Consider the following 57671-nt stretch of genomic DNA (forward strand, 5'->3'; position numbering starts at 1 on the left):
TCGCCGCCGGGCATGAATAAAACACATACAAAAACTCAACAAAATGACAGAACATAAGACACAAACAAAAGCCCCCGATGCTACAAAGCACGGGGGCTTTTGTCGTTTAAGCATCATCCCCTCAAACAAAAGCGGAAAGACGAACGAAACAGGCACCCGGGCTTTTAAGAAGGCGGTGGCAAGGCTTGGTTTGTCAAGAGAGCTGACGCACGCGCGCGTGTTTGAGCTGCTTTGAGGCCGCTTGCGTTTTTTACGTGCAAGTTGAGCCCGCTTGCGTTGCTATGTTGAGATGCTGGGCCGCGCCGCAGTGCTTCACAGGATTGGCGGAAGGGGATACCTCTTTCCTGCGGAAATCGCAAAAAGAGTTGTGCCCGCCTTCACACAAAGCACCACCCGAAGCTCCAGTCAGACTTATGCCCCATTACGCGGCTCCTGACAGCGCGAGGTCAGAGAAATGGTGCGTCTGGTGGGATCGGGGAGGCCACATTCTGCAAAATTGCAGTAAGCTGTTTGCTTCCGGCGCTTTCCAGGCAGAACGCAGGATCGAAATTTCATTTAGCAGATGACCTACCTTTACAGCAGCCAGGGGTCTGGAAACATTGGTCACCACCACTTTGTTGAGTTTTGCGGCAACGTTAGTAATCTTGAGTTCTCTTGGTTGCTGGTTCTTGTTGTCGGTGCTGCTGTGTCAAATTGATGCCGATAAGCAGGAGGTAGGTGGGTTCTAAGTCGCAGGAACTGAATGCCCGTGTATTTGCCTCCGAGTTTATCGAGTAGATACTTCGATTCAATGCAACTTAACTAGTAGTTTTCGAAAATAAGTTCCTGAAACTTAAATGTTAACAATATTTACTATCAATATTGAATGGATACTTATACGTTACCAAAATTGGCGATTTTAAACAACTACATCAGAACATATTCTATTTAAGATAAAGTAGAAATACACCGACTTTCAGCAGGGTTTGTCTCATAAGATTTGTTTTTCCTATGAATTCAAATAGCTCGGCATTTTAACGTTATGATCCCTAGAAGGATAAGCACGTGCAGGAAACTATGACGATAGAAAATGCAATCGTGCGCGAAAAACGCGCCTGTCCTCTCTGTGGATCATGGGATAAACGAGATCTTCCACGCTACCACAATCCCGAGTGGAACTGCGTTTCTTGTCGTAGTTGCAGCATGGTTTATCTGGATGAGGCTCCCGTTTATGAAGAACTTTCCGTTAATTTGGGTTGGACAAAACAGGTAGTAAAGGAAAAAAAGCGAAGAGAGAAAAAAATGCCGATGCTTCTCTGGCTCGATAAAAAAACGCGCTGGCGACTGCATATCGCAATTGACGATTCGTGGGATTACATTGGTGAGCGCGTTCGCTCAGGTCGTGTACTGGATGTAGGGTGCGGTCATGGTAGATTAGGACCTGAACAATTTACTCCGTATGGTATCGAAATTGAAAAACACGCCGCTGCAATTGCCCATGAGGCAATGGCCAAAAGGGGGGGACGCGTCGTGCACGCCCCTGCGCTAGAGGGCCTTAAAGAATTCAGCGATGAATATTTTGATGGCATCATTATGCGTTCTTTTTTGGAGCATGAAGCTAAGCCGAGAGAGGTCTTAGAGCAGTGCTATAAGAAACTCAAAAAAGGCGGCGTAGTTTATGTCAAGGTCCCGAATTTCGGCACGTTCAATCGTTTAGTTATGGGAGTTAATTGGTGCGGCTTTCGCTTTCCAGATCATCTGAATTATTTTGATGTGGGCCGTATGCGTAAACTGGCTGAGGCTTGTAACTATAAATTCCAGCTAAAAAATATATATTCGCGCATGATAAACGATAATATGCATTGTTTTTTGACCCGTTCTTGAATGAAAATACCATTATGATGGCACTAAATGGGGGATCACCAGGGGGTTAGGTTTTGCCAAAAGTAGGGACTGGTATTTAGCCGTTGAGGTTCGGCTATGTAGCCCAATCAGTCTTGGAGCGATCCTGATAGCCATCGGGACGAACTTGCCAGAAGTAGAGCGATGAATAGGCCAAATAGCTTTTGCTTGAGCCGCACGTGCCTTGTCAACGCAAATGGTGACGGCACCGCAGTACATGTCTCGCTTCCGCAATTCGCTCATTAAATTCTATTGGCTGCTTACATTTTTTGCTGCTACCCGGTCCCGAATTGCCTGCGTCTTTTTCATTTTCTCGATAGCGGCCTCCCCTCCAGCGGTATCTTTGTAAAGACGTAGGCCTTCCTCTTCTTCTTCGCTGCCTTTTTCGAGTGCTGTGTCAGAATAATTCATACGATCAGGGGAATTCTTAAGCTTATAGTAGAGCCAATAGAAACGCGTTACGTCCTTCAGATAGCCCCAATGTTTGCCGATGATCTCTGCAAAATATCTGGAATAAAAAACAAAAGGATTTTCTAGTGGTAAAGTGCTACGTCTGTCTTTGCGGTACTTGAGACGGAAAAAGCCGCCTTCTAATGGATGGACACCTTCCAATTTCACCATGAGATGAAAAAATAGCATTAAAAAGAGCTTGTTACTCGGTCGGCCACGTTTGTGAACCGCAGCTCTTCGTAATACGGTTTCAATGTGTTCTCGTGAGTAATAACTCTTCCACGCTTCTTTATATGCACTTTCCCATTCCTCATCGCTCATTTTGCCGTGATGCGAGACCCGATGGTTGGTGTCATATTTATTTAAGTCTTCATCCATCCATGCATTTTTTCTGTACAGATTCAGATGGTCTTCAGAACCGGGAAGCGGCGTCAGGTAGAAAAATTCCAGCAGATCTAATGGCAGCTCTTTCTTGATAATCTCGATATCTCGTAGGATGCTTTCACGAGTATCGGAAGGAAATCCTATTATATAACCTGCGTATGTTGTTGCTCCGTGATCGCGCCATTCCTGCAACATCTGGCGATATTCAGTAATTTTGTTTTGACGCTTTTTGGCAGCAAGCAGGTTGTCTGGGTTGATATTCTCCAAACCAATAAAAACCCGTGTTACGCCGGCTGCACACGCTTTTTCAATGAACCGGTCGATACGGTGGCATAGGGTATCAACTTGAATAAGGAACTTGATATTAAATCCCTGACGGTGACGAAGATCAATGATGCGATCAAATAACGCTTCCCAATCTTTGTTACGCGCAAAGTTATCATCAGTAATAAAAAATCGATCAATACCCTGGGCGTAATTGCGACGAATAATGCGCTCAACGTCATCCGCTGACCGACTGCGGCTCTTACGGCCCTGTACGTTTATTATTGTACAAAATGAACATTGATAGGGACACCCACGCCCCAGATCGAATGAAGAATGGGAACCGAGCGTCCTGATGATATGCTTTCGCGGTAAAATCGGATCGGGTTGATTATCCAAATTTGGCAGATCATTCATATAGTTATAGAGTGGTTTTAGAGTTCCATGAAAAGAATCTTCTAAAACTTCATCCAGCCGCTGGTTTTCAGCTTCGCCAGCAAAAAACGAAATTCCTTCGTTTTGTGCTTCGACAATCTCTTGCGGAACCTCTGGCAGCATTGAGATGCAACCTGATACATGGAAGCCGCCAATGCACACCTCCATATTTAGTGCTTTGAACTGGCGCGCCAAATCCAACGCCCTAGGGAATTGGTTGGATTGCACCCCTACCAAGGCGATCAAAGCGCCGCCGCCGTCTTGCTGCACCATCTTGGCGAGACGCTTAGGCTCCACCCGTATATTCGTTTCATCATAACTGTGAAGTTTGAGCTCAATGGATTCGCCCAGTACCTTCCTCTTCTGACAATCCTCTGCCAATCCATAGAGGCAAGCAAGTGTATTAGAAGGAATTGCAGAGCGCAGCCACTGAATAGGATACCCCTCATCATCATAGTGAGTAGGTTTAATTATTATTAAATGAAATTTACGATAGTTTTTCTGCCCTACCTCCTCTGGTTTTCTGTCAACATCATAATCAACGCTCATGATTTATTGCCCCTGTACCCCTAAAAGAGAAAGACGCTAAGTTATTTGATAGCGCCACGCAGGATTTTTACTCTACGTAATCTATGGCATTTTTTTGTCTATGGGGACATTCAAATCTTGGGTATTTCAAAATAAAGAAAATGCAATAAAAGAAAGCAATATATATTATCAATAGACAATATTAATTTACTTGAATACTTACTACTCATAACTTGAGGATGATTGCGCTTTTTGCCCCCTCAATGAGGCTGGGCTGAGCGAGTATGGCTTTATCGTCTCCTGAGAGGACGCTTCCGTGAGGCAAGACTGCTCCCGGACCCCCATCGGAAACCTGAATTGATCAGAGCTTCAGGTTCTTCAGGCGGAGTGAGTTCATGACCACGCAGAAGGATGAGAGGCTCATGGCGAGGGCTGCGATCATCGGGGAAAGGAGTGCTCCGGTGAAGGGGTAGAGGATGCCGGCGGCGATGGGGACGCCAGCGGAGTTGTAGACGAAGGCCAGGAAGAGGTTCTGGCGGATGTTGCGTATTGACCCCTTGGCTAGTTTGCGGGCGCGGACGATGCCGGTGAGGTCGCCATTCAGCAAGGTGATGCCTGCACTCTCAACAGCGACGTCTGCGCCGGTTCCCATTGCCAGACCTACTTCTGCAGCGGCGAGGGCCGGGGCGTCGTTGACGCCATCGCCCGCCATGGCAACGGTGGCGCCGGATATGTGAAGCTGATCAATCAGTGTTTTCTTGTCTTCTGGCAGTGCGCCTGCCTTGAACTCGTCAATGCCTACGGATGTGGCTACGGCCTTGGCAGTGATTGCATTGTCTCCCGTGGCCATGATGACCTTGATACCTGCGTCATGCAGTTGGCTGATGGCAGCGATTGCGTTGTCTTTGATGGGATCGGAGATGGCAATCAGGCCGATGACTTTCTCTGTATTGGAGATGTAGATGCTGGTGTTGCCGTTTGCGCTGAGGGATTGGTAGGCCTGCTTCATCTCCTCAGTGAGTGTGTCTTTAAGTCCAAAGATCTCCGGATTGCCAATGGCATACACGGTATCATCAATCTTTGCGCTGACGCCTTTGCCGGTGTGGGCTTTAAAGTCCTCGGAGTGAGACAGCGAGAGATGTCTGGCCTTTGCGGCGTTGACGATGGCTTCTGCCAATGGGTGTTCTGAGCCTTTTTCTATGGAGGCGGCGATGTGGAGCAGTTGCTCTTGTGTATGGTTGACCGAGAATGACAGGATCGACGTGACTGTTGGTTTGCCTTTGGTGATGGTTCCGGTCTTGTCGACGATGAGCGTGTCGACCTTGGACATGAGTTCCAGCGCGGTCGCGTCTTTGATGAGTACTCCGGCCTGTGCACCGCGGCCACTGGCGGTCATGATGGACATGGGGGTGGCGAGGCCCAGAGCGCAAGGGCAGGCGATGATGAGCACCGACACGGCCACGATGATGGCGTAGGAAAGAGACGGTGTCGGGCCGACAAACAGCCAGATGAAGAATGACAGAATGGATATGCCGACAACGGCCGGTACGAAGTAGGCGGAGACCTTATCTGCCAAGCCCTGAATGGGTGCGCGGGACCGCTGTGCGGAGGAAACCATGGCAACAATTCTGGAGAGCATGGTGTCTGCACCAACATTGGTTGCCTCAATGATGAGGGTTCCGTTTTTGTTGAGCGTGCCCCCCGTCACCGTATCTCCTGTTTTTTTCTCAAGCGCGACCGGTTCTCCGGTGATCATGCTTTCATCAACGTAGGACTGCCCGTCAATGACGCGGGAGTCCACGGGGATGGCTTCGCCGGGGCGGACGCGCAGTTTGTCGCCGGTTACGATATTCTCCAGCGGTGCGTCGTATTCTGTGCCGTCGTCGAGGACGCGGCGGGCGGTCTTTGGAGCAAGGTCAAGCAGGGCGCGGATGGCGTCTCCTGTGCGCTCGCGGGCTCTCATTTCCAGCACCTGCCCCATGAAGATCAGCGCGAGGATGACGGCGGCGGCTTCATAGTAGACGGGTGGGTGGCCTGTCGCCGTTCTGATGGCTGGAGGGAACAGGAAGGGTAGGAAGGTTGCCACCACGGAATAGAGATAGGCGGCGCCTACACCCAGCGTGATCAGGGTCCACATGTTGAGTTTTAATGTGATGATCGACTTGATGCCGCGTTTGAACAAGGGGATGCCTGCCCATAGAACAACCGGTGTTGCGAGAATGAACTCAACGTAGATGGCTGCCGTCTCCCCGATCCAGTTGCGGAAGGGCAGACCAAAGAACGGGCCCATGGTGAGCGCGAGCAAGGGGACCGAGAGGATTGCACTGAGCCAGAAGCGGCGGGTGAAATCGACAAGCTCATGGGAGGGTTCATCACTTGTGGTGACCGCCATTGGCTCCAGTGTCATGCCGCAAATGGGGCATTGGCCGGGGCCTTTTTGAACGATTTCCGGGTGCATGGGGCAGGTGTAGTCTACATCCTGAGCCTGTGCGGCCTGCTGCTTTTTGCTGTTGCCTGATGCGTAGAAGTAGGGATCGCCCTGAAAGGTGTGAGCGCATTTTTCAGAGCAGAAGTGGTAGGACTTTCCGGTAAATTCGGCAGAGAGTGTCTGGCTTGTGACCTCCACCTGCATTCCGCAGACCGGGTCCTGCTCCTTGACAGGAGTGTCATTGGATATTTCTGCGTTCGATGCCTTTTCCATCGCTCATAAGGCTCCATGATCCAGCGGGCTCGCGTATGACGAGCATGGATCATAAGCCATTGTTTTGCCCCAAAACATTAATGCCCAGTAGTACCTTGCGGTATCACTAGGCTGAGCTTATTGGAAACTAGGGTATTTGGATTAAGTTGCCGATAGCGCCGTTATCAAGCGGCGACCGGGAATCTCTTTGTGAGCGCCTCTGGGTAGGCCAGTTCGTGGCGGGCGCGCCATTCCGGGACTACGTAGTTTACGATCAGGCTCTTGCGGGCGCCATTGATATCGCGCCTCTCAAAGCCGTGCCAGGAATCGTCTGAGGGGACGAAGAACATAGCTCTGTTTGGGACCCATGGGGTGTTGGAGTGGAACGTCTCTTTATCAGAATAAAGAGAGGTGCCCCATTCTTCACCGTGGGACTCTGAAAGATAGAGCAGGAGCGTGAACTTCTTGGCGCCGATATCTGTATGCGGTTCCAGCCAAAAGCCTTCCTGATCGCATGTGTATTCAATGCGCAGATAGGTGTTGGAGAGATCGATCCCACATTTGTCGTAGAGCAGATTCATCATGTGTGGGGACTGGAAGGCGGCAGCGAACTCCTGCTCCTCGCGGTGCTTCATGTAGCTGTCACCGTGTAAGTATTGACGCAGCTTGTTGTTTGTTGACCGCTGGCCTTCGCTGTAGTCCATATCACTCATGCTGGTGGGCAGGTGCTGGAAATCTGTCAGGGTTTGCTGTGGCAGCAGGTTGTCTGCGGTCCAATGCTTGAACGGCGCCTTTTGCTGCTTTGCCTGGCGAATGGCCTGGAAAATGGAAGCGTTGATGAGGCGTGCGGAGTTGGGGCGGTTCATAAAGTCCTCCGTCCTGCTTAGCGCGTGCCTTTTCGGCAGGCTGCTCAAAAACAGGTGGTTCACTGGCTTGATGCCAGGCGGGAGATACTTAATGCCAGCTTGGGGGCCTAACAATGTCAGTCTGAAATTGTCGAAAACACAGGATTAACGTGTTTTGCGCGATTTGATATGCATTTGACTGCAGTTGGTCTGATCGGCTTTCAGGGGCCGCTTTCTACTTCTATCGGCTTGAGGTAAGGCTCTATAATCATTGCGAATTTGCGGATGATTTTTTCAACGTAGGCGGGGTCGCCGTGGAACTCCTGCTGTAAGATCATGCCGCGTACAAAAGAGCGCCAAATGAGTAGAATGAGGACCATGTCCTGTGAGGCTTCCTCATCCAGACCGGGGGGCAGGAAAAACTGGTTGAGCTGGTCATTCCAGTCTTCCAGCTTGGGTGAGATGCGCTCAGACAGCGCTGTGTCGGTGCGTGTGGCCATGATGATTTCGGAGAAAGCGCGGCCTTCCGGCGTGTCGACAACCGTCTTCCAGTAGGACACCATTGCGTCACCAAGGTCGCCATCGCGGGACTGCGTGACTTGCGGAAAGGGGAAGGAACTTGCACTTTCCTGCTGAAAATGGCGCAGAATTCTTGAGAGAAGGAAATCGACAGTGCCGATCACCAGATCCTCCTTGGTGGGGAAGTGGTGCATGAGCGCGCCGCGGCTGACGTCTACGCCTTCCAGCACGCGGTTGATGGAGGTTTCCGCGTAGCCAAGCCGATCAAGGCAATCGATGGTCGACTTGATGAGGGCTTTGCGTGTGTTTTCTCCGCGCTGCTTCTTCTTGTCTAACTTGCTTATCATGATCAAACTTAGCCTTAAGACGGAGTTTCTCTGAATTAGTTGACGTATTGGGAACTGTTATATACCGTACGACTGGTATGTAAAAGAGGTTTCCGTTTAGATGAGCATGAAAAGCGCGGAAAATCAAAGCTCTACTGACCAGAAGTCGGCTATTCGCATTGGGGGTGCCTGCGGCTTTTGGGGCGATTCCAGCGCGTCAACCGGACAGTTGTTGCGAGCTGGAGACCTGGATTACATCGTTTACGACTACCTTGCCGAGATTACGCTTTCCATTATGGCAAGGGCGCGTCAGAAGTCTCCTGATCTTGGATATGCAACAGATTTTGTCGAGCAGGTGCTTGGGCTCAACCTGAAGGGGATTGCTGCCTCCGGGACAAAGATCCTGAGCAATGCGGGTGGGGTTAATCCTGAAAGCTGCGTGGCGAAGATCCGTGAGATGATTGCGGCGCAGAAGCTGGATCTGAAGGTCGCGGTTGTGACCGGGGATGACCTGCTGGAGAATGCCGCTTCCTATCATGACGCTGGTGTTGCCGAAATGTTTTCGGGAGAGGCTTTCCCGAAGGCGGAGAAGGTTGCGTCCATCAATGCTTACCTGGGTGCTCAGCCGGTTGTGGCGGCTTTGGCGGCAGGTGCGGATATTGTGATTACGGGCCGGTGTGCAGACAGTGCGTTGACGCTGGCTGCGTGTGTGCATGCGTTTGGTTGGGGCTGGGCTGACTATGACCGCCTTGCGGCAGGCAGCCTTGTGGGACATCTGTTGGAGTGCGGAACGCAGGTTACTGGTGGCAACTTTACCGACTGGCGGGATGTGCCGGAGGTGAAGAAGATCGGTTATCCGATTGCTACGGTTTATGAAGATGGCAGTTGTGATCTAAGTAAGCCGGACGGCAGTGGTGGGCTGGTGAGTGTTGGCACAGTTGCCGAGCAGCTGGTTTACGAGATCGGCGATCCGCAGGCATATCTTCTCCCCGATGTGACCTGCGATTTTTCTGCTGTGACCGTTGAGGCTAAAGATGCGCAGCGCGTGCATGTTAGCGGGGCGAGGGGCGCGCCTGCGCCGGATCATCTGAAGGTATCAGCCACTTGGGCAGATGGGTTCCGTGTTGGGTTGATGGTGCCGTATCTGGGCTTTGAGGCTGGAGAGAAGGCGCAGGCCCTTGCCGAGCTTGCGGTGGGGCGTGCGGAAAGCGTTCTGAAGAGACTTGGTGCGCCGGGCTATCAGGAGGTCTCTATTGAGGTTGTGGGGGCAGGGTCGCAGAGTGGGGAGGCTCCTGTCGGTGATGGCGGCTATGAAGAGGTCGTATTGAAGATTGCCGCGCGGCATGTGGATCAGCGGGCTGCTGGCTTGTTGCTGCGTGAGTTGGTTGGGCTGGGCTTGTCTGTCGCTCCGGGGATGGCGACTTTCAACGGCGGGCGGCCGAAGCCTTCTCCTGTGGTGCGGTTGTTCTCCTTTCTCGTTTTGCAGTCAGCGGTGGTGCCCAAGGTTTATCTGGAAGGTGAGTCGGTTTCCTTTGATCAGGTGGTTGCCACGGGTGCGCAGGGGGCTGTGGAGGCCAATGAGCTTCCGGCGGTGCCTGCTTGTGATGAAGCCATGAGTGAGGTTCCGCTGATCAAGCTGGCGTATGCCCGGAGTGGGGACAAGGGTGACAAGGCGAACATTGGTGTGATTGCGCGTCAGGCGGAGTGGCTGCCGTGGATTGCGGCGGCATTGACGGAAGAGGCCGTTGCGAAGACCTTTACGCATTTCGATCCTGGTAATGTTTCCCGGTTTTATCTGCCGGGCTGTCATGCGCTCAACTTTTTGATTGATGATGTGCTTGGCGGCGGCGGTGTTGCCAGCTTGAGGTTGGATCCTCAGGCCAAGGCTTACAGTCAGATCCTGCTCAGGCGCGCTATTCCGGTTCCACACTCCATTGCGCAGGAGGTGTTGTGATGAGTGATGCGTCAATCTCCCCGGCTGTTCTTGTTGCCCGTCAGGATGGCTGGATGACGATTACGTTGAACCAGCCAGAGAAACGGAACCCGCTGACTGGTGAAGTGATTGCGGAAATCTCTGCGGTTCTGAATGAGGTGCGGGATGATCGTAGTGTGCGTGGCATTACGTTCACCGGAGCTGGTGGGGTGTTTTGTGCTGGTGGCGATCTGAAGGCCTTTCAGCAGATTATGGCTGGGGGGGCTGAGGCCGAATCCATTGCGCAGAAAACCAGTCTGGAAGCGGCCACGTTTTTTGGATTGATCGCCCATCAGCCGCAGGTAACGGTGGCTTTGGTGGATGGTGCGGCGATGGCTGGTGGTCTTGGGTTGGCGTGTGCCTGCGATTTTGTGGTGGCCACGCAGGAGGCGAAATTTGCGTTTACCGAAACGCGGATTGGATTGCCGCCAGCGCAGATTGCACAATACGTAACCAAGCGTCTAGGTTATCAAAAGGCCAAGAAAATGCTTGTCTTGGGAAGCAGGCTGACTGGTGGCGAGGCCTATCTTATTGGTCTGGTGGATAAGGCCGTTGCTGGTCATGCTGACCTTGAGGTGGCAGAAGGTGAAATAAAACAGCAGGTTATGGCTTGTGCGCCCGGTGCTGTTGCTGCTACCAAACGGGTTGTTGAAGAAGCACTTATTCTTGAGCAAAATGAGCTGCGCCAGAGTGCGGCGGCCCATTTTGCAAAGGCAATCGTTGGGGAAGAGGGACAAGAAGGTGTGAAGTCGTTCTTGCAAAAACGCAAACCATCTTGGGCCCCTTAAATTTCGGGGTATTCTTTTCCCCCAGAACAGATGTTCGAATGCGGTGAAGGAAGAAGAAATACGAGGTATGCTCATTTTGATATGAGCTGACTATAATGCCGAAGCTTATCGCGCAAAAACGATAGTGTTGGAAACCAGTGGGGAGACTGAACCAACACATAGAGGAGGAAATATGGGCACACAGTACGCACTGCCAATCGAGATGCTACAAAAATGGGCCAAAGAGAAGCCGAATGCGGTTTACCTGAGCCAGCCTGTAAACCGGGAGTACGTCAAGTTCACATGGGCGGAAAGTTATGACGCTGTCCGCCGCATAGCGACCGCGCTCCAGTCTATGGGGTTCCAACCGGGTGACAGAATCGGCATTCTTGCCAAGAACTGCGCTGAATGGTTTCTTGCTGACTTTGCCATTCAGGCTGCTGGCTTTGTCTCCGCTCCTATCTACTACACGGCCTCTGCAGACACGATCAGCTACATCGTTGATCATGCGGATGTAAAAGCGGTGTTCATGGGCAAGCTGGATGACCTTGCGCCAAGTGAAGCCGGTATCCGTGATGGCGTGATCAAGATTGCGTTCCCTTACAAGACCATCGATTGCGACTACAGCTGGAAAGAGCTGCTCAAGGCGCATGAACCGATCGCAGAAGACAAGATTGCCAAGCCGGAACTGGAAGACCTGTTTTCCGTTGTCTACACCTCCGGTTCTACGGGCAACCCAAAGGGCGTTGAAGTCAGCTATCGCAACATTGCATTTGGTGCGTGGTCTCCAAGCCAAACTATGGAGCTGCATGGCGACGAGCGCATGATCTCCTACCTGCCGCTGGCACACATTACGGAACGCGCGCTTGTTGAGCACGTGAGTGTTTATTCGGGTGTGGTGGTGAGCTTTGTGGAGTCTCTGGATACATTCCCGGATGACTTGCGCGCTGCTGATGTGACCATGTTCATTTCCGTGCCGCGTCTCTGGATGAAGTTCCAGGCGGGCATTCTTGCCAAGCTTCCTCAGGAGAAGCTGGACCGGTTTTTGAAAATCCCGGGTCTGAGCTGGTATGTGAAACGCAAGATCCGCAAGCAGCTTGGTCTGAGCAATGCGAAGATTATCGGCAGTGGTTCTGCGCCGATCTCTCAGGCTGTGCTGGAATGGTACCAGAAGCTGGGCATCAACATTACCGAAGGCTGGGGCATGACCGAGACGGCTGGTCTTGCGTGTTCTCACCATCCGTTCCGTGCGGACAAGATTGGTACAATCGGAACGCCGCTTGAAGGGCTGGAAATCAAGATCACCGATGAGGGTGAACTTCTCATTCGCGGAGACTCAGTCACCAAGGGTTACTACAAGGACCCTGATCTGACGAAGGAAACCATTGAAGAAGGTGGCTGGTTCCACACAGGTGACAAGGTGGAAGCAGATGCCGACGGCTATCTGCGTATTACGGGCCGTGTGAAGGAAATCTTCAAGTCCTCCAAAGGCAAGTACATTGCACCTGTGCCGATTGAGGCAATGCTGTTCGATAACACCTATGTGGAGCAGGCTTGTGTAATGGGATCTGATCTGGCGCAGCCTGCGGCGGTGGTGTTCCTGTCCACCGAAACGACCAGAGGTCTTTCCAGAGAAGATGTGCGTAAGAGCCTTGAAGTGACTTACAACAACATCAACAGCTCCGTGGAAAGCCATTTGAAGCTGAGCTCGATTGTGGTCGCGGACGACATGTGGACCATCGAGAATGGCTATCTCACTCCGACCATGAAGATTAAGCGAGGCCGCCTTGAGGATCGCTATGCGGATGTGGTGAAGGCAATGCCTGGCCGTCCCGTGGTCTGGGAAGATGAGTGTGTGGCCAAGTCCACAGCGCCAGCCTGAAGGAATGAAGATGGTTCGGGGTGATTAGCTCACCCCGACCGGGACATTCGGGGCGGAGGCCTCGTTTTGAATAAGCCCGCGTAAGTGGCAGGGAGTGATTTGGAATGAGCAGTGAACCGTCCCGTTACGCAAGTGTATTGCGTGATGGATTGTTTGATGGGCAAACCGTTATTGTGACCGGGGGAGGCAGCGGGATTGGTCGCTGTATCGCTCATGAACTGGCAACACTTGGTGCCCACACCGTTCTCCTCGGCCGCAAGCAGGCAAAGCTTGACGCTGTGGCCGATGAAATTCGTGCGGATGGCGGTGAGGTCTCCACCTATTCACTGGACATTCGCAAGGAAGAGGCTGTTGCCGAGACTGTTGCCCAGATCGTTGCTGATCGCGGTGTGATCCATGGCTTGGTGAACAATGCAGGTGGGCAGTATCCAAGCCCTGCGGCGCATATCAAGAAAAAAGGCTTTGACGCGGTTGTTGAGACCAACGTGACAGGTGGCTTCCTGATGGCACGTGAGGTTTACAACCAGAGTATGCGTAAAGCCAAAGGCGGTGCCATCGTCAATATCGTTGCGGATATGTGGCGCGGTATGCCGGGTATGGCGCATTCTGGCGTGGCTCGGGCAGGTATGCAGAACCTGACCATGACGCTGGCCGTGGAATGGGCCGAAGCGGGTGTGCGGGTGAATGCGGTGGCTCCGGGTTGGATCGCGTCATCCGGCTTTGACACTTACGACGAAAACTTCATCAAGAGCATGTTTGCGCGGATGGCAGACAACAACCTTGCGCGCCGTATGGGGACCGAGGCTGAGGTGGCGTCGCTGGTGAACTTCCTGCTTTCTCCGGGTGCTGCGTTTATGACCGGCCAGTGTATTGGCGTTGATGGTGGTGCACCGCTCTGGACCAATCTGATGCCGGTTGGCGACAATGCCAACATGAAGGAATACCAAGGGTTCCATCGCTATGAGAAGCCGAGGGCGCTTCAAGCCTGGGAGAAAGAAAAATGCCCAAGCTAACGTCTACGGTTGATCGCGGTAGCGCTGCGTTTGCTCAGAACAAGGCTTTCATGGAAGCTCTGATTGAGGAGTTTCGAGGGTATGAGGCGAAGGTTCGCGAGAACTCGGAGAGCAAGCGCGGGAAGTTCGAAAAGCGCGGGCAATTGCTGCCGCGTGATCGGGTGAGCCTGCTGCTGGACCGCGGCGCGCCGTTTATGGAGATCTCCACGCTTGCCGGCCTGAAGATGCATGACGACGATGGTAAGAAGAACGCTGCAGGTGGCGGTTCTATTGCGGGCATCGGTTATGTGGCTGGAAAGCGTTGTCTGGTGGTAGCGACGGATTCTGCCATCAAGGGCGGCTCCATCTCTCCGATGGGATTGAAGAAGACGCTGCGCCTTCAGGAGATAGCCAAAAAGCAGAAGCTGCCGATGGTGGCGTTGACCGAGAGCGCTGGCGCAAACCTCATGTATCAGTCCGACCTGTTTGTTGAAGGCGGGAGGGCGTTTGCCAATCAGGCTCGGATGTCTGCCGCAGGCATTCCGCAGGTGACGGTGGTGCATGGCTCCTCGACCGCTGGCGGCGCGTACATGCCGGGTCTCTCTGACTACACGGTCGTGGTCCGCGGTAAGTCGAAGATCTTTCTGGCAGGACCTCCGCTGCTGAAGGCAGCAACGGGTGAGATCGCGACGGACGAAGAGCTGGGTGGTGCTGAGCTGCATTACAATACGGCTGGCACTGCGGAATATATGGCCGAGGATGATGCCCACGGGGTTGAGACCGCCCGTGAGATTGTTGACCATCTGCCATGGGAAGCGCCGCTAGAGGCGGATGGTGGTCAGGAACCGTTTTACGACGCTGAGGAGCTGCTGGGCATTGTGCCTGAGGATGCCAAGAAGCCGTATGATGTGCGCGAGATTATCGCGCGTTTGACTGATGGCTCTGACTTCCTTGATTTCAAGCGGGAGTTTGGTGGGTCTACGGTCTGTGGTCATGCCCGCATTGACGGGCAGGCGGTTGGCATTTTGGGCAATAATGGCCCGATTGATCCGCAAGGGGCTGTGAAGGCTGCGCAGTTTATTCAGCTGTGCTGCCAGAGTAATACGCCGCTGCTGTTTTTGATGAATACCACCGGCTATCTGGTGGGGCGTGATGCGGAGACAGGCGGGATCGTCAAGCACGGCTCTAAGATGATTCAGGCGGTTGCCAATGCGACTGTTCCAAAGGTGACGATTGTGGTTGGCGGCGCGTGGGGCGCTGGTAACTACGGCATGTGTGGTCGTGGGTTTGATCCTGATTTCATCTTCTCTTGGCCCTCCGCCAAGGTTGGGGTGATGGGGCCGGAGCAGGCGGCGACGGTGATGAAGATTATCACCGAAGAGAAATTTGCGAAGATGGGACAGCAGATCCCTGATGGCATGACCGATCAGATGGCGCAGAAGATCATCGACCAGATGTCGCCAGAGACCACTGCGCTTTTTGCAACGGCGCGGCTTTGGGATGACGGGATCATTGATCCGCGAGATACACGCCGTGTTGTTTCGCTTGCGCTTTCCGTTTGTGCGGATGCCAGGAAACGCCAGCTTAATCCAACAGCATTCGGGGTCGCACGCGGCTAGGCAAAGCAGCGCACCGGGATACCTCGAGCACAGTTCAACATGAGGGTTGCACGATGGAATATACTGAAGAACATCGGAAGATGAAGAGCGCGGTGGTCAAGTTCGTCGAGGCCGAAATCAACCCGCATGTTGCTGAATGGGAGGAGGCAGGTATCTTCCCCGCGCATGAACTCTTCAAGAAGATGGGCGATCTGGGTTTTCTTGGTGTCAACAAGCCTGAAGAGTATGGCGGGATGGGCCTTGATTACTCCTATCAGGCCATGACCATTGAAGCGCTTGGCGCGTGCACCTGTGGCGGTGTCCCGATGGCGATTGGCGTGCAGACCGATATGGCAACACCGGCGCTTGCCCGCTTTGGGTCTGATGAGCTGCGCCGTGATTATCTGACACCTGCGATTGCCGGTGACATGGTGGCGTGTGTTGGGGTATCTGAGGCCTCGGCTGGGTCTGATGTGGCGAACATCAAGACAACAGCCCGTAAGGACGGGGATGACTATGTGATCTCAGGTTCCAAGATGTGGATCACCAACTCCACGCAGGCAGACTATATGTGCATGCTGGCGAACACCAGTGATGGGCACAAGCACCAGAATAAGTCGCTGATTATCGTGCCGATGGATAGTCCGGGGGTCACCAAGTCTGAGCGTTTGAACAAGCTGGGGCAGAGGTCCTCTGATACAGCGCAGATCTTCTTTGATGACGTTCGTGTTCCGCAGCGCAATCTGATTGGGGCTGAAGGTGCTGGCTTCATGTACCAGATGATGCAGTTTCAGGAGGAACGGCTCTGGTGCGCGCTGTCGATGATTGATGGCATGGACCGGATCATTAAGCTGACGGAAGATTATTGCCGTGATCGTGCTGCGTTTAACCAGAGCATTCTGGACTTCCAGGTGGTTCACTTCCGTCTTGCAGAGCTTCGGACCGAAGTAGAGCTGCTGCGTGCGCTTAGTGAAAAGTGCGTGGAAGCCATGGTGCGTGGGGAGAACGTGACGCGGCTTGCTTCCATGGCCAAGCTGAAGGCTGGTCGTTTGTCCCGTGAGCTTTCGGACGCTTGTCTGCAGTACTGGGGTGGTATGGGGTACATGTGGGACAGCCCTGTGAGCCAGTTCATGCGGGACACCCGTCTGACCTCTATTGGCGGTGGTGCGGATGAAGTGATGCTGTCCATCATCTGCAAGCTGGATGGCACTTTGCCAAATCCAAAGAAAAACCGTGCGATGCAAAAGGAAGCAGCTGAGTAAGCTGCTTTCTCAGCCTCTAGTTAGAAGCGCATCTTTTCCGACGAGTGTTTCCTGCTGTTCGGAGATGCGCCTTGGTTCCGGCAGTGTGAAGGGAATTTTTGATGTTTGATAGCGTTTTGGTCGCCAATCGGGGGGAGATTGCCCGCCGGGTGTTCCGCACTGCGCGGCAAAAGGGCTATCGGAGTATTGCTGTTTATTCCGAGGCTGATGCAACCGCTCCTCATGTGGATGACGCTGATATTGCAGCGTGTATTGGCGGGGCGACACCAGCTGACTCTTACCTGAAGATTGACGCGATTTTGGACGCAGCCCGCAAAACCGGAGCACAGGCCGTGCATCCGGGCTACGGGTTTCTTGCGGAGAACGCGGAGTTCGCGCGGGCTTGTGCGGATGCTGGTCTGGTGTTTGTTGGCCCGCCAGCTGAGGCCATTGAGCTGATGGGGTCCAAGCGGCTTTCTAAACTGAGGATGATTGAGGCAGGGGTGCCGTGCGTACCGGGCTACTCCGGTTCTGACCAGTCCACTGAAACACTGGCAGCTGAGGCGGCGCGTATTGGTGTGCCGTTGATGATTAAGGCCTCTGCTGGTGGCGGCGGGCGTGGGTTGCGGCTTGTTGAGGAGCTGAATGGTCTTGAAGACAAGCTGGCGGGGGCGGCTTCTGAAGCTCAGAACGCGTTTGGGAATGGTGAGCTTATCCTTGAAAAGGCTGTCATCAATCCGCGCCATGTTGAAATTCAGGTGTTTGCGGATAATCACGGCAATGTGGTGCATCTGGGGGAGCGGGATTGTTCTGTTCAGCGGCGACACCAGAAGGTGATTGAGGAAGCGCCGGGGCCATCTGTAACGTCGGAAATTCGCGCTGCGATGGGACAGGCTGCTGTTGATGCTGCTCGGGCGATTGGCTATCGCGGAGCGGGCACTGTTGAGTTTCTGCTGGCGGAAGACGGCAGTTTCTACTTCATGGAGATGAACACTCGTTTGCAGGTGGAGCACCCGGTGACGGAAGAGATCACCGGTCAGGATCTGGTGGCGTGGCAGTTGGATGTGGCGGCAGGCAAGCCGTTGCCTTTGAAGCAGGAAGAGATCTCTTTCAGCGGTCATGCTATGGAGCTGCGCCTCTACGCAGAAGATGCGGATGCTGGTTTTCTACCGCAAACGGGTACGGTTCTGGCGTGGAACGGTGATGACCTTGCCTTGCGCGTTGATAGTGCCATTGAGCAGGGCAGTGAGATCTCGTCCTATTACGACCCTATGATTGCCAAGTTGATTGCGCATGGAAGTGATCGGGACGAAGCGTGCCGCAAGTTGTTGCGCGCGCTGGATGAGCTGGTTCTGCAAGGGCTGGTGCATAACGGTTCTTTCCTGAAAAGCGTGTTGCAGGATGAAGTGTTTGCTGTTGGCGAGGCGACAACGGCGTTCCTGAATGAACGGGAGTTGGGATCAGTTGCTGCTGATGCAACGAGGGAGCTTATGCGGGACCTTGCCGTGTGTTTGTTTGCACGCAGCAACGGTCAGAGCCGCTGGACGACGGCGACGCCATTGCCGGTGAAGATCAAGCTGGATGGTGAAGAGACTACGGTTCGCGAGGACTTGAAAATTCTGAGTGACGCGGACCGCGGAGGCATCTTTTTTGAAGCGGATGGGGTACGCCAGTCTGCCTTTGTAAGCGAGGCTCCCGAGGGTGGTCTCTGGATCTCTCTGGAAGGGCAGACTCAGTTCTTCGAGGAGCAGAGCTTCAGCACCAAGAAGGATGATAGCGCGGCGGCTGGCAGCTCTATCATCGCGCCGATGCCGGGGGCTGTTGTGGCGCTTAAGACAGAGCAGGGGGCGCAAGTCTCTAAAGGGGATGTGCTGTTGGTTCTGGAAGCCATGAAGATGCAGCATGAGTTGACCGCGCCGAGGGATGGCATTGTCGCCGAGCTTGGAACGCAGGAAGGGGCACAGGTGAACAGCCGTGATGTGCTGGTTCGTCTGGAAGAAGAGATCGCCTGATCCTTTTTTGAAAGCCCGGTGGTTTTGCTAGGAGAATTTGATGAGTTTGAACCTTCCTGACTTCGGCTTGAAGCGTAAGTCGACCATGTTCAACGAGGAACATGAGGCATTTCGTGATGTGTTGTCCCGCTTCATCGCCAAGGAGATTTCGCCTTACGTTTCTCAGTGGGATGAGGTCAATGAATTCCCTCGCGAACTCTACAAGAAAGCAGCAGATATTGGTCTGCTTGGACTCATGTTTCCGGAGAAATATGGTGGGACTGGCGTTGATTATCCGCTGTCTTATCTAGCCTCCGTTGAGCTGGGGCGTGCGGGCAGTGGTGGCATCAGCGCGGGCTTGATGAGTCATGCTATCGGTACGCCACCGATCGCGCATCTTGGGTCTGATGAGTTGAAGGCGCGGGTGATCCCGTCTGTCTTGGCGGGCGAGAAAATTTCGGCGCTGGCGATTACCGAGCCGGGGGGCGGGTCTGATGTTCAGAACCTGAAAACCGTGGCGCGGCGTGAAAACGGTCACTACGTCCTGAATGGTGAGAAAACCTTCATTACCTCCGGTATGCGGGCTGACTATTACACCGTCGCGGTCCGGACCGGTGATACGGGTATGGGCGGTATCTCGCTGATGCTGGTCGAGAAGGGGATGGAGGGATTTTCCCAGACGCCGTTGAAGAAGATGGGGTGGTGGGCCTCTGATACGGCGACGCTGCATTTTGATAATGTGAAGGTGCCAGTGGAGAACCTGATTGGCGGCGAGAATGCCGGGTTCATGGGCATCATGATGAACTTTAACAATGAGCGGTTGTTTCTCAGCTGCGCCTGCTACGGGCACATGCTGGGCGTTTTTGAAGAAGCGCTGAGTTGGGCGCAGCAACGTGAGACGTTTGGCAAACCGCTTATTTACCGGCAGGTCATCCGGCACAAGTTTGTTGATATGGCGATGAAGATGCAGGCTGTGCGTGCTGTTCTGGAGGAGCTGACGCAGCGCTTACAGCTGGGAGAAAGCCCTATCACCGAGATCTGCATGGCGAAGAACCTTGCAACGAGCACACTGGAATATGTGTCCAATGAGTGCCTTCAGATCCTAGGCGGTGCAGGTTACATGCGCGGCACTAAGGTGGAGCGTATCTACCGCGAGACCAAGGTGATGACGATTGGCGGTGGTTCCTCTGAGATCATGAAGGATCTGGCCAGTCGGCAGATGGGTATTTAAGAGTTTTGTTTGCTATGAAAAAAGCCCCGCCATCGAGCGGGGCTTTTGTTGTTTTGCTTATGCGCTCTCTTTAGCGACGGATTGCGCCATCTCGTTTGGCGTTGCGCCAGAGATACCCAGCTCGCCGAGGAGGCTGTCGACCAGTGGGGCCTGAGAGCGGTACCTCAGAGCTGAGTTGACCAGCTGATCGGAGAGACCTGCGGCGCCTTCTGCCGGCGTGCCATTGGCAGCAGGGGCTGCCCCACCCAGACCATCAACCTGAAGGATTTTGATTTCGTCGATGTTCTCCATTGGCTTCACGCTGGCACTGATGACCTGTGGCAGAGCTTCGATCAGAGCCAATTTGACCTGCATGTTGATCTGCTCAGGTGACAGAAGGTTGGACGCTTCATTGAGGATCCGGTGGCCTTCTGCTTCCACAGCGAGACGCAGTTTGTCTGCTTCTGCGCGGGTGGTGACTGCGTCCGCTTCCGCGCTTGCAGCGATACGGATCTGGTCTGCGTCGCCGCCAGCTTTCAGACGTATTGCTTCTGCGTGATCTTCTGCTGCCTGCTTCTCTGCTTCCGCACCGACTGTCACAGAGATTGCGGCGCGTTCAGCATCCTGCGCGGCCTGAACCAGCTCAACTTGTTTCTGACGTTCGGCTACTTCGATTTCACGAGCGGTGACGACCTGTTCTTCTGCCTTGATGGCAATCGCACGAGCTTCGTTTGCAGCAGCGTCAGCAGTGGAGAGTTCTCTGGACTTCTCAGAGACCGCGATGGAGCGATCCTGCTGGGTCAGTTCAATGACCTTTTCCTTCTCGATGCGGGTTTCTTCCAGAGCACGATCCTTCAGGATTTCCTGCTCTTTGACCTGACGCTCAGAAGCAATGGAGGCCTGACGGATTTGCAGTTGGGATGTAATATCTGCCTGCTCTGCATCACGGCGGCGTTCGGCTTGTTCCGTGGCAATCAATGCCTGCTGCTTTGCTCTGCGGATCTCCAGATCGCGTTGCTGCTCCAGTGAGGCGTATTCTTCTTCACGGGCTATTTCGAGTTTCTGCTGTTCGGCATCGAGGTTTTTACGGCGGATCAGAACTTCTGTATCCTGCTCGATGTCGTTGCGCTTTCTACGGCGTTCTTCAATTTCCTGTGTGAGCTTGGTCAAACCTTCCGCATCGAATGCGTTGTTTGGATTGAAGTATTCCATACGGGTCTGGTCAAGACCGGTCAGGGAGACGGACTCCAGTTCCAGTCCGTTTTTCAGAAGATCTTCGGAGACTGCAGCTTGTACCTTTTGCACGAAAGAAACGCGCTGTTCGTGTAGCTCTTCCATAGCCATTTCAGCAGCCACGGCGCGCAGGGCATCAACGAACTTACCTTCAATAAGGTGTTTCAGATCTTCCGGATGCATGGTGCGCACGCCAAGTGTTTGGGCGGCGTTGGCGATGGATTCAATAGTTGGCTGGACGCGCAGGTAGAACTCGGCGACCACGTCGACGCGCATGCGGTCGCGGGTGATGAGTGCGGCTTCGTCAGCACGGCGGACTTCCAGACGCAAGGTGTTCATGTTCACCTTGATGATGTCATGGAGAACAGGGAGCACGATGGCGCCGCCATTCATGATGACTTTCTGTCCGCCAAAACCGGTTCTCACGAAAGCAACCTCTTTGGAGGAGCGGGTGTAAAGGCGTGAGAAGACAATGCCGATTGCGAAGATTGCGACGAGGATGATGGCTGCCAGAATGAGCAGCTCAGTCAGCCCAGTGGACGACGAGGTTATGACCGCGTCCTGTGTTTCTGTAAACATATGTGACCTCAAATAAAGAGATTAATTTGCAAGCGTGTCTTGGCGAGGTGATAGATTTGCGTGTGGGTTCGGAATTGCTGTGAAAAGGGAACCTTTTAAGCCGACAAGCAAGACTTCCGCTCCCTGCATTAATGTTGTGTCCGGCTGGTCTGGAATGACCTGCACATAGTGGCGTGTGCCGAAGGTGTCTGTGACACGCGCTTCTGCCTGCAAATCGCTGGTCGCGTTGCCCAGTGTCAGGACTGCAACTTCGCCAACCAAGGCGTCTCGGGACCGCGCGTCTGTCTCTTCCTTGGGCATGATGCGAGCAAGGGCATGACCGGTTTTTGCTGTGAACCAGAAGCTGACGATCACCGTCGGGATGAGTGCCATCCAGAATGGCATTGGTGAGCCCACTACAGAGTTGGTAGTGTATTGGATGAGTACACCAGTGATGCCAAAGCTGGTGAGCAGGATGATCAGCAGAACGATGAAAGGGACTTTGCCCACCGCCAGCCATGCCAGAAACCCTTCGACGGGGCCAAGGCCAGCTGCATCGACGAGGACATCGGCGTCAATGTCGGCATCAATGTCGATGTCGGCATCCATCCCCAGATCGGGCAATGCATCGTCGATCAGTCCGGATAATGATAGTCCGAACACCATGCCGACAATCTCGAGCAATGCCAGAGCGAGCATTACGAAGATGGCGAGCGTGAAGAGATAGGTCTCGTCTGAAAAAATTAGTTCTGCCAATTCATCCCCCAATGAATAATAGGTTTGCTGGTTGCTGTTATTCCAGCTCAGCTTCCAGTGCTGCCAGACGCTCTTCTACGCGGTGGTCACGGGTCATCTGATCCAACTTTGCAAGCTTTGCATCGTCAGCCATGCTTCCCGACCCCGGTGCCCCCGGAACACCAGTTGCTGCTTTCATCGCGCGATCAAAGGCGGAGTTGGCATTGTCGACGGTCTTGTTCAGTTTTCCATCTGCGCCACCATCTGTGGTTGTGCTTTGTGATGTTGCCGCATTTTTCTGCGCAATGTAAGTGTCCAGTTGGTCTGACATTTCGCGTTTGCGGCCCTGAAGCGCGAGGATGGAGTTGTTCAGCTCCTGCTCCTCATCTCCGGCATCTGCGATGGTCTTTTCCAGCACCGGAATTTGTGCCTCCAAATCCATCTGACGGGCAACGGCTGCACGGGCGAGTTCTTTTTCGCCAGCACGCAGAGCGATGGCGATTTTCTCAGAGAGCTCCTCGTGGGATTTGTTGGTTTCGGCAAGCCTTTGGCTGGCAACGTGCTTTTTTACGGCTGTTTTGCCTAGAGCGGCACGTACATCTTCGACGGCGCTGTCCAGCTCGCGGATGGCTTGCTTCATGATGATGTCGGGCGCGGTGCTTTCGACGGCATCAACAATCGAGTTGGCGGTTCCGGAGACGAGGCGGCCTACACGAGATAAAAGAGATTCAGACATAAATTTCTCCAGTGTTACTTTGACTTTAAACGGTTGCGCAAAAGTTCTGTGGAGCTGCGCATGTCATCGACAAGCTCTTTGAATAGCTCAGGGTTCTGGAGGCGCGGGTTGCGTCTCAATCCCGCCTGCAGCACCAACTCAACGAGCTCGAAAAAATCTTCTGTAATGGCGGCTTCGGCGTCCTTCAGATCTTGCTCGCCAGCCTTGCCAGCCAGTTCTCCCAAGAGCAGCGGCAGGCGGTCAGTCAGCAAGCGCAGGACGTCGGACTGGCGATCACTCTGGTCCAGCATGTCGCTTGCCGGTTTCACCAGTTTGCGCGCGGCAAATGTGTGCGCGCCATCGCCCAGAGACGCAAAGCTGCTTTCTGGTGCAGCTATCAGTGCTCTGATTTTGTCACTCGGGGTCTTGGCCTCGGGAAAGTTCAGGCGGGCCAGACGTTCTGACTCCTCTTGCGTTAGTCGCACGCTCAGCGAAATGGATCTGGATGGCATGTTGCACCTTTGCATTACGAATGTATTTCTAATGTAATTGCAATTTTTAGTTGGTCAAGGGGGTAGACTAAAATTATTCGGAGTGATGGGAAATGGACTGATGATGGTGTCACTGATTTACTTGCTGGTTTGGTAAATGAGTGTGGTGAACTCACAGGTGCGGGCGGCGATAGTCTTCTTAGAGGATAAGTGGTCTTTCCAATGTGGGGTTCTGAGATGGCAGATATGCGAAAGGGTGGCTGTGATTGTGCGGGGGCAGGTGATCGTGGGGAAGGTGCGTTCAGCAATGATCACTGGGATGATCCTGAACGACTTTCTGTAAGGAGAAGTTTGGTCCCCGTGGGGGATATCACCGCATTTGAGCGGATCATGGGAGCCTCCGATATCTTCCCCATCAACTACCTGAGCCGGGGGGCGACGGCTGCAAGGTCGATCTGTAAGGTTCAGGTTTATCGGGAGGGGCATATCCCTTCCGGGGCGGGCTCAGGATTTCTGGTGGCACCAAACCTGCTTCTGACCAACAACCACGTGATCCGGTCTCGAAAGTCAGCGGCTCGTTCATCTGCCATTTTTCGTTATGAGATGAATGAGGAATTCAAGTTGGATCGAGGTATTGCGTTTTCGCTTACGGACGAGATCTTCTTTACGAGCCCGAGCAATGAGCTGGATTTCAGTTTTGTGTCCGTTGAGGAGGATACCAAGGAGCAGGTTGCCTTGTCTGATTTTGGGTTTCTGAAGTTGCTTCCGCAATCCGGCAAGGCGGTGAATGGTGAGCCGGTTTCAGTTATTCATCACCCGAATGGCGGGCTGAAGAGCCTCTCGCTGCGCAACAGCAAGATCATGAGCGTCAAAGATCATTTCATTACTTATTCCAGCGATACCCTGCCGGGTTCCTCGGGCGCGCCGGTGCTGAATGATCAGTGGCTGCCGGTGGCGCTGCATCATCGCAGTGTTGCGCATCCTTCACAGCGGAACCGCTGGATTGCCAATCGGGGCATCCGGATCAGCGCTATTCTTGACTACCTTGAGCTGCATGCGTCAAAGCGTGACACGGACGCAGTGATGATTTTGAAGCTTCTTGGGCTGTAATTTCATTTCAATATCAATTGCCTAACGAGTTGGCTACGGTGATGTACGTAGTGCGAAGTGACTAGTAAGCAAACTGCATATATCAATCGCCTTTCTCACGAATGCTGTTAGATAGGCGACCATAAATACAATAAAAATCTACATGGCAGATCCATGAAAAGATCCAGCGTAATAAGCAAAGCACTTCTGGGAATTCTAGGAAGCATCCTTTTGAGTGATGCGGCTGTCGCACAAGTTTGCTCAACCGCAGATACGATGAAGCACGGCATAGTTCTCATAAACAACGGTATCCCGGCCCGTTTGTTTGTTCGGCAAGATGATGCTGGACAGATTACAGAGCTTCAGCTGGACGAGAGATATGTGGTGATCCGTGACCAGATTCATGTTCATGAGCGGGGATTATTCCTGTCCTATGAGCGTGAGGCCCACATTAACCGGACTTACGTGCCCGATTTGCCTTTTTCCGAGTTCTTTCCGCTTGAAAAAGGGAAGGTCTGGAAAGCTTCCGTGGATGTGTTTGATAACGAGAAACTTGTTCGTAGCGCTGTGCCCTACAAGTTCTCGGTGGGGGAACCAGGGCGTTTGCAGGTTGGTGACTGTGCCTACGATGTTCTTGATGTGACGATGGAGACGGAGAGCCCTGAGGGTGAAGCGATTGTCACCAAGTATGCCTATAGCACGGAGCTGGGCACGATCCTCAAAGGAGAGGGCAAGCATCTTTGGTTATCCGAGAATGGTGTGATGCAGTTTGATGAGTTGCGGCCAGTCCGCAGCAAGATGTTTCCCTGATTGAAAAGGGGAGACGCCGGCCTCCCCCCTGATAGCTTATTAAGCCAGCACTTCGCGGCTGATCAGTTCCTTCATGATCTCTGAAGTTCCGCCATAGATGCGCTGCACGCGGGCGTCTACGAAGGCGCGGGACACGCCGTATTCTCTCATATAACCGTACCCGCCATGGAGCTGGAGGCAGCCGTCAACGACGCGGCCCTGCATCTCGGTAGAGCCGAGTTTGGCCATGCTGACGGTGGTGTTGTCGAGCTTTCCTTGCAGGAAGAGGCGGCAGCATTCATCAACGAAAGCACGGTGCACGCGGGCGTCGGTAGCCATCTCGGCCATCTTGAAGCGGGTGTTCTGCAACATGGCGACCGGGCGGCCAAAGGCCTGACGTTCTTTGACGTACTCTGCGGTCATTTCCAGCACGCCTTCGGCTCCGGCAACTGCGCCGACAGCGAGGGTAAGTCGCTCGCGTGGCAGTTCGTTCATCATGATGTGGAAGCCGGTATCCACCTTGCCAAGCAAGGCGCTTGCAGGGACGCGGAGGTCTTCGAAGAACAGCTCGGACGTGTCTGAGGAATGCAAGCCGATCTTGTCCAGGTTCTGGCCGCGCTTGAAGCCGGGGTTGTCTGCGTCAACGAGGAAAAGACTGGTTCCCTTGGAGCCTGAGACGTCCAGATTGGTGCGCGCCACAACGATCACAACGTCTGCATGCTGACCGTTGGTGATGAAGATTTTGCTGCCGTTGAGGATGTAGTCATCGCCGTCTTTGCGAGCGATTGTGCGGATGCCCTGAAGGTCAGAACCTGCTGCTGGTTCGGTCATTGCGATGGCGCCGACGCATTCGCCGGAGACCATTTTGGGCAGGTAGTTTTTCTTCTGCTCTTCAGTTCCGTGATTGAGGATATAGGGTGCAACAATATCTGAGTGAACGCTCAGGGATACGCCCAGACCCGAGCAGTTTGCGCGAGTGAATTCCTCAATGATGATCATGGAGAAGAGGAAGTTGGTGCCGAAGCCGCCGTATTCTTCCGGGGTATCAACGGAGAGCAGACCCTGTTCGCCCATCTTGTTCCAGATGTCGCGGGGAAAGATATCTGCCTTCTCCCATTCATCGTAGTGCGGGAGAATTTCTGCTTCAATGAACCGCTTTACATTGTCGCGAAACAGCTCCAACTCACTCTTCAGGTCTTCGTCAATCATGTCCATCCCTTTGTATTTTTGAGTGAAACGCGTCTTCCCCTGATCATCTCCCAACAGCGATAGGGGCCGTTTCTTTACGTTTGGGGGAAGCCTAAGGGACGTGAACATGCTGCGCAACTGGTGATGAGTAGTAGATGGTAGGAATGATTGGTGCTGCGGGTGTCTTGACACATTGACGCAGGTCTATATATTAGAGAAAGCTAAATTAGAATAATTTGTAGTTTGGTTGGGGGCTGACACTGCCCCCGCTCAAATGCCCCATAACCGAAGTTTCCTCTGACGAGGAAAGCACGAGAATAAACCATGACTGAGTTTACCCCATTAGCCTCGTTAGCCGGAGGTATTTTGATCGGCTTGTCTACTGTTATCCTGCTGCTCGCCAATGGGCGTATTGCGGGGATTAGCGGGATTTACAGCCGCTTGTTTGAAACTGGAAAGCTTGCCAATGGCAAGTCGGCCTGGGTGCACGGCGAGAAGGGCTGGCAGCTGGCGTTTGTTGCTGGCCTGCTTCTGGCCCCACTGCTGCTGATGGCAGGGGGGTATGAGATTGTGCAGGTGTTTACAGGCAATCTGGCGCTGATGGCGATTGCGGGTGCTCTTGTGGGGTTTGGTTCTGTGTTTGGTAGCGGGTGTACCAGCGGGCATGGGGTTTGCGGATTGTCGCGTTTGTCCGTTCGGTCGCTGGTTGCGACGGTCACCTTCATGTCGGTCGGCGCGATCGTGGTGTTTGTTCTTCGTCATGTGGTGGGAGGATAACCATGCAACGTACTATCGCAGGTTTTCTGGCAGGTCTTCTCTTCGGTGTTGGGCTGGTTATCTCGGGAATGAGCAACCCTTTGAAGGTGCAAAACTTCCTTGACGTGTTTGGTAACTGGGACCCAAGCCTCGCCTTTGTCATGGGGGGAGCCATTCTGGTGGCGCTGCCGTTCTTCCGGCTGGCCCGCTCTTTGCCACGTCCGTTTATGGCGGATGATTTCCGGATGCCGACGTTTCAGCAAATCGACAAGCGGTTGGTTTTTGGCTCCGCAATCTTTGGGGCAGGATGGGGATTGATTGGGTTGTGTCCCGGACCGGCTCTGGTCTCGTTCTCTTTGCTGACGCCTGAAGCGATCGTGTTCGTCGTGTGTATGACGATCGGAATGCTGCTTGCGCGGTTTGTGGCTGACATGGCAATGCGGCGGGCCCTCAAAGAATCCTGATGCAACATGCATTTCTTATACAAATCATGGATTTGTAATAGTATATTGCAGTGCATATGAACGCCGGTGGTTTGCCAAAGGCAGAAGACAACACTCAGATTAACGTGAAGGTGCCAGCTAATGATCTCTAGTCTACTTCAGAAAATTTCGGGCGGTGATGGTGGCAATGGGCAGCTGGAAGCGCGTCAGATTGCCGAGGATTACTGGGTTGCAGGGCAGCTTTCTCCCGAGGACATGAAGACAGCGCGGGAGCAGGGCTTCCGGTCGATTGTTTGCAACCGCCCGGATGACGAAGAGGCGAACCAGCCGACCTATCTGGAGGTTTCTGGCGCTGCTGAAGAGCAGGGACTGGAGCACGTTTACATTCCGATTGGAACGGGGACAGATTTTGAGGAAGCCGGGCAGGAGTTGGCTGACTTTCTTGCACAGGCGCCGCGACCTGTTCTGGCGTATTGCCGGAGTGGGAACCGCTCGACCGTGTTGTGGAATGCGATCAATACTTGAGCGTGATCAGATTGTTCGACATGAAGATGCCAGTGAAGGAGACTTTGCTGGCATTTTTGCTGTCTGGCGGGGATAGGCCTTAGATATTGAGAGCGATGACACCAAGTGCGATCAGTGTGATGATGGTGGCTGCGATGCGCACGCCGAGGTAATTGCGGGAGGTGACTTCCATGTTCTGCAGAAAGAAATCAACAAACAGCATGCCTGAGAACAGGATGATAAGTCCAAGCAGGAAGATGATGGGCGCGGTGAACAGGAACAGGCACCAACCGGCGAGTGCGACAAAGTTACTCCATAACAGCAGCCATGCACGTCTGGGGTGAGGGGCGATAAAGAACATGCCCCATTGGGTTCCTGCCATGAAAGACAGGATGACTAGGGCGTACAGACTTACCGCTACAATGGTTGCGCCAAAGACAGGGAGAAAGGAGTAACCTACTGATAAACCTATAGCTCCAGCGATGAAAGGGATGGTTCCGGCTAGAGCGAGGCAAGCATAGAGCACTGGGAGTTCGCGGTTCATCAGGTTTCAATCCGGCTCATTTCTACTTCTGATAAAGGCTAGCGGCTAAGGCTGAAAGTAGTCCTGATACGAAGTTGCTCTTTTGAATGAACTGATCAATACCTGAGGGGCATAAAGACCAGAGGCCCCGACCATGCTGCAAGAGATACTCCCCAAAGCCTGTTTGATCGCAGAGGAGGCAGGTGCTTATGCGCTGGAGGTCTTCCATAAACGGGACCAGTTGCAGATCGACAGCAAGGGCCTGCTTGACTATGTGAGTGAGGCGGACCGTGAGGTGGAGCGGCGCATCAAGACGGCACTGGCAACGGCGTTTCCTACCCACGGTTTCAAGGGGGAAGAAACCGGCGGTGAGATGGCGCCGCCGTGCTGGGTTATTGACCCGATCGACGGGACAACCAACTACCTTTACGGGCGGCCAGACTTTTGTGTTTCCATGGCCTTTCTTGATGAGGAGGGGCCTGCGGTTGCGGTGGTCCATGCGCCTTTTCACCGCCGGACGATCTATGCGGCACGGGGGATAGGTGCGTTTGAGGACGGTGTGAAATTGCAGCCCAGACAGGCGTGTGACCATGAGCTGGTGGTGAACCTGTGCTTTAACTACAAGCAGGGCAATAACCTGGACTTTTTGCATAAGGTCAACCGGCTGGTGAGCAAGAAGCATCAGATCCGGATCTGCGGTTCTGCTGCCTGGGCTTTGTGTGAGGCGGCGACCGGCCAAGTGGACGGGGCCTATAACGGCTGCGTTAACAGCTGGGATGTGCTGGGGGGACAACTCATCTGCGCCGAGGCTGGGCTTGAGACCGGGCCTTACGTTTATGATACGGGCAGCGTTTATGCGTATCCGAAGGACTCTGTGCTTTCGGAATTTCTGGTGCCGTACCTTTAAAAAACGCCGCTTGAGGGCGGGGATATCCGGTTTGCGTTGTTTTGTGCATTGCTTTGCGTTGAAGCTGCGCTTTTTGCGTTGATCGGGGTTCTTCGGTCGTGTGGGTGGTGGCAGCTCGCCAAAGCTGGCTGGCCGAAAAGTTATTCCCCTCTTTAACCAGTAGCTTATGTTGGTATGAGCGCTGCTTTTTGGCGGTGTTCCTTCTGCATTCCGCACGTCGTCCACTGAATGAATTTTGTGCACACCCCCAGTCAGACCGGGAGCGTGCATGTCAAGGCGCTTAGTTGTTCAGGAACGGACGCAATTGTTCTGCCAGCTCTTCGGGGTTGTTGAAGTGGGGGAAGTGGGCTGCGTTTGGTATTTCTTCTAGCTTGGCGTTGGGGATGGCTTCCAGATAAGTCTCAGAGACTGCGATTGGTTGGAAGTCTTTGCCGCCGTGGATGATGAGCGTGTCGGCGGTGATGGTGCTCATGTTGCTGGTCCAGTCATGGCGCTTGCCAAGGCCGAAGAACTGGGCGCGGGTACTCCAGCTACCAAAGAGCTCTTGCGGGACAGGGGGGGCGCCAATGATGGTGTCGCCGGTTGCCTCGACGAAATAGGGCAGGAATTCGGTGTCGAGCTTTTGCAGGCTGGCTTCGTCCTCTTTGAAGATCTGGGCAAGATCCAGATAACGGCGCAGCCATTTGTCGTAGGCTTTATGGTCGCGTTCTGGAAGGCGCTCGCGGATGTTTGCGAACATGTCGTAATCGTCGGAGGGGAAGACGAGCAGGTCTGCCGGATTAAGGAGCACCAGTTTCTCGACATGATCCGGGAACTCAGCTGCATAGAGTGAAGCCAGCAGTCCGCCAAAGGAATGGCCGATCAGGATTAGTTTGTCGTCACCAAGGAGCTGGCGGATACGCTCTATGTCGGCCAGCTGCTGGCCGATACCGAGGGTGCTTTCCAGCAGCTGGATGTTTGTCCATGTGCTGTTGTCTGCCGGAAAGCGGTCGAAAGGGCGTGTGGAGCGGCCTACGCCGCGTTGGTCGTAGTAGTTGATGCGGTACTCGTCAGAGAGCAGGTCAAAGCCTGGGGCGCTTTCCATTGTGGGGATGCCGGGGCCACCATGGATGAAGAGGATGTTGCGGCCGTCTCCCGTAGAGAAGGTCTTCAGCTTCACGTCCGGTGTGACCTGCCAATAGTCGCCGTTGATGCCAACGGGTTTGAGGTCTTCGCGCTGGGTGACGGTGCCCGGCTTGAACATGGGTTGTTGCATCATCCACCAAATGGCGCTGCCGCCAGCAACGAACAGCAACCCAACAAAAACAACGAGTGACAGAAGCATGGTTTTGCCGCTTACCCTCATAAAAACACTCCCTTTTTGCAGCGGAGCCCAATGAATCATATGTGCACCCATCCGGTCTATAGTGATGTTACCGTGCACAGCGATATTTGTAGTATTGGGACTGTACTTAATTGAATTTCCACGCGCTTCGCATTTCTTGCGGAATTTGGCGCCCGGATGCATTTTGCTGGTTTTGTGCTTATTGACGGGGCTGGTGCATCGGCGGTGTCTGGATTAGCCGTCAATAATGCGTTTCTTCGGTGGGTTACGAAAAATTACGTATTTTGCTTGCGATCTGCGGTTGAAGCGTGTTTTCTAATTCACGTGAATAATTTTCGTTCACTTCATTGCAGCAGTCGAGTGTCCTTTTTTGTATTGCGTTGATGGCTCGGCCTTTTCTTATCGTGTTCGGGGCAGAGGTTTTTGTGGCGTGTGCGCGTTGTGGAGCTTCCTGCTTCTCTTCTTTTTCCCGGAGGGGCTATGAAACTTCTTTCTTCCATTACCAAACTGGCGACAGTTGCAGCCATTGCTGGCGGCGCGGCGCTGTTTTCTGGTCAGGCTCTGGCGCAGGACCTTAAGTTCTTCACCATCGGTACGGGTGGTACCGCTTACACCTACTATCCGGTTGGCGGCATGATCGCCAATGCGATCTCCAATCCTCCGGGCTCGCGAGCCTGTGATGCGGGCGGCTCTTGTGGTGTGCCGGGGCTGATTGCTTCGGCTGTTTCGTCCCGTGGGTCCGTTGATAACGTGAATGCGATTAACTCGGGCCTGCGTAACTCCGGCTTTGCGCAGTCTGATGTGGCATACTGGGCGTATTCCGGTACGGGCACCATGGAAGGCAAAGAGCCGATGAAGGATTTGCGCTCGATTGCGGCGCTGTTTCCGGAGCATATCCACCTGATCGCAAAAGCTGATAGCGGCATCAACTCGGTTGCTGATCTGAAGGGCAAGCGCGTGTCGCTAGATGAGCCGGGGTCTGGAACCTATACGGATGCAAACCTGATCCTTGCTGCTTATGGTCTGTCCACTTCGGATGTTACGCCTGAGGCGCTGAAGGGTTCTGCTGCTGCTGAAGCACTACGCAACGGCAAAGTTGATGCGTTCTTCGTGGTGGCTGGTTTCCCGACCGGTGCTGTTGTTGAACTGGCGTCTGCGGAAGACATCAAGATCGTTCCGATCACGGGGCCTGAAGCTGAAAGCCTGGTTGAGAAGTATGGCTTCTTTGCAAGCTCCGACATTCCGGCGGATGCCTATCAGGGTGTTGATGCAACTACGACGCTGACCGTTGGCGCTCAGTGGATTACCAGCGCGAAGGAAGATGATGAGCTGATCTACAACATAACCAAGGCGATGTGGAACGATAAGACCCGCAAGCTGTTGGATGTTGGCCATGCAAAGGGCAAAACCATCACGCTGGAGACAGCAACCGTTGGTCTTGGTGTGCCGCTGCATCCGGGTGCCGAGCGTTTCTACAAAGAAGCTGGCGTGATCAATTAAGGCTTGTTCGTCTTTGCTGATTTTGCGGTGCCCGGTAGACCTCTGCCGGGCGCTGCTATTTTTCATCCAACAGAAACGCAGGGCTGATGTCTCACCATACGACAGATCAATCCTTTGAGGATCTGGAGCGGAAATACGACCCGGACCTTACCTTCAGAGCAGCAGGTCCCGTGCTTGCTGTTGTTGTGACAGCGGCACTCGTTGCAATGTCGCTCTACCATTATTACGCGTCCGGCTTCGGGCTCATTCGAGAGCTGGTCCATCGCGGCATTCACCTCTCGTTTGTGCTGGGGCTGGTGTTTGTTCTTTTCAGTTTCATCAAGAGCACGAGTAACCAGCCAGCACCTGCAGCGTGGTGGCGGCCCAGTGGCGTGCATCTTTGGGATATTGTGCTGGCGGTGATGGCAGTGGTTGCGGCGATGTACTTGCCGCTGCTGCCTGCGGAGGCGGTTGCCTCGCGTGTGGGTGCGCCTGCGCCGATTGATGTGTTTATGGGCACGGTGCTCTTGGTACTGGTGCTGGAAGCCTCGCGCCGCTCGGTTGGGCCAACGCTGCCGCTGATTGCGTTGATCTTTGTTGGCTATGCCGTGTTTGGCATGTATGCGCCGGGGGCCCTGCGGCATCCGGGGGCGAGCTGGACGGGGTTGATCAACCATCTTTACATGACGAACCAGGGCATCTATGGCATCGCCATTGGGGTGGTTGCCAAGTATGTGTTCCTTTTTGTTTTGTTTGGGGTTTTGGCGACACGCATTGGCCTTGGGCAGTTGTTTATTGATCTTGCTTCGGTGATCGCGGGGCGTTATGCGGGCGGACCTGCCAAGGTCGCGATCTTCTCCTCTGCTATGCTAGGCACGATCTCTGGCAGCTCCATCGCAAATACGGTGACAACAGGGTCGCTCACCATTCCGGCAATGAAGAAGGTTGGCTACCCGCCGCATTTTGCGGGCGCGGTTGAGGCGACGGCGTCCACCGGTGGGCAGATTACACCGCCAATCATGGGGGCGGCTGCCTTCATCATGGTGGAGTTTTTGGAGATCCCCTATCGGGAGGTGTTGCTTGCGGCATTGTTCCCGGCACTGCTGCATTATTTCGGTATCTTCGTGATGGTGCATCTGGAGGCTAAGCGCCTTGGGTTGCGTGGTCTTTCTGCTGCTGAACTGCCGAAAGCGCTGGTGGTGTTGAGGCAGCATTGGCTCTCGATCATTCCGCTGGGCATTCTGGTTTATCTGATCATCTCGGGCAAAACACCTGATTATGCTGCGGTTTGGGGGATCACGGCCTGTGTGGTTGTTGGGTTCTTAAATCCGTTTAACCGGATGGGTCTGCGAGATCTGGTTGAGTCATTGGCAACGGGTGCAAAGTACTCGCTCGCGGTGGGCGCGGCGGCTGCGGCTGTGGGCATTATTGTTGGTGTCGTCACACTGACGGGCACGGGCTTTAGGCTGTCGTTTGTGGTGACGCAGGCAGCCTCTGATCTTGGTGGGTTCATTGCTTCTGGTATGCTGGCGGATTACCTGACGCAGAATGGATTGACGCTGTTCTTCACGCTGGTGTTTACGGCGATTGCCTGCATCATCATGGGGGCCGGTATTCCAACGACGGCGACCTATATCATTCTGGTTTCCATTGCTGCGCCTGCCTTGGGTCTGCTGGGTGTGCAGCCGCTCGTGGCGCACTTCTTTGTGTTCTATTACGGGGTGCTGGCCGATGTGACACCACCGGTAGCATTAGCGGCTTATGCCGGGGCTGGTATTGCGGGGGCAAACCCGTTTAAGACAGGGAACACAGCGTTCCGTCTTGGCATTGCGAAGGCACTGGTGCCGTTTGTGTTTGTTTACTCTCCGGCCCTGTTGTTGGTAACGCCTGAGTTCAACTGGTATGACTTTGCGATTACCCTTTCGGGCGCCATTGTTGGCATTGGTCTGCTTGGTGTGGCGTTCTCCGGCTATATGCTGGCAGCTCTGAATAAGCTGGAGCGGTACTGGACGGCCTTTGCGGCCATGTTCTTCGTGGCACCAGGCTTGCAGACCATGGCGATTGGCGGCGTGTTGATGCTGCCTGTTGTTGTGCGGCAGGTTGTGGCACGCCGGAACGAGCAGTTGGTGACGCAGGACGCTTAGTGTGGCGGTTTGATTGATGAAAACACCCCGCCGGAGCACCTGTTCGGCGGGGCTTTTATTTGGAGTTTGTGGTGTCAGAAATGCATGTGAGGAAGTTGGTTGGGACCAAGCTTCCATCAATAAAGCTTAGAGCAACGGACGGGAGTGATGTGGATTTATCAGCCTTGCCCGGCGTTGTGGTCGTCTATGCTTATCCGCGAACAAGTCCTCCCAATGAGGCGCCGATTGAGGGGTGGGATGTGATTCCCGGTGCTCGTGGCTGCACCCCGCAATCCTGTGCGTTTCGGGATCACTTTAGTGAGTTGAAGGCTGTTGGAGCGCAGGCGGTGTTTGGGCTCTCGACACAATCCACCGCGTTCCAGTGTGAGGCTGCCGAGAGGCTGCACTTGCCATTTTCTCTTTTATCCGATGAGCAGCTGAAGCTGACGAGTGCGCTGAAGCTACCGACATTTACGGCGGGCGGTTTAGTTCTGCTTAAAAGGCTTAGTATGATCATCAGGGATGGTGCTGTGGAATACATCATGTTCCCGGTTTGTGATCCTGCGCAGAACGCGGAGGAGGTTCTCGCGTATCTGAGGCAGGCAGGGTGAAGGATTGAGAGACCCCGCCGGATGCACTAGTCCGGCGGGGTGTTGGTCAGGCGGCTTGCAGTGTTTCTTCCGGGTAGGCTTCTTTGATGTGGTTGGCGTAGGCGACGAGGTTTGGGAATTGCTCGACGGTTTCCTTCCAGCGAGCGAAGGGCAGGTCGGAGAGGGCGCACAGGATCTGGGCGCCGATGGCAGCATCAGCAAAGCATGGGCGATCGCCGAGCAGGTATGGTTTGTCGGCCAGCTGGGTGGAGATGGCTTGCAGGTCTGCGCGGCCCAGTGCGAGGCGTTCTTGCCAGGTGTGCTGACCGTAGCCGTGATTATTGACCTTGGTGATGACGCTCTTGCGGGATTCGCTTGCCATGGGGCTGCGTATGTCTTCTGGAAGGGCGCCGAAGAAGTCGCGCTCGATTATGGCGAAGTTTTCATCTGGCAGCCAGCGGGTGCACACGGTCACGAAGTACAGGGAATGTTCTGCCATGCGCACAAAGGCGTGGGCGACAGCCAGTTCATCCTCGGAGTAACCGCCTGAGAAATCGGCGTTATAGTTGAGGATCAGATGTCTTTTGATGAATTCGGAATCGGCGATGAGTTCTTCCTTGTCTTTCATGACTGGTAGCTTGCCTTTGGGTGCGGTTTGCAATGCTGCCGGACCTTCAAGAACATCATGGGAGAGGCCTGCCATGGCGAGCAGGATGTCTACTTTCAGGCAAAATGGGCTTGCGCTGACGCCGTTCAGTTTGGCGCTGAATTTGTGATGTGTGAGCATTTGCATTCTCCGCTTGTGTTTGCTGAGAGATTGATAGCAAGGTGCTCCTGACAGCATTGTGTCAGGAGTGTTTGGCACTCCCAAAATTTCTGGCCGAAACTTACCGGAGGATTTCATGCGCAGGGCAGATCGGTTGCTGCAGATCGTTCAGTTGTTGCGGCGTCATCGCGGGCCGGTGACGGGGGATGCGATGGCGGAGGAGCTGGAGGTTTCTGTGCGCACGCTCTACCGCGATATTGTCAGCCTGCAATCGACTGGTGTGCCCATCCGTGGGGAAGCAGGGGTGGGCTATGTGCTGGATGAGGGGTATGACCTGCCGCCGCTGATGTTCAACAGTGATGAGCTGGAAGCGGTGATGATGGGATTACGCCATGTGCAGGTGCGCGGGGATGAGCAGCTTATTCGCACGGCCAGCGATGTGATTGCCAAGATTGCGGCGGTGCTTTCTCCTGAAGCGCGGGACGAGTTTATTGAAGCACCGCTTTATGCGCCGGACTTTGGCATGGAGCCTATTCCCACGGCGCATATTGAACTGAAGGACGTTCGGCACGCCATTCGCGGGCAAAACAAGCTGCGGATTTCCTATGCAGATGCGCAGGGGGAATTGAGTGAGCGCCTCATATGGCCGCTGAGCCTGACGTTCTTCGCGCAGTCACGGATGATTGTGGCGTGGTGTGAACTGCGTCAGGATTTCCGTGCGTTTCGTACTGATCGTGTGGAGCACATGGAGGTGCTGGAAGAACGCTACCGCGAGAACCGCGTGGCCCTGCGCGATCGTTGGTGGAAGATGGAAGTGGCGCGGCGGGAGAAAGAGGCGGCGGAGAAGGCGGGGTCGCAGGTTGCAATGAAATAGTATTAGCATTATCAATGCTGTATGTTTAGTTTTTTTCTTACTTTAGTAGCCGTCTCCCTGTTTGCTGCCGCTATCTCCGAAGGTGTTTATCTTCGTTTCAAAGTTGATGACTACTTCGAAAACAAGCGAACGGCCCATATCTTCCATTTTCTGATTGCGATGCTAGCAGGGTTTGCTGCGATGTATTATGCACTCTCGGACTTCATGCCAGCTGCATCGGAAGAAACGCGTGCCTTCAAGCGTCTTGGGTACGCGATAAGTGTTCCGGCAGCCATGTTGGGCTATGTGGTTTGTAACTTGTGTTATGAACTGGTTTGTTACCTGAAACGCTAGCATAAAGTGCGGTACGCCGAATACCGCGCCGCTATCACTGCCGGCATTTGGAGCCGGTAGTCCCAAGAGCGCTCATGAGCTTTGCTGCCATTGCGGTTTGTTCATCGTGGGTGGCACGCGGTCTCGGTTCAAAGGTGAGGTCCTCTTCCACGATGTAGCGGCGGGAGGTGATATCCGCTTTGTCGTGCATTGGAACCAGATGCGCGTGCGCGTGAGGGATGTCTCCGCCGGTGAAGAGGAATGCCACTCTGTCTACGCCAGTGATTTGCTTTTGTACTTTGGCGAGGTGTTGGCCGAGTTGCACAACCTTGGCTGCAAGTTCAGGGGGCAGGTCATCAAAGTAGGCGTAATGCTCCAGTGGCACGATCTGAAGATGACCGGGGCGAATAGGGCCCCTATCGAGAAAAGCCACTATCTGGTCATCCCGATAGACTTCGTAAACGCTATAGTGCTTCAGGGCTATTTTGCAAAACGGGCAGTCGGACTGTTCGGTCATAATCACTCCCCTACAACAGCTGTGCCATCCGAGACTGTATCTCCCGGAAACTGTATAACGATGTCGTTCTCGTTCAGGCCCTCTGTGACTTCGGCCATGTCCTGATTGAAGGCGCCGATGGTGATTTTCTGGAGTTGGGCTTTGCCGTCAACAATCTTGAAGGTGGCCCAGTCGTTGCCTTCTCTGAAGAGGGCGGTCATGGGCACGCGCAGCACGTTTTTGCCGTGCCATGTTTCAATGGCGGCGCGCAAGTGGAAACCGTGGCCGAGTTCCGGGGCGGGGGTGTCCAGATCCAGAATGGTGTTGACCCGTTGTTCCTCAATGCCCAGAGCCGAGACTTTGCTGAAGCCAGCCGGATCGATGCGGCGGACGGTGGCCCGCAAGGTGTTGCCGCCCCAATCTACAAGTGTTGCCTTGGCGTCTTCTTTGATCTTGACCGCTTCGGTGGAGAGCAGATCCACAACAACTTCGATATCAGAAGGGTCGCCCAGCTCCATGAGGAGTGCACCGGACTGGATGGTTTGTTCGCTCTCGACCGCCAGATTGAGGACCACGCCATTGATGGGCGAGATCATGCGTACGGCCAGTTCCTTTGAGCGTTCTGGGTCCTGTGCGATGTGTGGTTCGATCAGGCGAGCCTTGGCACTTTCCAGGTCGCTGTTGCGCTGGGCGATCTGGGCCTCTGCGCTTTGCACCTTCGCGGCTTTCAGGGTGACGTCGATCTCCACGCGCTCCAGCTGGGCGTCAGAGATGGTTTTGGAGCGGTTGAGGCGTTGGGCGCGAACCAGTTCTGACTTTGCCAGCTTGTGCTCTGCCTTGGCGGAGGCGAGTTGGGCTTCTGCCAATGAAATGGCGGCTTTGGCGGTTTCGACGCCAGCCAGTGCCTCTGCCTTGGTGCGGGCGTTCATGAACGGGGTCGTGAGCGGGTTGATGGTGGCAACCGTTGTCTCCCCGCGGATCACCTTGTCACCTACATCCAGTAGGGACCGGTCAACCCGCCCGGCGATTGGGGCGGAGATTTTGTAGATCTCCTTTACGCGGGTTTTGCCGCCTTCCTCAATGGTGACGGTCAGGTCGCCTTTGGTGATGAGCGCTGTTTCAACGGAGACAGGCTTTTCCTGCAAGGCCCAGACAAAGAGGAGGAGAACGAGCAGGGCGATAGCGCCATATGCGCCTCGTTTAACGAATTTACCGTTCATTCCTATTCCCTCGTTTTTAAGGTTTTGATGAGATCAAGATTGCTGACACGGCGGCGCACGATGAGCGCACAGGCCAGTGCAGCTGTGAGAATGACAAAGCTGGCGATGGCGTAGGTGCTTGGTAGCACAACGAGCGGGATGCGGAACAGGTCGCTGGCAAAGCCCTGTATCATGCCTGCTGCCATGCCGTAGCCGATGAGCCAGCCCATGGGTTGTGCCAGAAGGACGATCAGGGCCATCTCCACCAAAATGACGTGGAAGACTTCCTGCTTTGAGAACCCGATGACGCGCAGGCTCGCCAGTTCGCGTCCCCGCTCTGACAGCTGAATGCGGGCGGCGTTGTAGACCACGCCGAAGGCAACAATGACAGCGATGGTAATGTAAGCCACCAGCATGGATGTGACGCTTTCGTCCATCAGCTCACGGAACTTCTCGCGGGAGAGCATCTGCATGGCGATGCCGCCGAGGCCGGGCGTTTCTTTTACTGCATCGTACAAGTCATCGAGGCGGGTGCGATCTACTTTGATTGCCAGATCAGAGATGCGCGGGCCGGTGGGCACAAGGGCGTTCAACGCGTCAATGTGCATGGAGGCGGAAAGGCCCATGTAGCTGGTGATGGTGCCAGCGACGCGCACCTGCCGGATAATGGAGTTGTGCTTGGTCAGCTCCACAGTGACCATCTCGCCCGGCGTTACGCCAAGCTGATTGGCAAGGTGGGTTGGCAACATGAGGCCGGTGTGCGGCATTTCGATTGCGCGTTCGTTCAGGTCAAGAATGCGGGAGAGGTTAGCGTTGGTTGGGCGACCTGTGATTGCCACGCGTTTTTCTCGGGAGCCAAAGCGCAGGATGACGGGTTCTCGTCTGTAGGCTTCTGCGGTGAGTACACCGGGCAGGCGCAGGATGTCCCCCAGAACTTCGGGTGCTTTGTCATCTGCCAAAGTGAGGCGGGCGTCTGCGGTTTCTGCTTTGTTGAAGGCCACGTTGATCATGTGATCCATGGAGTTGGTCAGGAACAGCGCAGAGACGAGCAGGGCGAGTGCGAAGGACACGCCGACGCTGGTGAGCAGGCTGCGCACCGGATTGTGCATGAGGTGGCGTAATCCCATGGTGCTGAGCTGGGACAGGATGCGCAGGCGTCTGGACTTGAGTGAGAGGAAGCTGCGGAACCGTGGCGGGGCCGGTGGCCGCATGGCGACTGCGGGTGGCAGGCGGGCGGCTTTCATAATGGATGAGAACGCGCCTCCAAGTGCGGCAAGCAGCGAGATGGCAGCGGCAATGAGATAGAGGTCCGGGCTTTCATCAAACACGAGGAATGGGAACGAGAAGTACTGAGCATACATCTGGGTCATCAGCTTGCCCAGATAGTTGCCTGCCACTGCTCCTATGCCGACGCCGAGGAGCGCAACGACGGAGACCAGCTTGGCGTAGTGGCCTGCGACAGACCATGAGGAGTATCCGCAGGCTTTTAAGAGGCCGATCTGCTCTCGCTCCAGTGCGATCAGGCGAGACAGGATCATGTTGACGAGGAAGGCAGAGACCAGCAGGAACGTTGGTGGCAGCACCTTTGCCATTGCGGAAAGCTGGGTCAGCTCTGCATCCAGAAACGCGTGGGATTGCTGGTCTTTGCGCTCGTATGCTCCGGTGCCGCCGTAAGGCTTGAGCAGGCGGTCGAGCTTTTCAATAACGCACGGTGTGCAAGCACCTCTGAGCAGTCTTAGGGAGATGTCGTTGGCGGCGTTCTTCATGTCGAACAGGCCCTCCATGGCGGATTGAGCCATGAAGAAGACAGCAAAGCGGCGGTCGTCGGGGACGAGATCCCCAGGCCCCAGCGCGTAGATGAACTCTGGGGAGAGGATGATGCCGGTGACTTCGAGGTTGAGTTTCTTGCCGTTGAGGGTGGCGCTGAAGGTGTCGCCGGGTTTGAGGTTGTGCGCATTGGCGAAGCGGGAATCTAGCGCGACTTCGTTGGTGCGCGAGCCTTCGGGCAGGCGGCCTGCTCTCAGGTAGAGGCGGTTGACTGCTGGCTTTCTGCCGGATGGCAGGGACAGAGCAATACCAGCGGCAGGTTCCGCCATCTGAGGAATATCCAGAATGGCAGAGCGGACGATGCGCATTTCGACAGCGGCGACACCATCAATGGCAGCGATGCGTTCTTTCAGGTGGTCCGGTGCACGGACGGCCTGCGCGAAGATGTGGCCGAAGCGGTATTGGTCGTAATAGGTTTCCTGTGTGTGACTGAGGGACCGGTAGGCGCCTTGTGCAAGGATGAGCGTCATCACACCGCAGGCCATGACCAAAGCAATGGCGAGCACTTGCGCCCACAGGCGTTTCAAGTCGCGAATAACTTTTCGGTCGAGGACGGGCAGGGCTACCATGCAACCTCCGAGGGTTGCTTGGGGGCCTCGTTCTCGTGGGTGCTTTCGATGGCGCCGTCTTTGAAGACATAGACACGGTTTGCCATTTGCTGGATGGCGGTGTTGTGGGTGATGATTGCGGTGGTGGTGCCCAGCTCTTTGTTGATGCGCTGTAAGGCTTCCAGAACCAGCGTGCCGGTTTTGGTGTCGAGTGCGCCGGTGGGTTCGTCGCAGAGCAGAACTTCCGGTCGTTTGGCGATGGCGCGGGCGATGGCAACGCGCTGCTGTTCACCGCCGGACATTTCCGCTGGGAAGTGAGAGGCGCGTGGGCCGAGGCCAACCAGTTCCAGCGCTTCTTTCGGGTCCAGAGGGTCTTTAGCGATCTCGGTTGTCAGCGCGACATTTTCCCATGCGTTGAGGCTGGGAATGAGGTTGTAAAACTGGAAGACGAAGCCGACGTAATCACGGCGGTAGCGGGTCAGGTTGCTTTCGCTGAAATTGGTCAAGTTTTGGCCCATGAAGGAAACAGTGCCGGATGTGGCATTATCCAGTCCGCCAAGAATGTTCAAAAAGGTGGATTTGCCGGAGCCGGACGGCCCAAGCAATACAACCATTTCGCCTTCAAAGAGTGTCATGGAGACACCCCGAAGTGCGTGCACCTCGACCTCGTTGGTTGTGTAGGTTTTGGTGACATCTTCAGCAATGAATACTGGCGTTGGCATAGGGCCCCCAACCTGAATGTGCAGCTGCGTTACACTATAGCAGTTGCGGCCACTCTACAGGCAATGATCCTGCTCAATGAACTGCGTAATTTCCCTAGGTCAAGTGTCGCAGTTTGGTAGGGTACCGACGGGCCTGCGGAAAATCCGTTCGGGATGTCGCAATGGGGCGCAAGATTCTGGTCATGGGTATATGTTTGTGGGAATGGATTCGCGTTTTTGAGATATGTGAGAGGCAAGTCAGCCGGAATAAGGTGCGGTTATTACAAGAGAGGACAAATAATTTTCTGCTGAGCCCACGCCGGTTACACATTTTGCTGCTGTGCAGCACTGTGTATGCGGTACCTGGTAAATCAAGGATGCCCCGGATACTTTTTAATAACTCATAAATAGCTGAATCTATTTCAGAAAAAGGCGGATCTCTCGCATCCTACCTATCCCTTGGGATAGGTTTTGCAACTTGGAAACTCCGTAGCGTTAGCTCTTCCATGTCAAGCAAAGTTTAAGCAACCACTTGGTATCGTTTGGTAAATTTTCAACCATGGGTACTTGTTCCCCCAGATGAAAGATGAAAGACTTTGGTCAGTGGTTGTACGTAGGTGCGATTACACATTTTTCGCCTTCGCCCACTTAACGATGCGAAGGATTTTTATAACTGGGAGACTTTTTTAAATGCGATTTAAGCGTAGTATTCTTTCTCTCGCTCTTGCTGCAAGCGTAGCGATGCCGATTTCCGGTGCGATTATTACTGAAGCAGGTGCAGCAACGCCGCCTAACATGCTCGTCGTTGCTGGCCGTATTGATGATCTCATTTCACTTGATCCGCAGGAAATGTTCGAGTTCTCGGGTACGGACATTGCCAACAATATTTACGACAAGCTGGTCGTGTTGGACCCGTCTGACCTGTCTAAAGGGTATGGTCCTGGTCTAGCTGAGAGCTGGGAGATCTCTGAGGACGGAAAGACCTTTACCTTTAAAATGCGTGAAGGCATCAAGTTCCATTCTGGAAATCCGGTGACGGCAAAGGATGCTGAATTCAGCCTTCGTCGCGCTGTTGCTCTTAAGAAGACGCCGTCTTTCATTGTCACTCAGTTTGGGTTTACTGCCGAGAATATGAATGACACCATTAAAGCGGTTGATGAAAATACGTTCCAGATCACTACCGACAAGAAGTATGCACCTTCTTTCGTGCTGAACTGCTTTACGGCTGTGATTGCTTCCATCGTTGACTCCGAACTGGTCAAGGCCAATGAGGTTGATGGTGACTGGGGGAATGGCTGGCTAAGGACCAACTCTGCCGGCTCCGGTGCCTTTAAGTTGCAAAACTGGAAACCAAATGAGTCTTATTCTCTGACAGCGGTTCCGGGTTACTGGCGTGGTGATGTTGCAATGAAGCGCGTCATCGTGCGTCACGTGATGGAATCTGCTTCTCAGCGTCTGATGCTGGAAAAAGGTGATGTTGATGTTGCGCGTCACCTATCTCCTGAAGATGTTGCTGCGATCTCTACTAACGAAGACCTCAAGGTTGAGGACACTCTTCGCGGCCGCTTGATGTATATCTCCTTCAACCAGAAGGATCAGGCTCTGGCCCATCCAAAGGTTGCGGAAGCGCTGAAGTATCTGGTGGATTATAAGGGTATGACGGGTTCCTTCCTGAAGGGGCAGTACACCATTCAGCAGGCGTTCTTGCCGCAGACCTATATGGGTGAGCTCAAAGACACACCGTATTCCCTGAATGTTGAAAAGGCGAAGGAACTTCTTGCGGAAGCTGGATACGCTGATGGGTTCGACGTGGAGTTTATCGTTCGCAATGCGACCGAGCGTCTTGAGATTGCTCAAAGCTTGCAGAACACCTTTGCCCAGGCTGGTATTAATGCGTCAATAACTACTGGTACCGGAAAGCAGATTCTTGGTCGTTACCGCGCGCGTGATTTCCAGATCTACGTAGGTGCGTGGGGTCCGGACTATCCAGATCCACATACAAACGCTGATACGTTCGCAAACAACCCTGACAACCGTGATGAGGCAAAACTGACCGGTAAACTGGCATGGCGTGTTGGTTACCCAGCCACTGACCTGACGGTTCTGACTGATCTGGCTGTGCAGGAAAGTGACCGTGAGAAGCGTGCACGCATGTACGTTGAAGCGCAAAAGGTCTTCCAGAAGGAAGCTCCGTTTGCCGTTATGTTCCAGCAGATTGAACAGAACTCAATGCGTGAAAACGTGAGCGGCTTCAATCCGGGTGGCGCTGTCACTGGCGTATTCTACTGGCCTGTAAAGAAATAGGATTGGCTGGCAGAATATGAGTATCGCTGAGTCTACAGCGACTGTGGTGCGGCGAGGGCAGACCTCGCCGCTCTACAAGTTTTTAAAAGGTTTGATCGCTGGCCTTTTCTCCATAACCCTCACCATGGTGGGGCTTCTCTTTGTCACCTTTATTATTGCGCGCGTGATGCCCGTAGACCCTGTTCTGGCGGTCGTGGGGGAGCGTGCCTCCCAGGAAATCTATGAGGCTGCCTACAAGGCCATGGGGCTTGATCAGCCGCTTGTTGTTCAGTTCTGGCTGTTCCTGAAACAGGTGGCGGCGGGTGACTTCGGGATGTCGACGCTGACAGCGCGGCCCGTTGTTGAGGATATTGGCCGTGTGTTTCCGGCAACCCTTGAGCTTGCAACGCTGGCGACGATTGCCGGTGTGGGCCTTGGTGTGCCGATGGGCGTTCTTGCTGCGGTTTATGAAGGCCGTTGGCCAGACCAGATTATTCGCGTTGTTGGCCTGTTTGGATATTCCATGCCGATCTTCTGGTTTGGTTTGATGGGCCTTTTGATTTTCTACGGAATTCTTGGCTGGGTTGGCGGTCCGGGCCGTCTGGATATTTATTACGAAGATATCATTCCGCCTGTGACCGGCATGATTCTGATTGATAGCCTACTGGCACGGGATACGGAGATCTTCTGGAATGCAGTGAGCCACATCATCCTGCCCGCCAGTATTCTGGGCTATTACTCCATTGCTTATATTTCCCGCATGACCCGTTCCTTCATGTTGGAGCAGTTCTCTCAGGAGTACATCACCACTGCGCGGGTGAAGGGGGTTTCCGAGACGGCTGTGATCTGGCGTCATGCGCTACCGAATGTGATGATCCCGCTGATTACGGTGATTGCTCTTTCCTATGCAAATTTGCTGGAGGGGTCGGTGCTGACGGAGATTATCTTCTCGTGGCCGGGGCTGGGCAACTACATCACCAACGCTCTGCTTTCTGCTGATATGAACGCGGTACTGGGCGGAACGGTGGTGGTTGGTGCGATCTTTGTTGGTCTCAATCTCTTCTCTGACTTTATGTACAAAGTGGTGGATCCGAGGGCACGATGACGACAGCACCTGTAAAATCAAATGTGCCTGCACGGTCTGGCCTGAAGGCATGGCTTACCTCAGATGCCCCAGTGTCTCGCAGTCATGCGAAGGCGGTGCAGCTGTATCTGGGCTGGCTGAAACTTTATGAAAACAAGCTGGCGTTCCTAGGCTTTTTGATCATTGTCAGCTTGGTGCTGATGGCGATCTTTGCGCCTTTGCTGGCGACTGCTGAGCCGAACGCACAGGACTTGAGCAAGCGTTTGCTCTCACCGCTGTCCGAGGGCCACCTGTTGGGCACGGATGAGCTGGGTCGTGATATCTGGAGCCGTCTTGTTTATGGTTCCCGCATCACGCTTCTGATTGTTGGTATCGTGGCCTTTACGGCGCCGGTGTTTGGCCTGCTAATTGGCACTGTGGCGGGTTATCTGGGGGGCTGGGTTGATCAGGTGCTGATGCGTCTGGTGGATATATTCCTGGCGTTTCCACGGCTTGTGCTGGCGCTGGCGTTTGTTGCTGCGCTTGGGGCAGGAATTGAAAGTGCGATCATTGCCATCAGCCTGACGGCGTGGCCGCCTTATGCGCGTATTGCACGCGCGGAAACCCTGACCATTCGCAATGCGGATTACATTAGCGCCGTGCGGTTACAGGGTGCAGGCGTCATGCACATTATTGTCGGACATGTGTGGCCGTTGTGTTTGTCCTCCATCATCGTGCGGGTGACGCTGGATATGGCGGGAATTATTCTGACTGCAGCTGGTCTGGGATTCCTTGGTCTTGGGGCACAGCCGCCGGAGCCGGAGTGGGGGGCTATGATCTCTGCGGGCCGGAAGTTTGTTCTTGACCAGTGGTGGGTTGCGGCCATGCCGGGTATGGCGATCTTCATCGTCTCGTTGGGATTCAACCTGCTGGGTGATGGACTGCGCGATATTCTTGATCCGAAAAAGAGCCAGAGCTAGGGGAGAGGACCATGAGTGATACGCTTTTGAGCGTTGAGGACCTTTGGGTTCGCTTCCCGACGCGAGCCGGTACTGTTGATGCGGTGCGCGGGATTTCGTTTTCCGTCGGGCGTGAGCGGGTTGGTATTGTGGGGGAGAGTGGGTCTGGCAAGTCCATGACAGGGCGCAGTATTTTGCGTCTGATCCGCCCTCCGGGGCAGATGGAGGCAAAGTCCATTGCCTTTAACGGCAAGAACCTGCTGGACTATTCTGAACGGCAGATGCGGAAGATTCGTGGGCATGAGATTTCCATGGTCATGCAGGACCCGAAGTTCTCGCTAAATCCGGTGCATACGGTTGGGAAGCAGATTTGCGAGGCGTTGCGGCTGCATACGAAGGTCTCTCGCCGTGCGGCACGTCTGGGGGCACTGGAGATGCTAGAGGCGGTGCAGATCCGCAATCCTGAGCGCGTGTTTAACTCGTACCCGCATGAGCTTTCGGGCGGGATGGGGCAGCGTGTGATGATCGCGATGATGCTGATTACCGACCCCAAGCTGCTGATTGCAGATGAGCCGACCTCTGCGCTGGATGTGACGGTTCAGATGAAGGTGCTGGCGATTATGGACAAGCTGGTGCAGGAGCGGGGGATGGGGCTGATCTTCATCAGCCACGACCTGAACCTTGTCTCGTCTTTCTGTGACCGCATCATCATTATGTATGCGGGTCGCATTGTGGAGACTTGTAAGGCCAGTGAGCTGCACAATGCGGTGCATCCCTATACGCGAGGGCTGCTGAACGCGTTGCCGCGTATTGAGGAGCCCAAGGAACGGCTTGAGGCGTTACAGCGTCAGGATAGTTGGAAGCAAGAGGTCAGTGTTGATGCCCGGGTCTGATAGTGCTGTGATGGAACGTAAGCCAATGGTTGCGGAGGCAACAAAAGAGGCCCGTTTGGAGATCAAAGACCTCAACGTCTATTTTGGTGAGGGGGCGGATCGCCTTCAGGCTGTCAGGAATGTGAGCCTGAAGGTTCAGCAGGGTGGCAGCTTCGGGATTGTGGGTGAATCTGGCTCAGGCAAGTCCACTGTGCTACGTGCGGTGTGTGGTCTGGTTGAGAGCTGGGACGGTGAGATCGATATTGATGGAGCCCCTGTCTCGCATAGGCGTGACAAAGCGTTTGCGCGTAAGATCCAGATGGTTTTTCAGGACCCTTATGCGTCGCTGCATCCGCGTCATACGGTTGACCGTGTGCTGTCAGAACCGCTTAAGCTGCACGGGTTTGATAATGTTGATGCGCGTGTTCTCCGGGTACTGGATGATGTTGGGCTGGGGGCAGATTTCCGGTTTCGGTATCCGCATCAGCTGTCCGGTGGGCAGCGGCAGCGTGTGGCGGTTGCACGGGCGTTAATGCTGGAGCCTGAGATCCTGCTGCTGGATGAGCCAACTTCAGCGTTGGATGTGTCAGTGCAGGCGGAAATCCTGAACCTGTTCTCTGATCTGCGAAAGGAACATAACCTTACTTATGTGATGGTGACGCATGATTTGGCGGTGGTTGCGCATATGTGTGATGAGATCGCAGTGATGCAGCATGGTGAAGTGGTTGAGGTAATGGATGTTGAGGCGATGCGTCAGTCAAAGCCAGAGACAGCCTACACGCAGGAACTGCTGAAAGCCTCGTTGGGATATGATGCGGAGTTCTTCGGGGCCGCCTGATCCGGTCTACGCGTCTTAGAGTGTCAGGAGCCCCGTCCTTTGGCGGGGCTTTTGAGTGTCTGGGTGGGGTTCGCTGACTGGTTTGATTGTCTATGGTCAGGGCCTGTTTGCCGAACAGCAACGATATTTGTGGAAGTTCTGATAGGTCTCTGATTCTCTTTGGAACTTTTTTTGCTCCAGCACAGGGTGCCTTTGGTTGCTTTTCGAGGGTGATTTTGTCGCAGAAGAACACCCTAAAATAGCGCTTTTGGGGGAGAAAGACGTAGCGTCCAGATCATACTTAGAAGTCATGTGCAGAAAATGGACTAGGCCAATGAGTTCACTGTGAATTTCTTAATGTTTTCTGCTATAACCATCCGGCTTCATCCTACGGGTTCTTTGAACTGAAATACTCGTAGATTGGCTTGGTGTTTTCTAATTGATCTACGGTGTCTTCTTTGAGAAGTCTTGATGAAAATCTTATTTCCCACATTCCCCCGTTTCGAAAGCTGGAACGTGTTGATGTCAGAGAGATTTTAGACGCAGCAACGCCTAAGCGTTTCAGCGCGGGTCAGACTATTTTTGAAGAGCATGAAACGGCAGAGAGGTTCTTTCTTCTGCTGGACGGTCATGTGCGCGTTATTCGAACGACGGCTGGTGGAGATCAGGTGATTGCGCGGCACATCGTCAGCGGTGAGCTGATGGGGATTGCACCTGCGATTGGCCGTACGACATATCCTGCAAGTGCGGTGGCCATTGATGACTGCCTTGTGCTGTTCTGGCCGACCAATCTGTGGAGCACGTTTGTCGAAAAGTATGAGGGATTTGCGACAGAAACCTACAAGACCGTGGGTGAGCGCATCTCTGAGGCAAACAATCATATTCTGGAGCTAGCGACGCAGCAGGTTGAGCAGCGTGTTGCGCGAGCTTTGATGAGACTTGCCATCCAGAGCAGCCGCACCACTGACGAGGGGATGGAAATCGATTTTCCTCTCACCCGGCAGAATATCTCCGAGATGACCGGCACAACCCTTTACACCGTTAGCCGTTTGCTAAGCGCTTGGGAGAAGCAGGGAATCGTGACCAGCGGGCGCAAAAAGGTGGTTGTGACCGACATGGGTAAGCTGAAGTCCCTGGCGGATTTAGACCCAATGGCTAACTCCTGATTGTTGCAGGGTAAGCAGCCGGCTTCGACTAGGCAGAACTACCAGTATTCTTGAGTCTCTATCGCTTTGTTTTTAAAGGCTTTTTTATCTAATATCAGTTATTTGACGAATAGGTTGTTCTAGCACAAACTTCGCCTTTGACGTCAATTTTATCATCTTCGGGACCGTAACCACGATAGGATTCCGTAGATGTCAGAATTCCTTACAAAATCGCGGGCACGAAATATTTTTTATGGGGGATCGTTGTTCTTCATAGGCATATTTGGCGTGCTCACAATCGACAGCCATCTTTACATCGTCAATGAGGCTACTTCGAAGATGCCGCTGACCGACGAGGTTGTGCTCGGCAAACACATTTGGGAAAAGAACTCCTGCATTAACTGCCACACGCTGCACGGGGAAGGTGCTTACTTTGCACCGGAAGTGGGTAACGTGATGACACGTTGGGGTGTTCTGGATGATCCGGATGATGCAGCTGAGACACTTGGCGCATGGATGGAATCACAACCCAGCGGGATCGAAGGGCGTCGCCAGATGCCACACTTCGAGTTGACTGATGAAGAAGTCCGCGGCCTCTCTGAATTCTTGCGTTGGGCCGATAAGACCAACACGCAAGACTGGCCACCGAACGACGCTGGTTAAGGGGTGGTATTATGAAATACAGTTCTCAAAAAGTCGCGTATGCTTACTTCGTAGCTGCGCTTGGTTTATTCGCAATTCAGGTGCTGGGCGGCTTGCTCGCAGGCTGGATCTACGTTTCACCTAATTTCCTTTCGGAATTGCTGCCGTTCAACATCGTTCGCATGTTGCACACAAACGCACTAGTTGTCTGGCTTCTGCTTGGCTTCTTTGGTGCAGCTTACTTCATCATTCCGGAAGAGAGCGAGCGCGAGATCCACTCCGTTAAGCTTGCTTACATTCAGCTGATCATTCTTGTGGTTGGTACACTGGGTGCTGTTGTCAGCTACCTGTTCGGCATTCACGAAGGCCGCGAATTCCTTGAGCAGCCGCTCTGGGTTAAAGTGGGCATTCTTGTTGCTGCGCTGATCTTCCTGTTCAACATCTCCATGACCGTGCTGAAAGGCCGTAAGACTGCCATTACCAACATTCTGGTGATCGGTCTTTGGGCTCTTTCTCTGCTGTGGCTGTTTGCGTTCTACAACCCGGACAACCTGAGTCTGGATAAGATGTACTGGTGGTACGTGATTCACCTTTGGGTGGAAGGTACCTGGGAACTGGTGATGGCTTCCATCCTTGGCTTCCTGATGCTGAAGCTTACCGGTGTTGACCGCGAAGTTATCGAGAAGTGGCTCTACATCATCGTAGCGACCGCTCTGTTCTCCGGTATTCTTGGTACAGGACACCACTACTACTGGATCGGGACGCCGGGGTACTGGCAGTGGATTGGTTCCATCTTCTCTACTTTGGAAGTCATACCATTCTTCCTGATGATGACCTTCTCCTTCGTCATGGTCTGGAAAGGTCGTAAGAACCATCCAAACAAAGCAGCTCTGCTGTGGTCTTTGGGTTCTGCAACAGTTGCGTTCTTTGGTGCTGGCGTCTGGGGCTTCCTGCATACTCTGCACGGTGTGAACTTCTACTCACACGGTACACAGATCACTGCAGCGCATGGTCACCTTGCCTTCTTCGGTGCCTACGTCGCTCTGAACCTTGCCGTGTTCACCTACGCAATGCCAATGCTTAAGGCTCGCAGCCCATACAACCAGGTTCTCAACATGGCCAGCTTCTGGCTGATGACCGGTGGTATGTCCTTCATGACCTTCGTGCTGACATTTGCCGGAACCATTCAGACTCACATGCAGCGTGTTGTTGGTGAAGACTTCATGTCCGTACAGGATCAGCTGACAGTGTTCTACATCATGCGCTTCGGTGCTGGTGCGGCTGTTGTGCTCGGTGCTCTGCTGTTCATCTACTCTGTGCTTGTACCGCGCAAGGAGCTGTTCACTGAAAGCACTGGTTCTACTCCTGAAGCCAAAGCAGTTCTGGAAGGTGGTCGTTAATGACTGTACAGAACCACGTTTTTGATGTGCCCTATTATCAGCCTATCGCCGATGAATGTGCACTATTCGAAACGGCTTTTAACAAAGGTCTGCCCCTTCTTTTGAAGGGGCCGACGGGCTGCGGCAAAACCCGCTTTGTGGAGCATATGGCCGCTAAGCTGGGTCGCCCCATCTACACCGTGGCATGCCATGATGATCTTTCTGCAGCTGACCTGATTGGTCGTTACCTGCTTAAAGGTGGTGTGACCGAGTGGGTTGATGGTCCGCTGACAAGGGCGGTTCGCGAAGGCGCGATCTGCTACCTTGATGAAGTGATTGAAGCACGGAAAGACGTTGCGGTTGTTTTGCACCCGCTGACTGATAACCGTCGCCGTCTCATCATCGAGCGTACTGGCGAAGAGCTGCAAGCTCCACCGAACTTCATGCTCGTTGCCAGCTATAACCCCGGTTATCAGAATGTTCTGAAGCAGATGAAGCCTTCCACACGGCAGCGCTTCCTCTCAACCACCTTTGATTTCCCTGATGCGGAAACCGAAGTTCAGGTTGTTGCTAAAGAAAGCGGACTGGATGTTGAGCGTTCCAAATCTCTGGTGCGTCTTGCTGGCCATATTCGTGGTCTTTCCAGCCTTGATCTGGAAGAGGGGGTCTCTACCCGCTTGCTGATCTACGCTGCCTCCCTGATTGCTGGTGGTATGCCAGTTGAGAAAGCACTGCAATACTCTGTTGTTGAACCACTGAGTGATGAGCCTGACGTTCAGGTCGCGCTTCGTGATTTGATCGCAGTTGTTTACGGGTGAGCCTGATGAAAGAGCAATTACTGGAGTTTTTAGAGCCTGAAGAAGCCGTAGGTAACCTGTGGCATGATTATGCTTCAAGTCTGGGTGCTCCAGTGCACTACGAGGATATGGAGGTCGAGCTGGCTCAGGTTCGCACCTCCGTGCAAGTGGTGTTTCGCGGGTTAGGTGGTGAAGCGAAGGTGGAGATCAGCCAAGCTCCGGCAACCGCTTCAACCTACCGCATGCCTGTTAAACGCAAGCTCGGCAACGCGGCAGAGACGATCTTTCTGTCGGAGTTTGATGGTGAGCGTTTGAGACTTCCTCCGATTCTGGGTGTCTTCCCGGAAGCGGAAATGAACAGAGCCCATTACATCTGGCTTGCTGCCTTTGCGGCGAACTGCGATGTGCAGGAAAAGCCTGTTGATCCGTTGCAGGCGGATGTTCAGGCCCTAGCTTTGGCCAAGCAGGCGATTGAGCGTGTTTGGGAAAAGTGTGTTGGTCTGCAAGACTTTTTCCGTCAGTCCTGCGAATTTCTCTTACAAACCCGCAAGCGCCCAAGTCTTCCTGAGTGGGAAGCTGCGGTTGAAGCTATCGTGCTTGAGTTGCTTGGTGGGCCGCGGGCTGTGACCAGCACCAGTGCTACCATTCGCAAGGCGATGGAGTGTGTTGATGAGCGCTGGAAGCTGACTGCTCCGCGTGGATATTGCCCCTTTGCGCCGGTGCCTATCTGGGTTTCCAGTGAGTTGGTGAACGGCGAACGTGGTGAAGAGCGCTCTGATGAGCAGGCTCCGCCAACGCCGCAAGGTGCCAGCGCGACGACAAAACGCAAAGCAAAGCGTGAGAAACGTGAGCAGGCGGATCGTAAAGACAGTTTTATTCTACACCGGTTTGAGGCGATCCTCTCCTGGGTAGAAAGCATGAACCTCAATCGTAGTACGGATGACGACGAAGAGGAAAATGCGCAGAAAGCGGCTGATGATCAGGATTATATCAGCCTTTCGAAAAATCAGCGGAAAGCAGCGACACGGTTGCGCCTGCATCTGGACTTATCTCCAGAAGACGCCGACCACGAACGCCTTTCCGACAAATACACCTACCCTGAGTGGGATCATCGTCAGCGCAAGTTTTTGGATGACCATTGCCGCGTTCTTGAGAAGGATGCTGAGCCAGATTATGAGAGTGTGCTGCTGACGGACCCGTATCATAAACGCCGCATCCGGCAGGTGAAGCGCCAGTTTGAGGCGCTGCGTCCGAAGCGGATTATGCAGATGCGTCAGGCTGAGGGATCGGAACTCGATCTGGATGCCTTGGTTACAGCGCAGGTGGATCTCAAGGCATCGGGTTATGCATCCGATCGGATCTTCCAGGATGCGCGTGCTGTTGAGCGTGATCTTTCCGTCGCGATGTTGCTTGATACATCTCGTTCCACCGAGAGCGCGGTTGGCGATTCCAGTGTTATTGAGATTGCCGGTGCGGCCTTGGCAGCACTATCCGGCGGTATTGATGCCAGTGGGGATCATCTAGGTGTCTGGGGCTTCTCATCCCTGAAGCGGGATCGGGTTTTCATGAACAAGGCCAAAGGCTTTGATGAGCCAATGACCGATGAGGTGATCGCGAAGATTGGTGGCCTCAAGCCTTGTTACTACACCCGTTTGGGTGCTGCGATCCGGCATACCACCGCGCAGCTTGCCTTGCAGCAAACACAGCGGAAGCTTTTGCTTGTACTTACAGATGGAAAGCCAAACGATCTTGACCACTATGAAGGCATTCACGGCATTGAAGATAGCCATATGGCGGTTCGTGAAGCGCGCCGACAAGGCATGGCCGTTCATGGTGTGATTGTTGATGAGGATGGGCAGGACTGGTTTGCCCGGATCTTCGGCAAGGGTGGTTATACGCTGTTTCCAAATCCGGAGCGCCTGACACGAGCGCTCCCCGATATCTATAGAAGCCTGACAAGGGAGTATTAGATTATGAAGCTGTTTTACATGGTCCTGGGCTTTGTGGCAGGTCTACTGCCTTTGTCCGCAATGGCTGCAATTTCCGGATATCAGCGCCCGGTGCCCCAGCCGCAAAGCGCGACGGCTGAGCTTTGGTTCTTGCTGGCAACTATTATGCTTGTTGCTTCTCTCGTTGTTGTGCATTTGGTTGTGAAACGCAGATGAACGAAGACGAGCTCAGCAATCGCATCAGTGTCAGACGGTTGGCGCTCTACCTGTATCCGCTAGGGATCGGGGCCGTTGGCATCAACCTGTTCTTCCTGTCGCTGATTTTCTCGTGGGTCGGGCTGCCGGTGATGTCACCTTACCTTGCGATGGCTGGTGGCGTTGTATTCGGTTACCCGTTTGCTTATCCCTTCGCAAAACATATCCGATACCTCATGGATAAATCGGACGGATTACTGGACTGACTGTTGGATCTTTAGGTACTGGACGCCAAAGCGCGATCTGTTCAGATCGCGCTTTTTTTGTGTGCAGGTGTTTTGATTGGCACTTCTCACAATTCAGATGGGAAAGGTCTTGTGCGAGCATAGCTTTAGGACACTGGAGCTGTGTTGTGTTGCTTCTGGTTGGGATGTTTCTATTGGGAGAAACAACAGTTGCGTGCGCTTGCTGCCTGTACATTCTCCAATACTGTGAGGAACTGGCAGGGCATTTTGCTCGCTTGCCTTTGCGTGTGCGCGCTTTTTAGTGGGGCGTCGCTTGCACAGACCAATCGATGGCCGCAGGATCACCAGAGTTGGGATAGAGCGACGGGCGATTGGGGGGGATTTCGAACCAAGCTGAATGAGATGGGTATTGATCCGGAGCTGAACTACGCCCACGATCTTCTGGCGAACCCGGTTGGCGGTGAACGTCAGAGTGCTGCTTATTCGGGCTCCTTTATTGGTGGTGTTGATTTTGATCTGGATACGCTGTTCGGCTTGACCGGAACCAGCTTTAGTTTTGGCTATTATCAGGGGCTGGGACGGGACCTTTCGGGCGAGGACATCAATAACGTTATTGATGTGTCACAGATCTTTATTGGCGATGTCTTTGGAATTTCGCAGATTAACTTATTGCAGACACTTGCGAATGATCGGATCGAGATCGCTCTTGGTCGTCTCTCTGCCGGTGCCGATTTCGCGACCAGTGATGCCTTTGTGTATTATGTAAGTGCCGGGGTTAATCCCAATCCGCTTCAACTTCTAGAAAATCTTCCCTCATTCACCACACCGCCATTTAGTCAGTGGGGCGCACGCGGGACTGTCAGGGCTCTGGATTTTCTGAGTTTGTCGGTTGGGGCTTACAATGCCGATATCAATGCGCAAAACAACGACATGCACGGGCTCGTTTTCAAATTTAACCCTGAAGATGGTGTGCTGACCGTTGCCGAAGGTGAGCTCCAGGTCGGACAGGGCGAGGATAGTTCCTATCTGCCCGGGCAATACAGGTTTGGTGGTTACTTTGATACGAGTGATTACATGAGGTTTTCTGATCCAGAGCGGATAGTTGCCGGTAACTGGGGTTTATATCTTCTCGGAAATCAGATGGTTTATCGGGAACAAATGGATCAGGGGCTTAGTCTTTGGGGTTTTTTCTCGGTTGCGCCTCGACAAAGCATCAACTTATTCCCCTACAGCGCAAACGGCGGTGCCTACTATCAAGGCTTGTTTAATGGTCGGGATGGCGACATCACGGCGGGGGCTTTTTACCTTGGTGTTTTCAGCGATGACCTGCCGGGGCAAAGCTATGAGCTGGTGTTTGAATTGAACCATCGCTTTCAGTTTTCGGAGTGGTTCTTCACGACGGTGGATGGGCAGTATGTGCTCAATCCGAATGGTCAGACGGATATCCCGGATGCGTGGGTTGTTGGCTTTGAAATGTCCGTTGATTTTTGAGCGAAACAGCTTTGTTTTCGTACAAAACCGGCTTGTTTTTCATAGTGCAAATCACTTGCAAAATTGAACTGAAGATACCAACAAAAAACTTGGTGCAAATACCATGTGATCTTGATTTTTCTGAGGGTGAGAGTTGGTGTCGAGGTGTGCGGTGCCGATCAGGAAAACACTAGATTATTTCAGCTTTAAAATTGGCGGTGTTGTGCATGGATTTTCTCGTGTTCGCGGGAACACACTGAGCTCACAAAAGAAATAGCTAAATTAGTTTAGTTTGAAGTAGTTCGAGATATGGACAAAAGCTAAATCATCACGGAAATGTGAGAAGTAAAGTCGAGTTAAATGTAATTCTTGAGTTTTCAATACTAGTATTTCTCTCGAGCTACATTTGATTGCAATCAAAACCGAAAAGTAATCTCGCTGATATATTTTAATAAGTTCAGTTGAGAAGTTGATTCTATCATGCAAGAGCAGATGGAAAGGCGACGTTTTCTTGGTTTGTCCAAGTACACGGATGATGGTCTGTGTCCGCCTTACAGTATTGGCAAGTATGAGTTCTCGGAGGCATGTACCGGATGCGGTGATTGTATTTCGGTGTGCCCTGAAAAGATCCTTCGAATTTCTGAGCGGAGCAGATTGGCTGTTGTCGATTTCGGCAAGGGGTCCTGCAGTTTCTGTGGGGCGTGCGTCGATGCTTGCAAGGAGGGGGCGTTGGTGAAGACCGGTAAGGCTCCCTGGGCGATGAAAGCCGTCATCAGCTCCAACTGCCTGTCTTATCAAAAGATCGCGTGTCGGGCCTGTGCCGACTTTTGTGAGATGAGGGCGATCCGGTTTCATCCTGGCCTTGGTGGCCAGCAAACTCCTGATTTGGACAGTGAAGTGTGTACCGGATGCGGTGCCTGCCTTGTTGCCTGTCCCAACGGATCCATCGAAATGCGTGAAGTCAAACTCCAAGAGGAGGTTCTATGAACATTTGCGGCATTCTCGTTAGTTGCTTAGCGGGAAAAACCCAAGAGGTTTCCGAGATTTTGTCCGCCCTGCCGGGCGTGGAAGTTCATATCACCAATAAGGATACAAACCAGCTCGTCGTGACGGCAGAGGATACGGAAGAGACCTTTGCGGATCAGCAGGTGCTGGAGATTCACCGGACGCCCGGCGTCGTATCCGCTGCAATTACTTACCATCAATTCGAACCAAACACCGACCCTGACCTGAAGGCGGCCTAACGGGAGGCAAACCATGTCAATCACGGCATCTCGCAGAGATATTATAAAGTCAGCAGCGGTTGCAGCAACTGCCTCTGCAGCTGGTATCGCGTTACCAAAGTCCGCCGAGGCTCAGGGAAAAGCCTCCGACATTCGCTGGGACAAAGCTGCTTGCCGCTTCTGTGGTACGGGCTGCTCGGTTCTTGTAGGTGTGAAGGACGACCGCGTTGTTGCAACGCAAGGTGATCCAGATGCGCCGGTCAACCGCGGTCTGAACTGCATCAAGGGCTATTTTCTTTCCAAGATCATGTATGGCCAGGACCGCTTGAAGACCCCGATGCTGCGCAAGACCGGTGGGGTTTATGACAAGAATGGCGAATTTGAGCCAGTTTCCTGGGATGAAGCTTTCACAGTGATGGCTGATAAGTTCAAGGATGCGCTGAAGGAAAAAGGTCCAACGGCAGTTGGTATGTTCGGATCTGGTCAGTGGACCATCT

General features: G+C 53.8%; 52 protein-coding genes (1 of these 52 running past the window's edge). 36 read left to right on the top strand and 16 right to left on the bottom strand.

The features are described from left to right. Positions 1-1056 precede the first annotated feature (1056 nt). The gene (locus IE076_RS08590; protein WP_189436387.1) at positions 1057-1863 is read left to right on the top strand and encodes a class I SAM-dependent methyltransferase; all 807 of its coding nucleotides are present in this window, start codon (positions 1057-1059) and stop codon (positions 1861-1863) included. Positions 1864-2130: 267 nt separating this feature from the next. Here the strand turns inward: IE076_RS08590 and IE076_RS08595 are convergent, their stop codons facing one another. The 4 genes from IE076_RS08595 to IE076_RS08610 all read right to left on the bottom strand — a co-directional run bounded on the left by IE076_RS08595 (position 2131) and on the right by IE076_RS08610 (position 8333). Continuing rightward, a complete protein-coding gene (locus IE076_RS08595; RefSeq protein ID WP_189436388.1) occupies positions 2131-3963 on the bottom strand; it encodes a B12-binding domain-containing radical SAM protein in 1833 nt (610 codons plus the stop codon). 340 nt (positions 3964-4303) lie between these two features. After that, complete coding sequence (locus IE076_RS08600; RefSeq protein ID WP_189436389.1) at positions 4304-6643, bottom strand: heavy metal translocating P-type ATPase; 2340 nt, start codon at positions 6641-6643, stop codon at positions 4304-4306. Between the two features lie 164 nt (positions 6644-6807). Further along, positions 6808-7488 carry a 2OG-Fe(II) oxygenase gene (locus IE076_RS08605; RefSeq protein WP_189436390.1) on the bottom strand — a complete coding sequence of 227 codons (681 nt, stop codon included), beginning with the start codon at positions 7486-7488 and terminating at the stop codon, positions 6808-6810. Between the two features lie 200 nt (positions 7489-7688). After that, the gene (locus IE076_RS08610; protein ID WP_189436391.1) at positions 7689-8333 is read right to left on the bottom strand and encodes a TetR/AcrR family transcriptional regulator; all 645 of its coding nucleotides are present in this window, start codon (positions 8331-8333) and stop codon (positions 7689-7691) included. A gap of 100 nt (positions 8334-8433) precedes the next feature. On the opposite strand from IE076_RS08610, the gene IE076_RS08615 reads away from it, so the two are divergent. From IE076_RS08615 to IE076_RS08650, 8 genes are all read left to right on the top strand, one after another. After that, positions 8434-10266 carry an acyclic terpene utilization AtuA family protein gene (locus IE076_RS08615; RefSeq protein ID WP_189436392.1) on the top strand — a complete coding sequence of 611 codons (1833 nt, stop codon included), beginning with the start codon at positions 8434-8436 and terminating at the stop codon, positions 10264-10266. After that, the gene (locus IE076_RS08620) at positions 10266-11072 is read left to right on the top strand and encodes an enoyl-CoA hydratase/isomerase family protein (RefSeq protein ID WP_189436393.1); all 807 of its coding nucleotides are present in this window, start codon (positions 10266-10268) and stop codon (positions 11070-11072) included. The genes IE076_RS08615 and IE076_RS08620 overlap by 1 nt, the downstream gene beginning before the upstream one ends. 172 nt (positions 11073-11244) lie before the next feature. Then, complete coding sequence (locus IE076_RS08625; protein WP_189436394.1) at positions 11245-12933, top strand: AMP-binding protein; 1689 nt, start codon at positions 11245-11247, stop codon at positions 12931-12933. A 104-nt stretch (positions 12934-13037) separates the two neighbouring features. Further along, complete coding sequence (locus IE076_RS08630) at positions 13038-13946, top strand: SDR family oxidoreductase (RefSeq protein WP_189436395.1); 909 nt, start codon at positions 13038-13040, stop codon at positions 13944-13946. After that, positions 13934-15544, top strand: a complete 1611-nt coding sequence (locus tag IE076_RS08635) for an acyl-CoA carboxylase subunit beta (protein ID WP_189436396.1) — start codon at positions 13934-13936, stop codon at positions 15542-15544. Before IE076_RS08630 ends, IE076_RS08635 begins: the two co-directional genes overlap by 13 nt. Before the next feature lie 53 nt (positions 15545-15597). Continuing rightward, positions 15598-16785 carry an acyl-CoA dehydrogenase family protein gene (locus IE076_RS08640; protein ID WP_189436397.1) on the top strand — a complete coding sequence of 396 codons (1188 nt, stop codon included), beginning with the start codon at positions 15598-15600 and terminating at the stop codon, positions 16783-16785. Between the two features lie 101 nt (positions 16786-16886). Continuing rightward, positions 16887-18776, top strand: coding sequence for an ATP-binding protein (locus tag IE076_RS08645; protein ID WP_189436398.1), 1890 nt, complete (start codon positions 16887-16889; stop codon positions 18774-18776). A 40-nt stretch (positions 18777-18816) separates the two neighbouring features. Next, entirely contained in the window at positions 18817-19986 is a 1170-nt protein-coding gene (locus IE076_RS08650) for an acyl-CoA dehydrogenase family protein (protein ID WP_189436399.1), read from the top strand. A 57-nt stretch (positions 19987-20043) separates the two neighbouring features. Here the strand turns inward: IE076_RS08650 and IE076_RS08655 are convergent, their stop codons facing one another. Genes IE076_RS08655 through IE076_RS22650 form a run of 4 tightly spaced genes read right to left on the bottom strand, consistent with a single transcriptional unit; the run spans position 20044 to position 23718 of the window. After that, positions 20044-21777, bottom strand: a complete 1734-nt coding sequence (locus IE076_RS08655) for a flotillin family protein (protein WP_209008982.1) — start codon at positions 21775-21777, stop codon at positions 20044-20046. 21 nt (positions 21778-21798) lie between these two features. Next, a complete protein-coding gene (locus tag IE076_RS08660; RefSeq protein WP_189436400.1) occupies positions 21799-22512 on the bottom strand; it encodes an OB-fold-containig protein in 714 nt (237 codons plus the stop codon). A gap of 37 nt (positions 22513-22549) precedes the next feature. Beyond that, positions 22550-23227 (bottom strand): PspA/IM30 family protein, encoded by a 678-nt coding sequence (locus tag IE076_RS08665; RefSeq protein ID WP_189436401.1) that lies wholly within the window; start codon positions 23225-23227, stop codon positions 22550-22552. A gap of 14 nt (positions 23228-23241) precedes the next feature. Then, the gene (locus IE076_RS22650) at positions 23242-23718 is read right to left on the bottom strand and encodes a hypothetical protein (protein ID WP_209008983.1); all 477 of its coding nucleotides are present in this window, start codon (positions 23716-23718) and stop codon (positions 23242-23244) included. Positions 23719-23934: 216 nt separating this feature from the next. On the opposite strand from IE076_RS22650, the gene IE076_RS08675 reads away from it, so the two are divergent. Both IE076_RS08675 and IE076_RS08680 read left to right on the top strand, forming a co-directional pair. After that, on the top strand, positions 23935-24807 hold the full coding sequence (locus IE076_RS08675; protein WP_209008984.1) for a trypsin-like serine peptidase: 873 nt from the start codon (positions 23935-23937) through the stop codon (positions 24805-24807). Positions 24808-25017: 210 nt separating this feature from the next. After that, complete coding sequence (locus tag IE076_RS08680; RefSeq protein ID WP_209008985.1) at positions 25018-25596, top strand: hypothetical protein; 579 nt, start codon at positions 25018-25020, stop codon at positions 25594-25596. A 39-nt stretch (positions 25597-25635) separates the two neighbouring features. On the opposite strand, the gene IE076_RS08685 is transcribed toward IE076_RS08680, so the two are convergent. Continuing rightward, complete coding sequence (locus tag IE076_RS08685; RefSeq protein ID WP_189436402.1) at positions 25636-26784, bottom strand: acyl-CoA dehydrogenase family protein; 1149 nt, start codon at positions 26782-26784, stop codon at positions 25636-25638. A gap of 303 nt (positions 26785-27087) precedes the next feature. Between IE076_RS08685 and IE076_RS08690 the strand changes: the two genes are divergently transcribed. The 3 genes from IE076_RS08690 to IE076_RS08700 all read left to right on the top strand — a co-directional run bounded on the left by IE076_RS08690 (position 27088) and on the right by IE076_RS08700 (position 28487). Then, on the top strand, positions 27088-27540 hold the full coding sequence (locus tag IE076_RS08690) for a YeeE/YedE family protein (protein ID WP_189436403.1): 453 nt from the start codon (positions 27088-27090) through the stop codon (positions 27538-27540). A 2-nt stretch (positions 27541-27542) separates the two neighbouring features. Further along, complete coding sequence (locus IE076_RS08695; RefSeq protein WP_189436404.1) at positions 27543-27983, top strand: DUF6691 family protein; 441 nt, start codon at positions 27543-27545, stop codon at positions 27981-27983. Between the two features lie 120 nt (positions 27984-28103). Beyond that, entirely contained in the window at positions 28104-28487 is a 384-nt protein-coding gene (locus IE076_RS08700) for a protein tyrosine phosphatase family protein (RefSeq protein ID WP_189436405.1), read from the top strand. A 79-nt stretch (positions 28488-28566) separates the two neighbouring features. Here IE076_RS08700 and IE076_RS08705 read toward each other — a convergent pair whose 3' ends face one another. Then, on the bottom strand, positions 28567-29010 hold the full coding sequence (locus IE076_RS08705; RefSeq protein WP_189436406.1) for a DUF3429 domain-containing protein: 444 nt from the start codon (positions 29008-29010) through the stop codon (positions 28567-28569). A gap of 133 nt (positions 29011-29143) precedes the next feature. Between IE076_RS08705 and IE076_RS08710 the strand changes: the two genes are divergently transcribed. Next, entirely contained in the window at positions 29144-29896 is a 753-nt protein-coding gene (locus tag IE076_RS08710; RefSeq protein ID WP_189436407.1) for an inositol monophosphatase family protein, read from the top strand. Between the two features lie 280 nt (positions 29897-30176). Here the strand turns inward: IE076_RS08710 and IE076_RS08715 are convergent, their stop codons facing one another. After that, positions 30177-31241 (bottom strand): alpha/beta fold hydrolase, encoded by a 1065-nt coding sequence (locus tag IE076_RS08715; RefSeq protein WP_189436408.1) that lies wholly within the window; start codon positions 31239-31241, stop codon positions 30177-30179. 459 nt (positions 31242-31700) lie between these two features. Here IE076_RS08715 and IE076_RS08720 point away from each other — a divergent pair, with 459 nt between their 5' ends. The 3 genes from IE076_RS08720 to IE076_RS08730 all read left to right on the top strand — a co-directional run bounded on the left by IE076_RS08720 (position 31701) and on the right by IE076_RS08730 (position 35433). Then, positions 31701-32720, top strand: coding sequence for a TAXI family TRAP transporter solute-binding subunit (locus IE076_RS08720; RefSeq protein ID WP_189436409.1), 1020 nt, complete (start codon positions 31701-31703; stop codon positions 32718-32720). A gap of 86 nt (positions 32721-32806) precedes the next feature. After that, positions 32807-34843 (top strand): TRAP transporter permease, encoded by a 2037-nt coding sequence (locus IE076_RS08725; RefSeq protein WP_189436410.1) that lies wholly within the window; start codon positions 32807-32809, stop codon positions 34841-34843. 80 nt (positions 34844-34923) lie between these two features. Next, positions 34924-35433, top strand: coding sequence for a peroxiredoxin (locus IE076_RS08730; protein ID WP_189436893.1), 510 nt, complete (start codon positions 34924-34926; stop codon positions 35431-35433). A gap of 46 nt (positions 35434-35479) precedes the next feature. Here IE076_RS08730 and IE076_RS08735 read toward each other — a convergent pair whose 3' ends face one another. Further along, positions 35480-36199 carry a glutathione S-transferase family protein gene (locus IE076_RS08735; protein WP_189436411.1) on the bottom strand — a complete coding sequence of 240 codons (720 nt, stop codon included), beginning with the start codon at positions 36197-36199 and terminating at the stop codon, positions 35480-35482. 115 nt (positions 36200-36314) lie between these two features. On the opposite strand from IE076_RS08735, the gene IE076_RS08740 reads away from it, so the two are divergent. Together IE076_RS08740 and IE076_RS08745 are read left to right on the top strand one after the other, a co-directional pair. Beyond that, positions 36315-37052, top strand: a complete 738-nt coding sequence (locus IE076_RS08740; RefSeq protein WP_189436412.1) for a helix-turn-helix transcriptional regulator — start codon at positions 36315-36317, stop codon at positions 37050-37052. A gap of 21 nt (positions 37053-37073) precedes the next feature. Further along, positions 37074-37385 carry a hypothetical protein gene (locus IE076_RS08745; protein WP_189436413.1) on the top strand — a complete coding sequence of 104 codons (312 nt, stop codon included), beginning with the start codon at positions 37074-37076 and terminating at the stop codon, positions 37383-37385. A gap of 34 nt (positions 37386-37419) precedes the next feature. Here IE076_RS08745 and IE076_RS08750 read toward each other — a convergent pair whose 3' ends face one another. From IE076_RS08750 to IE076_RS08765, 4 genes are read right to left on the bottom strand one after another with little or no spacing between them, the layout of a single operon-like run. Continuing rightward, a complete protein-coding gene (locus IE076_RS08750; RefSeq protein ID WP_189436414.1) occupies positions 37420-37881 on the bottom strand; it encodes an HIT family protein in 462 nt (153 codons plus the stop codon). A 2-nt stretch (positions 37882-37883) separates the two neighbouring features. Further along, complete coding sequence (locus IE076_RS08755; protein ID WP_189436415.1) at positions 37884-39080, bottom strand: efflux RND transporter periplasmic adaptor subunit; 1197 nt, start codon at positions 39078-39080, stop codon at positions 37884-37886. A 2-nt stretch (positions 39081-39082) separates the two neighbouring features. Beyond that, a complete protein-coding gene (locus IE076_RS08760) occupies positions 39083-41455 on the bottom strand; it encodes an ABC transporter permease (protein WP_189436416.1) in 2373 nt (790 codons plus the stop codon). Beyond that, positions 41449-42156, bottom strand: coding sequence for an ABC transporter ATP-binding protein (locus tag IE076_RS08765; protein WP_189436417.1), 708 nt, complete (start codon positions 42154-42156; stop codon positions 41449-41451). The genes IE076_RS08760 and IE076_RS08765 overlap by 7 nt, the downstream gene beginning before the upstream one ends. 669 nt (positions 42157-42825) lie before the next feature. Between IE076_RS08765 and IE076_RS08770 the strand changes: the two genes are divergently transcribed. The 16 genes from IE076_RS08770 to napA form a co-directional block, all read left to right on the top strand. Beyond that, positions 42826-44439, top strand: coding sequence for an ABC transporter substrate-binding protein (locus IE076_RS08770; RefSeq protein ID WP_189436418.1), 1614 nt, complete (start codon positions 42826-42828; stop codon positions 44437-44439). 16 nt (positions 44440-44455) lie between these two features. Beyond that, on the top strand, positions 44456-45523 hold the full coding sequence (locus IE076_RS08775; protein WP_189436419.1) for an ABC transporter permease: 1068 nt from the start codon (positions 44456-44458) through the stop codon (positions 45521-45523). Further along, positions 45520-46461, top strand: a complete 942-nt coding sequence (locus IE076_RS08780) for an ABC transporter permease (RefSeq protein ID WP_189436420.1) — start codon at positions 45520-45522, stop codon at positions 46459-46461. Before IE076_RS08775 ends, IE076_RS08780 begins: the two co-directional genes overlap by 4 nt. 11 nt (positions 46462-46472) lie before the next feature. Then, complete coding sequence (locus IE076_RS08785; RefSeq protein ID WP_189436421.1) at positions 46473-47333, top strand: ABC transporter ATP-binding protein; 861 nt, start codon at positions 46473-46475, stop codon at positions 47331-47333. Beyond that, positions 47320-48150 carry an ABC transporter ATP-binding protein gene (locus IE076_RS08790; RefSeq protein ID WP_244649643.1) on the top strand — a complete coding sequence of 277 codons (831 nt, stop codon included), beginning with the start codon at positions 47320-47322 and terminating at the stop codon, positions 48148-48150. Before IE076_RS08785 ends, IE076_RS08790 begins: the two co-directional genes overlap by 14 nt. Before the next feature lie 428 nt (positions 48151-48578). Next, the gene (locus IE076_RS08795; RefSeq protein ID WP_244649644.1) at positions 48579-49295 is read left to right on the top strand and encodes a Crp/Fnr family transcriptional regulator; all 717 of its coding nucleotides are present in this window, start codon (positions 48579-48581) and stop codon (positions 49293-49295) included. A gap of 189 nt (positions 49296-49484) precedes the next feature. Next, positions 49485-49937, top strand: a complete 453-nt coding sequence (locus tag IE076_RS08800) for a c-type cytochrome (protein WP_189436423.1) — start codon at positions 49485-49487, stop codon at positions 49935-49937. A gap of 11 nt (positions 49938-49948) precedes the next feature. Further along, positions 49949-51316: a cbb3-type cytochrome c oxidase subunit I gene (locus IE076_RS08805; protein WP_189436424.1), complete on the top strand. Its 1368-nt coding sequence runs from the start codon at positions 49949-49951 to the stop codon at positions 51314-51316. Next, the gene (locus IE076_RS08810; protein ID WP_063312651.1) at positions 51316-52113 is read left to right on the top strand and encodes a CbbQ/NirQ/NorQ/GpvN family protein; all 798 of its coding nucleotides are present in this window, start codon (positions 51316-51318) and stop codon (positions 52111-52113) included. The genes IE076_RS08805 and IE076_RS08810 overlap by 1 nt, the downstream gene beginning before the upstream one ends. Before the next feature lie 5 nt (positions 52114-52118). Continuing rightward, the gene (locus IE076_RS08815; RefSeq protein ID WP_189436425.1) at positions 52119-54062 is read left to right on the top strand and encodes a nitric oxide reductase activation protein NorD; all 1944 of its coding nucleotides are present in this window, start codon (positions 52119-52121) and stop codon (positions 54060-54062) included. A gap of 3 nt (positions 54063-54065) precedes the next feature. Then, positions 54066-54257, top strand: coding sequence for a hypothetical protein (locus IE076_RS08820; RefSeq protein WP_189436937.1), 192 nt, complete (start codon positions 54066-54068; stop codon positions 54255-54257). After that, on the top strand, positions 54254-54502 hold the full coding sequence (locus tag IE076_RS08825) for an NnrT protein (RefSeq protein WP_189436426.1): 249 nt from the start codon (positions 54254-54256) through the stop codon (positions 54500-54502). Before IE076_RS08820 ends, IE076_RS08825 begins: the two co-directional genes overlap by 4 nt. A gap of 381 nt (positions 54503-54883) precedes the next feature. Next, positions 54884-55972, top strand: a complete 1089-nt coding sequence (locus tag IE076_RS08830) for a carbohydrate porin (RefSeq protein WP_189436427.1) — start codon at positions 54884-54886, stop codon at positions 55970-55972. A gap of 471 nt (positions 55973-56443) precedes the next feature. Further along, a complete protein-coding gene (napF, locus tag IE076_RS08835) occupies positions 56444-56938 on the top strand; it encodes a ferredoxin-type protein NapF (RefSeq protein WP_189436428.1) in 495 nt (164 codons plus the stop codon). Continuing rightward, entirely contained in the window at positions 56935-57195 is a 261-nt protein-coding gene (locus IE076_RS08840) for a chaperone NapD (protein ID WP_189436429.1), read from the top strand. Before napF ends, IE076_RS08840 begins: the two co-directional genes overlap by 4 nt. 13 nt (positions 57196-57208) lie before the next feature. Then, positions 57209-57671 carry the beginning of a nitrate reductase catalytic subunit NapA gene (napA, locus tag IE076_RS08845; RefSeq protein ID WP_209008986.1) on the top strand. Its footprint extends 2027 nt past the window's final position, so 463 of the gene's 2490 nt are visible here — the first part of the coding sequence; its start codon is at positions 57209-57211; its stop codon lies off the right edge, out of view.

Source organism: Pseudovibrio japonicus, from assembly GCF_014651595.1.
GTDB classification, from domain to species: domain Bacteria; phylum Pseudomonadota; class Alphaproteobacteria; order Rhizobiales; family Stappiaceae; genus Pseudovibrio; species Pseudovibrio japonicus.

Coding starts and splice junctions, on each gene's coding strand:
- IE076_RS08800 (WP_189436423.1), top strand. CDS start 49,485: ATGTCAGAATTCCTTACAAAATCGCGGGCACGAAATATTTTTTATGGG.
- IE076_RS08715 (WP_189436408.1), bottom strand. CDS start 31,241: ATGAGGGTAAGCGGCAAAACCATGCTTCTGTCACTCGTTGTTTTTGTT.
- IE076_RS08745 (WP_189436413.1), top strand. CDS start 37,074: ATGTTTAGTTTTTTTCTTACTTTAGTAGCCGTCTCCCTGTTTGCTGCC.
- IE076_RS08695 (WP_189436404.1), top strand. CDS start 27,543: ATGCAACGTACTATCGCAGGTTTTCTGGCAGGTCTTCTCTTCGGTGTT.
- IE076_RS08825 (WP_189436426.1), top strand. CDS start 54,254: ATGAACGAAGACGAGCTCAGCAATCGCATCAGTGTCAGACGGTTGGCG.
- IE076_RS08595 (WP_189436388.1), bottom strand. CDS start 3,963: ATGAGCGTTGATTATGATGTTGACAGAAAACCAGAGGAGGTAGGGCAG.
- IE076_RS08725 (WP_189436410.1), top strand. CDS start 32,807: ATGTCTCACCATACGACAGATCAATCCTTTGAGGATCTGGAGCGGAAA.
- IE076_RS08810 (WP_063312651.1), top strand. CDS start 51,316: ATGACTGTACAGAACCACGTTTTTGATGTGCCCTATTATCAGCCTATC.
- IE076_RS08780 (WP_189436420.1), top strand. CDS start 45,520: ATGACGACAGCACCTGTAAAATCAAATGTGCCTGCACGGTCTGGCCTG.
- IE076_RS08675 (WP_209008984.1), top strand. CDS start 23,935: ATGGCAGATATGCGAAAGGGTGGCTGTGATTGTGCGGGGGCAGGTGAT.
- IE076_RS08790 (WP_244649643.1), top strand. CDS start 47,320: ATGCCCGGGTCTGATAGTGCTGTGATGGAACGTAAGCCAATGGTTGCG.
- IE076_RS08735 (WP_189436411.1), bottom strand. CDS start 36,199: ATGCTCACACATCACAAATTCAGCGCCAAACTGAACGGCGTCAGCGCA.
- IE076_RS08630 (WP_189436395.1), top strand. CDS start 13,038: ATGAGCAGTGAACCGTCCCGTTACGCAAGTGTATTGCGTGATGGATTG.
- IE076_RS08820 (WP_189436937.1), top strand. CDS start 54,066: ATGAAGCTGTTTTACATGGTCCTGGGCTTTGTGGCAGGTCTACTGCCT.
- IE076_RS08700 (WP_189436405.1), top strand. CDS start 28,104: ATGATCTCTAGTCTACTTCAGAAAATTTCGGGCGGTGATGGTGGCAAT.
- IE076_RS08635 (WP_189436396.1), top strand. CDS start 13,934: ATGCCCAAGCTAACGTCTACGGTTGATCGCGGTAGCGCTGCGTTTGCT.
- IE076_RS08770 (WP_189436418.1), top strand. CDS start 42,826: ATGCGATTTAAGCGTAGTATTCTTTCTCTCGCTCTTGCTGCAAGCGTA.
- IE076_RS08625 (WP_189436394.1), top strand. CDS start 11,245: ATGGGCACACAGTACGCACTGCCAATCGAGATGCTACAAAAATGGGCC.
- IE076_RS08760 (WP_189436416.1), bottom strand. CDS start 41,455: ATGGTAGCCCTGCCCGTCCTCGACCGAAAAGTTATTCGCGACTTGAAA.
- IE076_RS08590 (WP_189436387.1), top strand. CDS start 1,057: ATGACGATAGAAAATGCAATCGTGCGCGAAAAACGCGCCTGTCCTCTC.
- IE076_RS08785 (WP_189436421.1), top strand. CDS start 46,473: ATGAGTGATACGCTTTTGAGCGTTGAGGACCTTTGGGTTCGCTTCCCG.
- IE076_RS08600 (WP_189436389.1), bottom strand. CDS start 6,643: ATGGAAAAGGCATCGAACGCAGAAATATCCAATGACACTCCTGTCAAG.
- IE076_RS08740 (WP_189436412.1), top strand. CDS start 36,315: ATGCGCAGGGCAGATCGGTTGCTGCAGATCGTTCAGTTGTTGCGGCGT.
- IE076_RS08830 (WP_189436427.1), top strand. CDS start 54,884: ATGGGTATTGATCCGGAGCTGAACTACGCCCACGATCTTCTGGCGAAC.
- IE076_RS08640 (WP_189436397.1), top strand. CDS start 15,598: ATGGAATATACTGAAGAACATCGGAAGATGAAGAGCGCGGTGGTCAAG.
- IE076_RS08710 (WP_189436407.1), top strand. CDS start 29,144: ATGCTGCAAGAGATACTCCCCAAAGCCTGTTTGATCGCAGAGGAGGCA.
- IE076_RS08755 (WP_189436415.1), bottom strand. CDS start 39,080: ATGAACGGTAAATTCGTTAAACGAGGCGCATATGGCGCTATCGCCCTG.
- IE076_RS08655 (WP_209008982.1), bottom strand. CDS start 21,777: ATGTTTACAGAAACACAGGACGCGGTCATAACCTCGTCGTCCACTGGG.
- IE076_RS08730 (WP_189436893.1), top strand. CDS start 34,924: ATGCATGTGAGGAAGTTGGTTGGGACCAAGCTTCCATCAATAAAGCTT.
- IE076_RS08775 (WP_189436419.1), top strand. CDS start 44,456: ATGAGTATCGCTGAGTCTACAGCGACTGTGGTGCGGCGAGGGCAGACC.
- napF (WP_189436428.1), top strand. CDS start 56,444: ATGGAAAGGCGACGTTTTCTTGGTTTGTCCAAGTACACGGATGATGGT.
- IE076_RS08765 (WP_189436417.1), bottom strand. CDS start 42,156: ATGCCAACGCCAGTATTCATTGCTGAAGATGTCACCAAAACCTACACA.
- IE076_RS22650 (WP_209008983.1), bottom strand. CDS start 23,718: ATGCCATCCAGATCCATTTCGCTGAGCGTGCGACTAACGCAAGAGGAG.
- IE076_RS08805 (WP_189436424.1), top strand. CDS start 49,949: ATGAAATACAGTTCTCAAAAAGTCGCGTATGCTTACTTCGTAGCTGCG.
- IE076_RS08720 (WP_189436409.1), top strand. CDS start 31,701: ATGAAACTTCTTTCTTCCATTACCAAACTGGCGACAGTTGCAGCCATT.
- IE076_RS08605 (WP_189436390.1), bottom strand. CDS start 7,488: ATGAACCGCCCCAACTCCGCACGCCTCATCAACGCTTCCATTTTCCAG.
- IE076_RS08705 (WP_189436406.1), bottom strand. CDS start 29,010: ATGAACCGCGAACTCCCAGTGCTCTATGCTTGCCTCGCTCTAGCCGGA.
- IE076_RS08815 (WP_189436425.1), top strand. CDS start 52,119: ATGAAAGAGCAATTACTGGAGTTTTTAGAGCCTGAAGAAGCCGTAGGT.
- IE076_RS08615 (WP_189436392.1), top strand. CDS start 8,434: ATGAGCATGAAAAGCGCGGAAAATCAAAGCTCTACTGACCAGAAGTCG.
- IE076_RS08665 (WP_189436401.1), bottom strand. CDS start 23,227: ATGTCTGAATCTCTTTTATCTCGTGTAGGCCGCCTCGTCTCCGGAACC.
- IE076_RS08620 (WP_189436393.1), top strand. CDS start 10,266: ATGAGTGATGCGTCAATCTCCCCGGCTGTTCTTGTTGCCCGTCAGGAT.
- IE076_RS08840 (WP_189436429.1), top strand. CDS start 56,935: ATGAACATTTGCGGCATTCTCGTTAGTTGCTTAGCGGGAAAAACCCAA.
- IE076_RS08645 (WP_189436398.1), top strand. CDS start 16,887: ATGTTTGATAGCGTTTTGGTCGCCAATCGGGGGGAGATTGCCCGCCGG.
- IE076_RS08685 (WP_189436402.1), bottom strand. CDS start 26,784: ATGATTGACGAAGACCTGAAGAGTGAGTTGGAGCTGTTTCGCGACAAT.
- IE076_RS08690 (WP_189436403.1), top strand. CDS start 27,088: ATGACTGAGTTTACCCCATTAGCCTCGTTAGCCGGAGGTATTTTGATC.
- IE076_RS08650 (WP_189436399.1), top strand. CDS start 18,817: ATGAGTTTGAACCTTCCTGACTTCGGCTTGAAGCGTAAGTCGACCATG.
- IE076_RS08610 (WP_189436391.1), bottom strand. CDS start 8,333: ATGATAAGCAAGTTAGACAAGAAGAAGCAGCGCGGAGAAAACACACGC.
- IE076_RS08750 (WP_189436414.1), bottom strand. CDS start 37,881: ATGACCGAACAGTCCGACTGCCCGTTTTGCAAAATAGCCCTGAAGCAC.